The organism is Ruegeria sp. AB8, from assembly GCF_056542605.1.
In genome coordinates, this window is the sequence record NZ_JBQGAB010000007.1 from 1 (window position 1) to 56,507 (window position 56,507).

General features: G+C 57.9%; 54 protein-coding genes and 1 tRNA gene (1 of these 55 running past the window's edge). 28 read left to right on the plus strand and 27 right to left on the minus strand.

Features of this window, described 5'->3' with window-relative positions:
• Positions 1-645: 645 nt before the first annotated feature.
• From ACR0CG_RS08645 to ACR0CG_RS08655, 3 genes are all read right to left on the minus strand, one after another.
• Complete coding sequence (locus tag ACR0CG_RS08645) at positions 646-2,073, minus strand: hypothetical protein (protein WP_480524141.1); 1,428 nt, start codon at positions 2,071-2,073, stop codon at positions 646-648.
• 229 nt (positions 2,074-2,302) lie between these two features.
• Positions 2,303-2,377 (minus strand) — tRNA-Gln (locus tag ACR0CG_RS08650).
• 89 nt (positions 2,378-2,466) lie between these two features.
• Entirely contained in the window at positions 2,467-3,456 is a 990-nt protein-coding gene (locus ACR0CG_RS08655; RefSeq protein ID WP_480524143.1) for an NADPH:quinone reductase, read from the minus strand.
• 252 nt (positions 3,457-3,708) lie between these two features.
• Here ACR0CG_RS08655 and ACR0CG_RS08660 point away from each other — a divergent pair, with 252 nt between their 5' ends.
• The gene (locus ACR0CG_RS08660) at positions 3,709-4,215 is read left to right on the plus strand and encodes a ferritin (protein ID WP_480524145.1); all 507 of its coding nucleotides are present in this window, start codon (positions 3,709-3,711) and stop codon (positions 4,213-4,215) included.
• A 15-nt stretch (positions 4,216-4,230) separates the two neighbouring features.
• Here the strand turns inward: ACR0CG_RS08660 and ACR0CG_RS08665 are convergent, their stop codons facing one another.
• The gene (locus ACR0CG_RS08665) at positions 4,231-4,752 is read right to left on the minus strand and encodes an SH3 domain-containing protein (protein ID WP_480524147.1); all 522 of its coding nucleotides are present in this window, start codon (positions 4,750-4,752) and stop codon (positions 4,231-4,233) included.
• A 138-nt stretch (positions 4,753-4,890) separates the two neighbouring features.
• Here ACR0CG_RS08665 and ACR0CG_RS08670 point away from each other — a divergent pair, with 138 nt between their 5' ends.
• The 4 genes from ACR0CG_RS08670 (at position 4,891) to ACR0CG_RS08685 (ending at position 11,850) form a co-directional block, all read left to right on the plus strand.
• Positions 4,891-5,877, plus strand: coding sequence for a 2-hydroxyacid dehydrogenase (locus ACR0CG_RS08670; protein WP_480524148.1), 987 nt, complete (start codon positions 4,891-4,893; stop codon positions 5,875-5,877).
• 82 nt (positions 5,878-5,959) lie between these two features.
• Positions 5,960-7,741, plus strand: coding sequence for a gamma-glutamyltransferase (gene ggt / locus ACR0CG_RS08675; RefSeq protein ID WP_480524150.1), 1,782 nt, complete (start codon positions 5,960-5,962; stop codon positions 7,739-7,741).
• A 23-nt stretch (positions 7,742-7,764) separates the two neighbouring features.
• The gene (locus ACR0CG_RS08680) at positions 7,765-9,162 is read left to right on the plus strand and encodes an FAD-binding oxidoreductase (protein WP_480524152.1); all 1,398 of its coding nucleotides are present in this window, start codon (positions 7,765-7,767) and stop codon (positions 9,160-9,162) included.
• A gap of 180 nt (positions 9,163-9,342) precedes the next feature.
• Positions 9,343-11,850 (plus strand): GcvT family protein, encoded by a 2,508-nt coding sequence (locus ACR0CG_RS08685; protein ID WP_480524154.1) that lies wholly within the window; start codon positions 9,343-9,345, stop codon positions 11,848-11,850.
• Between the two features lie 68 nt (positions 11,851-11,918).
• On the opposite strand, the gene ACR0CG_RS08690 is transcribed toward ACR0CG_RS08685, so the two are convergent.
• From ACR0CG_RS08690 to ACR0CG_RS08700, 3 genes are all read right to left on the minus strand, one after another.
• Positions 11,919-12,257, minus strand: a complete 339-nt coding sequence (locus tag ACR0CG_RS08690; RefSeq protein ID WP_480524156.1) for a carboxymuconolactone decarboxylase family protein — start codon at positions 12,255-12,257, stop codon at positions 11,919-11,921.
• Positions 12,258-12,322: 65 nt separating this feature from the next.
• A complete protein-coding gene (locus ACR0CG_RS08695; protein WP_480524158.1) occupies positions 12,323-12,976 on the minus strand; it encodes a DUF938 domain-containing protein in 654 nt (217 codons plus the stop codon).
• Entirely contained in the window at positions 12,973-14,046 is a 1,074-nt protein-coding gene (locus tag ACR0CG_RS08700; protein WP_480524160.1) for an NAD(P)/FAD-dependent oxidoreductase, read from the minus strand. The genes ACR0CG_RS08695 and ACR0CG_RS08700 overlap by 4 nt, the downstream gene beginning before the upstream one ends.
• A gap of 129 nt (positions 14,047-14,175) precedes the next feature.
• Between ACR0CG_RS08700 and ACR0CG_RS08705 the strand changes: the two genes are divergently transcribed.
• Genes ACR0CG_RS08705 through ACR0CG_RS08715 form a run of 3 tightly spaced genes read left to right on the plus strand, consistent with a single transcriptional unit; the run spans position 14,176 to position 15,818 of the window.
• The gene (locus ACR0CG_RS08705) at positions 14,176-14,577 is read left to right on the plus strand and encodes a hypothetical protein (RefSeq protein ID WP_480524162.1); all 402 of its coding nucleotides are present in this window, start codon (positions 14,176-14,178) and stop codon (positions 14,575-14,577) included.
• 3 nt (positions 14,578-14,580) lie between these two features.
• Positions 14,581-15,066, plus strand: coding sequence for a hypothetical protein (locus ACR0CG_RS08710; RefSeq protein ID WP_480524164.1), 486 nt, complete (start codon positions 14,581-14,583; stop codon positions 15,064-15,066).
• 26 nt (positions 15,067-15,092) lie between these two features.
• Positions 15,093-15,818 (plus strand): HlyD family secretion protein, encoded by a 726-nt coding sequence (locus tag ACR0CG_RS08715; RefSeq protein ID WP_480524166.1) that lies wholly within the window; start codon positions 15,093-15,095, stop codon positions 15,816-15,818.
• Between the two features lie 305 nt (positions 15,819-16,123).
• On the opposite strand, the gene ACR0CG_RS08720 is transcribed toward ACR0CG_RS08715, so the two are convergent.
• The 7 genes from ACR0CG_RS08720 to xdhA all read right to left on the minus strand — a co-directional run bounded on the left by ACR0CG_RS08720 (position 16,124) and on the right by xdhA (position 25,512).
• A complete protein-coding gene (locus ACR0CG_RS08720) occupies positions 16,124-17,197 on the minus strand; it encodes a BMP family ABC transporter substrate-binding protein (RefSeq protein WP_170681068.1) in 1,074 nt (357 codons plus the stop codon).
• 35 nt (positions 17,198-17,232) lie between these two features.
• Positions 17,233-18,153, minus strand: a complete 921-nt coding sequence (locus ACR0CG_RS08725) for an ABC transporter permease (RefSeq protein WP_170614853.1) — start codon at positions 18,151-18,153, stop codon at positions 17,233-17,235.
• Positions 18,154-18,156: 3 nt separating this feature from the next.
• Positions 18,157-19,239 carry an ABC transporter permease gene (locus tag ACR0CG_RS08730; RefSeq protein WP_170614852.1) on the minus strand — a complete coding sequence of 361 codons (1,083 nt, stop codon included), beginning with the start codon at positions 19,237-19,239 and terminating at the stop codon, positions 18,157-18,159.
• Positions 19,240-19,302: 63 nt separating this feature from the next.
• Positions 19,303-20,820 carry an ABC transporter ATP-binding protein gene (locus ACR0CG_RS08735; protein ID WP_170614851.1) on the minus strand — a complete coding sequence of 506 codons (1,518 nt, stop codon included), beginning with the start codon at positions 20,818-20,820 and terminating at the stop codon, positions 19,303-19,305.
• The gene (gene xdhC, locus ACR0CG_RS08740) at positions 20,817-21,752 is read right to left on the minus strand and encodes a xanthine dehydrogenase accessory protein XdhC (protein WP_480524168.1); all 936 of its coding nucleotides are present in this window, start codon (positions 21,750-21,752) and stop codon (positions 20,817-20,819) included. Before xdhC ends, ACR0CG_RS08735 begins: the two co-directional genes overlap by 4 nt.
• Entirely contained in the window at positions 21,752-24,154 is a 2,403-nt protein-coding gene (gene xdhB, locus ACR0CG_RS08745) for a xanthine dehydrogenase molybdopterin binding subunit (RefSeq protein ID WP_480524170.1), read from the minus strand. Before xdhB ends, xdhC begins: the two co-directional genes overlap by 1 nt.
• Complete coding sequence (gene xdhA, locus ACR0CG_RS08750) at positions 24,151-25,512, minus strand: xanthine dehydrogenase small subunit (RefSeq protein ID WP_480524172.1); 1,362 nt, start codon at positions 25,510-25,512, stop codon at positions 24,151-24,153. The genes xdhB and xdhA overlap by 4 nt, the downstream gene beginning before the upstream one ends.
• 344 nt (positions 25,513-25,856) lie before the next feature.
• Between xdhA and dnaE the strand changes: the two genes are divergently transcribed.
• The 3 genes from dnaE to ACR0CG_RS08765 all read left to right on the plus strand — a co-directional run bounded on the left by dnaE (position 25,857) and on the right by ACR0CG_RS08765 (position 30,082).
• Positions 25,857-29,357, plus strand: a complete 3,501-nt coding sequence (dnaE, locus tag ACR0CG_RS08755; protein WP_480524174.1) for a DNA polymerase III subunit alpha — start codon at positions 25,857-25,859, stop codon at positions 29,355-29,357.
• 90 nt (positions 29,358-29,447) lie between these two features.
• Positions 29,448-29,666: a YMGG-like glycine zipper-containing protein gene (locus ACR0CG_RS08760; RefSeq protein WP_170614846.1), complete on the plus strand. Its 219-nt coding sequence runs from the start codon at positions 29,448-29,450 to the stop codon at positions 29,664-29,666.
• 47 nt (positions 29,667-29,713) lie between these two features.
• Complete coding sequence (locus tag ACR0CG_RS08765) at positions 29,714-30,082, plus strand: hypothetical protein (protein WP_480524176.1); 369 nt, start codon at positions 29,714-29,716, stop codon at positions 30,080-30,082.
• Positions 30,083-30,086: 4 nt separating this feature from the next.
• On the opposite strand, the gene ACR0CG_RS08770 is transcribed toward ACR0CG_RS08765, so the two are convergent.
• Positions 30,087-30,281, minus strand: coding sequence for a SlyX family protein (locus tag ACR0CG_RS08770; RefSeq protein WP_170614844.1), 195 nt, complete (start codon positions 30,279-30,281; stop codon positions 30,087-30,089).
• A 131-nt stretch (positions 30,282-30,412) separates the two neighbouring features.
• Here ACR0CG_RS08770 and hisS point away from each other — a divergent pair, with 131 nt between their 5' ends.
• Genes hisS through hisG form a run of 3 tightly spaced genes read left to right on the plus strand, consistent with a single transcriptional unit; the run spans position 30,413 to position 33,678 of the window.
• Positions 30,413-31,900 carry a histidine--tRNA ligase gene (gene hisS / locus ACR0CG_RS08775; RefSeq protein WP_480524178.1) on the plus strand — a complete coding sequence of 496 codons (1,488 nt, stop codon included), beginning with the start codon at positions 30,413-30,415 and terminating at the stop codon, positions 31,898-31,900.
• Between the two features lie 3 nt (positions 31,901-31,903).
• Positions 31,904-32,992, plus strand: coding sequence for an ATP phosphoribosyltransferase regulatory subunit (locus ACR0CG_RS08780; RefSeq protein WP_480524180.1), 1,089 nt, complete (start codon positions 31,904-31,906; stop codon positions 32,990-32,992).
• Entirely contained in the window at positions 32,989-33,678 is a 690-nt protein-coding gene (hisG, locus tag ACR0CG_RS08785; RefSeq protein WP_480524182.1) for an ATP phosphoribosyltransferase, read from the plus strand. The genes ACR0CG_RS08780 and hisG overlap by 4 nt, the downstream gene beginning before the upstream one ends.
• Here hisG and ACR0CG_RS08790 read toward each other — a convergent pair whose 3' ends face one another.
• A complete protein-coding gene (locus tag ACR0CG_RS08790) occupies positions 33,679-34,110 on the minus strand; it encodes a DUF1489 family protein (protein ID WP_480524184.1) in 432 nt (143 codons plus the stop codon).
• Positions 34,111-34,239: 129 nt separating this feature from the next.
• Between ACR0CG_RS08790 and ACR0CG_RS08795 the strand changes: the two genes are divergently transcribed.
• Positions 34,240-36,525 (plus strand): adenosylcobalamin-dependent ribonucleoside-diphosphate reductase, encoded by a 2,286-nt coding sequence (locus tag ACR0CG_RS08795; protein ID WP_480524186.1) that lies wholly within the window; start codon positions 34,240-34,242, stop codon positions 36,523-36,525.
• A gap of 546 nt (positions 36,526-37,071) precedes the next feature.
• On the opposite strand, the gene ACR0CG_RS08800 is transcribed toward ACR0CG_RS08795, so the two are convergent.
• The 3 genes from ACR0CG_RS08800 to ACR0CG_RS08810 form a co-directional block, all read right to left on the minus strand.
• Positions 37,072-38,838, minus strand: a complete 1,767-nt coding sequence (locus ACR0CG_RS08800; RefSeq protein ID WP_480524188.1) for an adenylate/guanylate cyclase domain-containing protein — start codon at positions 38,836-38,838, stop codon at positions 37,072-37,074.
• Between the two features lie 561 nt (positions 38,839-39,399).
• Positions 39,400-39,606: a DUF1059 domain-containing protein gene (locus ACR0CG_RS08805; RefSeq protein WP_170614837.1), complete on the minus strand. Its 207-nt coding sequence runs from the start codon at positions 39,604-39,606 to the stop codon at positions 39,400-39,402.
• A gap of 33 nt (positions 39,607-39,639) precedes the next feature.
• On the minus strand, positions 39,640-40,050 hold the full coding sequence (locus tag ACR0CG_RS08810) for a GFA family protein (protein ID WP_480524189.1): 411 nt from the start codon (positions 40,048-40,050) through the stop codon (positions 39,640-39,642).
• Between the two features lie 156 nt (positions 40,051-40,206).
• Here ACR0CG_RS08810 and ACR0CG_RS08815 point away from each other — a divergent pair, with 156 nt between their 5' ends.
• Positions 40,207-41,100, plus strand: coding sequence for a LysR family transcriptional regulator (locus ACR0CG_RS08815; protein WP_170614835.1), 894 nt, complete (start codon positions 40,207-40,209; stop codon positions 41,098-41,100).
• A gap of 290 nt (positions 41,101-41,390) precedes the next feature.
• Here the strand turns inward: ACR0CG_RS08815 and ACR0CG_RS08820 are convergent, their stop codons facing one another.
• Positions 41,391-42,299 (minus strand): LysR family transcriptional regulator, encoded by a 909-nt coding sequence (locus ACR0CG_RS08820; RefSeq protein ID WP_480524433.1) that lies wholly within the window; start codon positions 42,297-42,299, stop codon positions 41,391-41,393.
• 145 nt (positions 42,300-42,444) lie between these two features.
• On the opposite strand from ACR0CG_RS08820, the gene ACR0CG_RS08825 reads away from it, so the two are divergent.
• The 4 genes from ACR0CG_RS08825 (at position 42,445) to ACR0CG_RS08840 (ending at position 46,650) form a co-directional block, all read left to right on the plus strand.
• On the plus strand, positions 42,445-43,425 hold the full coding sequence (locus ACR0CG_RS08825) for a glutathione S-transferase family protein (protein ID WP_480524192.1): 981 nt from the start codon (positions 42,445-42,447) through the stop codon (positions 43,423-43,425).
• Positions 43,426-43,428: 3 nt separating this feature from the next.
• Positions 43,429-44,961 (plus strand): glutamate synthase-related protein, encoded by a 1,533-nt coding sequence (locus tag ACR0CG_RS08830; RefSeq protein ID WP_480524194.1) that lies wholly within the window; start codon positions 43,429-43,431, stop codon positions 44,959-44,961.
• A gap of 74 nt (positions 44,962-45,035) precedes the next feature.
• Positions 45,036-45,602: a hemerythrin domain-containing protein gene (locus ACR0CG_RS08835; RefSeq protein ID WP_480524196.1), complete on the plus strand. Its 567-nt coding sequence runs from the start codon at positions 45,036-45,038 to the stop codon at positions 45,600-45,602.
• A 10-nt stretch (positions 45,603-45,612) separates the two neighbouring features.
• Positions 45,613-46,650 (plus strand): glutathione S-transferase C-terminal domain-containing protein, encoded by a 1,038-nt coding sequence (locus ACR0CG_RS08840; RefSeq protein WP_480524198.1) that lies wholly within the window; start codon positions 45,613-45,615, stop codon positions 46,648-46,650.
• 69 nt (positions 46,651-46,719) lie between these two features.
• Here the strand turns inward: ACR0CG_RS08840 and ACR0CG_RS08845 are convergent, their stop codons facing one another.
• Together ACR0CG_RS08845 and ACR0CG_RS08850 are read right to left on the minus strand one after the other, a co-directional pair.
• The gene (locus tag ACR0CG_RS08845; protein WP_480442187.1) at positions 46,720-46,938 is read right to left on the minus strand and encodes a GDCCVxC domain-containing (seleno)protein; all 219 of its coding nucleotides are present in this window, start codon (positions 46,936-46,938) and stop codon (positions 46,720-46,722) included.
• A 4-nt stretch (positions 46,939-46,942) separates the two neighbouring features.
• Positions 46,943-47,266, minus strand: coding sequence for a hypothetical protein (locus ACR0CG_RS08850; protein WP_480524200.1), 324 nt, complete (start codon positions 47,264-47,266; stop codon positions 46,943-46,945).
• 99 nt (positions 47,267-47,365) lie between these two features.
• Here ACR0CG_RS08850 and ACR0CG_RS08855 point away from each other — a divergent pair, with 99 nt between their 5' ends.
• The 3 genes from ACR0CG_RS08855 (at position 47,366) to ACR0CG_RS08865 (ending at position 49,915) form a co-directional block, all read left to right on the plus strand.
• A complete protein-coding gene (locus ACR0CG_RS08855; RefSeq protein ID WP_480524202.1) occupies positions 47,366-47,764 on the plus strand; it encodes a MerR family transcriptional regulator in 399 nt (132 codons plus the stop codon).
• A gap of 181 nt (positions 47,765-47,945) precedes the next feature.
• A complete protein-coding gene (locus ACR0CG_RS08860; protein WP_480524204.1) occupies positions 47,946-49,271 on the plus strand; it encodes a sensor histidine kinase in 1,326 nt (441 codons plus the stop codon).
• Positions 49,268-49,915, plus strand: a complete 648-nt coding sequence (locus ACR0CG_RS08865) for a response regulator (protein ID WP_480524206.1) — start codon at positions 49,268-49,270, stop codon at positions 49,913-49,915. Before ACR0CG_RS08860 ends, ACR0CG_RS08865 begins: the two co-directional genes overlap by 4 nt.
• A gap of 75 nt (positions 49,916-49,990) precedes the next feature.
• Here the strand turns inward: ACR0CG_RS08865 and ACR0CG_RS08870 are convergent, their stop codons facing one another.
• The 3 genes from ACR0CG_RS08870 to ACR0CG_RS08880 all read right to left on the minus strand — a co-directional run bounded on the left by ACR0CG_RS08870 (position 49,991) and on the right by ACR0CG_RS08880 (position 52,423).
• Positions 49,991-50,827: a hypothetical protein gene (locus ACR0CG_RS08870; protein WP_480524208.1), complete on the minus strand. Its 837-nt coding sequence runs from the start codon at positions 50,825-50,827 to the stop codon at positions 49,991-49,993.
• Between the two features lie 206 nt (positions 50,828-51,033).
• Positions 51,034-51,942, minus strand: a complete 909-nt coding sequence (locus tag ACR0CG_RS08875) for a c-type cytochrome (protein WP_480524210.1) — start codon at positions 51,940-51,942, stop codon at positions 51,034-51,036.
• A 13-nt stretch (positions 51,943-51,955) separates the two neighbouring features.
• Positions 51,956-52,423, minus strand: coding sequence for a cytochrome c (locus ACR0CG_RS08880; protein WP_170807858.1), 468 nt, complete (start codon positions 52,421-52,423; stop codon positions 51,956-51,958).
• A gap of 86 nt (positions 52,424-52,509) precedes the next feature.
• On the opposite strand from ACR0CG_RS08880, the gene ACR0CG_RS08885 reads away from it, so the two are divergent.
• Positions 52,510-53,355, plus strand: coding sequence for a LysR family transcriptional regulator (locus tag ACR0CG_RS08885; protein ID WP_480524212.1), 846 nt, complete (start codon positions 52,510-52,512; stop codon positions 53,353-53,355).
• Between the two features lie 184 nt (positions 53,356-53,539).
• Here the strand turns inward: ACR0CG_RS08885 and ACR0CG_RS08890 are convergent, their stop codons facing one another.
• The gene (locus ACR0CG_RS08890; protein WP_480524214.1) at positions 53,540-53,725 is read right to left on the minus strand and encodes a sensor histidine kinase; all 186 of its coding nucleotides are present in this window, start codon (positions 53,723-53,725) and stop codon (positions 53,540-53,542) included.
• Between the two features lie 30 nt (positions 53,726-53,755).
• Here ACR0CG_RS08890 and ACR0CG_RS08895 point away from each other — a divergent pair, with 30 nt between their 5' ends.
• Positions 53,756-53,917 (plus strand): hypothetical protein, encoded by a 162-nt coding sequence (locus tag ACR0CG_RS08895; protein ID WP_480524216.1) that lies wholly within the window; start codon positions 53,756-53,758, stop codon positions 53,915-53,917.
• Between the two features lie 3 nt (positions 53,918-53,920).
• A complete protein-coding gene (locus tag ACR0CG_RS08900) occupies positions 53,921-54,463 on the plus strand; it encodes an NAD(P)-dependent oxidoreductase (protein ID WP_480524435.1) in 543 nt (180 codons plus the stop codon).
• Here the strand turns inward: ACR0CG_RS08900 and ACR0CG_RS08905 are convergent.
• Entirely contained in the window at positions 54,432-55,451 is a 1,020-nt protein-coding gene (locus ACR0CG_RS08905; RefSeq protein WP_480524218.1) for an AbrB family transcriptional regulator, read from the minus strand. The genes ACR0CG_RS08900 and ACR0CG_RS08905 overlap by 32 nt on opposite strands.
• Positions 55,452-55,573: 122 nt before the next feature.
• Here ACR0CG_RS08905 and ACR0CG_RS08910 point away from each other — a divergent pair, with 122 nt between their 5' ends.
• Both ACR0CG_RS08910 and tcuA read left to right on the plus strand, forming a co-directional pair.
• Positions 55,574-56,254 carry a GntR family transcriptional regulator gene (locus ACR0CG_RS08910; protein ID WP_480524219.1) on the plus strand — a complete coding sequence of 227 codons (681 nt, stop codon included), beginning with the start codon at positions 55,574-55,576 and terminating at the stop codon, positions 56,252-56,254.
• Between the two features lie 11 nt (positions 56,255-56,265).
• On the plus strand, positions 56,266-56,507 hold the 5' end (the start) of the coding sequence (tcuA, locus tag ACR0CG_RS08915; RefSeq protein WP_480524220.1) for an FAD-dependent tricarballylate dehydrogenase TcuA. It continues 1,153 nt past the right edge of the window; the window shows 242 of its 1,395 coding nt (coding positions 1-242); its start codon is at positions 56,266-56,268; its stop codon lies beyond the right edge, outside the window.

The window sequence follows — 56,507 nt, forward strand, 5'->3', positions numbered from 1 at the left end:
CAAATCCGCCGCATAATCAAACCAACCAGATGAGCCACATCCTCTCTTAGATCAGAGCGCCATCTGTCCCAAAATCCCTGACGACGGACAATAGGCCTAAACGACCTAAAAGCCGCTGTGGGCTCCCATTTCTTCGTCTGGTCGTTCCTAGAACGACAACTAGCGCAATCGTTGGGTTACCTTGAACGGCAAAGCAAAACGCAAGCTGTGTACGGTATCTCTAGGATCCTTGAGCGTTGGAAGAAGGTGCACGGAGAAATTGCTGGCGAAAATACTTCAAACGCAGCTTTCATCGAAGAGCTATTCGTTACGATGTCGGAAGGTTTGGAAATACGGAACAGAATTGCTCATGGCACTACCGGATTTAATGCGCATGGAGGCACCGCGTCCACTGTGTTCATCCAGACTACATTGAATGGCAAACCTCGGGAAATCAGCTACGAAGACTTAACGTTAACTAATGAAAGATTGAATTTAGTCGCTTCACATATGGATCGCATTACGAGCGTTGTGCTCCACTTGGATTCAACTAAATCACAGAACATCCGTTCTGAGATAAGCAGTCTTCTTCACCCGTAGTGGCTATTCTCCCAGATCCAAATTTTACCCAGTGTTTCACTCCGGCGGTTTCGAACTCAGTGCCATCTATGTATACGGCACCACCTCTCGCCCAGTTCTCCGCTCATGTTCCGCCAATCGTTGAAGATACCCCTCTGATCGGGCCGTCTGCCGCCAGATGATGTAGTCTTTGACGTGGTCAGCGTTCGAGTCGGGTTGTTCGTCCAGCCCGTAGAACTTGTTCGATGTTGGTAACGGTGCACCAGCCACTTCAGCAGGTGCCTCGGCCATCATCCGCTTCAGTTCACCCACTCGGGCGTAATCGACGATAAAACTGTCAAGCACCGAAAGAACTGGAACGGCCCGATCGCAGAAGTGCCGATGGACGCGCTCCGCTATCTGACTATCAAGGTTCATCAACTGAATACCTTGATCCGCGAACAGAAAGTCCCTGATGTGAGGGGTCTTCTCCAGAAAGCCAGTCAGCAGGGCCTCCAGTTGCTCGTTCGTCAGTGTCTTGCCTGCGGGGCCGGTTGGAAAGCCATCACGAAACGCCCGGAAGGCGGCATCCCTGGAACCGGCGTTGATCGCTGTCAGTACAAGCCGCTTGATAAATTGACGCTGCAGCACAGAAGGCAGCCATGCACCCAGTATGTCGGGCAATTCATAGGGATCGCCATCAAGTTCTTTTCCTGCTCGAAGGCTGAGCAACGAGACATGGAGACTGCGGAAGTCCACTTCGACGACGGGCGTATCATTGATGAAGATCTTCGATCTCCAGTCACTGTTGATCTGCTGCCACCAACCACCATGAAAGCGCCCATTCAGGTTGAAGTCAGAGCGGCTGAATATCCGGCGGGTGAACTTATGATGATGATCGGTGGGGACATCATCGACCCTTGGTTCATCCAAAACAGGGATATCAATGAAAGCGTCACCAATAACTTGGTTATAGCGCTCAAGCTCAGCCCGCATTCTGATGATCTCGTCGGTATCCTCGTACTCGACCAGTGCCTCTGCTTTGTCGCCTCTGAGGATGATAATTTCTTCACCTTCGACCCGACCAACGTCATCTCGTCGGAATGCCACTTCGGCGAACCATCCCTGCAGCACCTCGGAGGCTCGTATCCTCGTTGTTCTGTTGCCCCGAGCCAGAGGACCCGAGTAGCTGCCCTTGGCAACATCCACTAGACCTGCCTCAATAAGGGTGTGAATGATCGGGATGATCTTCTTGGATATATGGATCGCGTTATAGCGAGAAGACGTGTCCCAGTAGTTCGAGGACATGGAGACGCCGATAGACAGTTCTGGGTCTTCCAACCAAGCGACATACAGGTCCAGAACCAGCACTCGGAGTTGATGTCTAAATGCAGTCTTCGGCTTCGGTCCGGAGGTCTTATCACTCGGCAGGTAGCCGTCCCAGATGCGGTCGATCAACTCTGCCACCTCTGGATGGTCTGACCAGCGGTGAACGTCGATTGGCCGCGAGTGCCATGGGTTCTCTATCTCCCCCATAACCTCCTCCTCCCTCTATCTATTATGGATCAGGAACGGGGATACTCGGGTCTCTCAATCCTCCGGTTTCTATTCATTACTTATACCTATTCCCCACCCCCATAGAACCCCTGCTAGAGGTTGGGTGACAGGGGGAGTCAGAACACCCGAAACCACTGGGGCATAAACGGGGGCATTTTCCGTAGCAAACGGGTGCCACGGGTATCGAAGTAACGATGTTCTGATGAACTGGCTGGGGTGGTAGGATTCGAACCTACGATACACGGTACCAAAAACCGCTGCCTTACCACTTGGCTACACCCCAACGGTGAGCGGCTGTCTACGATTGTTGGTGGCGGTGTTCAAGGGCTTTCCTGCAAAAATCTCGGTTGCCCCAGAAATTTTTTCAAGCCTTCATTTTGTTTCAATCAAGACCGCCCCGGCGCGATGTCCGGTCGCGACCAATTCGTGCGCCGCCGGGCACTCGTCCATAGAAAATACCTGTTGGATTGGGCAATTTAAGGCACCTGCCTCAAGTGCGGTATGGAGTTTTTCGATTGCAGCAGAACGGGAGGCTATGGGCAATAGATAAACCAGGATGGTCTCCAGCGTGACCGCTTTGAACATCAGAGGGTAGAAGGGCAGAACGGGAAGCATTTCCTTGGCGGACCCAAAAGTGTTGATCCGTCCGTTTTCCGCGATGACTGCCGTGTTCGTCTCGACGTTCCGGCCAAACTCGACATCGACGATTCGGGCGATTGGGCGTCCGTTGTTGGCTTGCAGAATTTGATCCGCGAGGTCCGGGGCATTGTAGTCCAGAACCGCATCTGCTCCGGCCTGCAAAACCCTTTCGAAACTGCCCGGACCGGACGTGGCGATGACATGGGCGCCGCCCCACTTTGCCAGTTGAACGGCCAGATAGCCGACCGTGCCAGCGCCGCCGTGAATCAGCAGGCTTTGCCCTGCGATGTCACCGCCAGAGAATACGGCGTGGCATGCTGTCAGGCCCGGAATGCCCAGTACGGCTCCGGTTTCGAAAGACACGGAATCGGGCAGCGGCACGGCTTGCTCGGCCGGCAGCGTGATCTCAGTGGCGGCTGTGCCGAACGGCCGCTGCCACTGGCCGTTCCAGAGCCAGACGCGTTGACCAATCCTTGAGGTTGGGACTCCCTCGCCAACCGCTGCGATAACACCGGACCCGTCGCTGTGCGGGATGATCACCGGGAACGGCGGCTTGGTCACGCCGGGTCTGCTTCCGGCGCGGGCTTTGACATCCGAAGGATTGACGGCTGAAAAAGCCAGATCGACTGTGACTTCTCCGATCCCCGGAGCGGTTGAGGGCACATCCTGTACTTTCAGAACGTCGCCTGCGGAACCAAAGGCGCTATAAGTCACGGCTTTCATGGTCTTCCCTTCTTGTTTCGCCGCAACAGTAGCCGGGACGGCGTGAATTGCCAGCCCCAGTAAAGGATTGGGAGCGACAGCTGCGGTGGATTCCTTGTTTTGCCGCAGGCCAGTTGCAATTGAATTTCAGTTGCACGAATTGTCAATTAAGGTAATGAAATATCTAATTAAAAACTGAAATCGCATTGAAATTGGGGATTTCAGGGATTAGCTGTCGGACATCCGCAAGACACGTGCCAAGGAGGCTCAGAGATGCAATTGAATTCCAAAGTTTCAGACGCCCTGAACCGTCAGATCAACAATGAGCTTCACGCCTCGTATTCTTATCTTGCGATGGCCGCTTATTTCGAATCCCAGGATCTGCCAGGCTTTGCACAGTGGTTCAAAAGCCAGTCGGCAGAGGAAAACGCACACGCAATGCGTATCTTCGAGTTTCTGGCCAAGCGCGGGGGGCGGATAGAGATTGACGGGATTGCCAAACCCCAGGTGGATTTTGGCTCGCCGGTTGATGTGTTGGAAGCGGCGCTGGCGCAGGAGAAGACTGTAACAGGTCAAATCAATGCGTTGTTCGAACTGGCGCAGGAAGTCAGGGAGTTCAGCACCCAGAACATGTTGAACTGGTTTCTGGACGAACAGATCGAGGAAGAGGATCTGATAGGTCAGGTGCTGGACAAGGCAAAGGCCGCCAACGGTGATCGCTGGCACCTTTTGATGCTGGATCAGGAGCTTGGCGCTCGCGGCGTTGGCGACCCGGAATAGACGTCGGCGAAAGGGCTATTCCCGGATTTCTGCAGGATCAACGCCCCACAGGTTACCTTTCAGCGTCCAGCCGCGATAGCCACCGGCCGAGACGCGGCACCAGTCAACCGTGCAGGTTCCAAGGCGGGCCACGACGCCCGCTTCGAAATGAGCGCTGACCTGTGAGGCGGAGTCGGGACTGGAATAGACCGGCAGCATGTCGCTTTCGATCAGAACGGTCCGTACGCCTGACAACAGGGCGTAGTGGACCCAACCTCCGGCGCCGTCGCGATCCTGAACCTTGCGCCAGTTTCCGTATTCGGCAGTGATCTGCAACGGCATCCCGCGCCGCTTGAACACCCAATCGATTCGATGGGTCAGCGATGGCCCGCGGCGTACATTCCCTTCTGCGGCTTTCATCGACACATAACGTGGCAACGGCAGGTTGGTGACGGGGCCGCGTTTGTCCTGCGCGCTGGCCGCCAATGTGCCGAACACGATCAGAAATACAGACAGGACCGCCAGAACCGGGCGTTTTACCGATAGAAAACCACTCACCGAATGCCTGCTCTTATACCTGTTCAACGGGTTTCGAAAAAAGGTCGACTCAATGGCCGTGGGGTTCTTGTGCCCCGCCTTATCCTGCGCCACGATGACATGGCGCGCGCACGTTTGCAAAGCAGTGGGAGGGCGAAAGTGCCAAGAGAACGTCTGAGTGTTGTCGTTACGCGACGGTTGCCAGAGGCAGTGGAAACCCGATTGAGCGAGCTGTTTGATGTGCGCCTGCGGGACGATGATACACCCATGACCCGCGACGAGCTTGTCGCGGCCGTGAAAGAGGCGGATGTCCTTGTCCCGACGGTCACGGATACCATTGACGGCGGACTGCTGGGGCAGGCGGGTGAAAACCTGCGGCTGATCGCAAATTATGGCGCCGGCGTCGATAATATCGATGTCGCGACGGCGCGGCAGCGTGGGATACTGGTCTCGAACACCCCCGGTGTTCTGACCGATGATACCGCGGATATGACAATGGCGCTGATATTGGCCGTCACACGCCGTATCCCCGAGGGGCTGGCGATCATGCAAAAGGGCGATTGGACGGGATGGGCGCCCACGGCATTCCTTGGAGGGCGGATCGGCGGTCGCCGGCTTGGCATCCTCGGCATGGGCCGGATCGGTCAGGCTGTCGCGCGCCGTGCCGCCGCGTTCGGAATGCAGGTGCATTACCACAACCGCCGCAGGCTGCGCCCCGAGACCGAAGAAGAACTTGAAGCGACCTATTGGGAGAGCCTGGACCAGATGGTGTCGCGGATGGATGTCATCTCGGTCAACTGCCCGTCGACCCCGTCAAGTTTTCATCTGATGAACGCACGTCGTCTGAAACTGATGAAACCGTCGGCCGTTCTTGTGAACACGTCGCGCGGTGAAGTGGTCGATGAAAATGCGCTGACCCGCATGATCCGGTCAGGCGAAATCGCGGGGGCAGGGTTGGATGTCTACGAACATGGAACCGACGTCAATCCGCGCCTGAGGCAACTGCCCAATGTTGTCCTGTTGCCGCACATGGGGTCCGCCACGCTGGAGGGGCGGATTGAGATGGGCGAGAAGGTCATCATCAATATCAAAACCTTCGAGGACGGGCATCGGCCACCGGATCAGGTGGTGCCATCAATGCTTTGACAAAATGACGCCCCGGTCGGAAAGGCCGGGGCGATCGTGTATTTCATCATTATTAGATTGAGAGGACACTATGAAAGGTGGAATGATTTCAGGACTGCTTCTGTCTGTGGCTGTCTCGACCACTTCGGTATTCGCTCAGGAAACTGCGGACGCGGTGTCGCCCGAGGCGGCGACCGAAGGTGAGGCGCAGGCGCTGACCGCTGAGGTGATCGCAGCGCTTGAAGCGAAGATGGCCGGGGCCCCGGTTGAAGCGCAAGACTGGATGGTGGCCGCCGCCAACCCGCTTGCGGTCGAGGCGGGCGCGCGGGTGCTGCGCGACGGGGGCACGGCGGCGGACGCGATGGTTGCCGTTCAGGTCGTCCTGGGATTGGTCGAGCCGCAATCGTCAGGTCTGGGCGGTGGCGCCTTTCTGGTCTGGTACGATGCGGCCAGCGGTCAGCTGACCACTCTGGACGGGCGTGAAACTGCACCGCTCGCGGCAAGACCCACGCTGTTTCAGGACGAAAACGGAGAGCCGCTGAAGTTCTTCGATGCCGTTGTCAGTGGCCTTTCTGTGGGAACGCCCGGTACGCCTGCCTTGCTCGAAGAAGCGCATCGGCGCTGGGGGCGCAGCTCATGGCCCTCGTTGTTCAAGGACGGCATCGCGCTGGCCGATGACGGATTTCTGGTGTCGCCTCGATTGGCGGCTTTGGTCGCGAACGACGCCGAGAGGCTGGCGCGTTTTCCTGCTACGGCCGAATATTTCCTGCCCGGTGGGGCACCTTTGGAACAGGGGCAGCGGCTGACAAATCCGGCATATGCCGAAACGCTTCGCACTTTGGCAAGTGAAGGCTCAGCCGGGTTTTACGGTGGCGATATTGCTGCGGGCATCGTGAACACAGTCCGCTCGGCGCCGGGCAATCCGGGTGTGTTGTCCGGGGTCGACCTCGCGCTCTATCAGGTGGTCGAGCGCGCGCCGGTTTGCGCGGCCTACCGGGCCTATGAGGTCTGCGGCATGGGCCCGCCATCATCAGGTGCCCTGACGGTCGGGCAAATTCTGGGAATGCTGGACGGCTACGATCTGGCTGGCCTCGGGCCGGAAAACCCCGAAGCGTGGCGATTGATCGGTGACGCCTCGAGACTGGCATTTGCCGATCGCGGTCGCTACATGGCTGACAGCGATTTCGTCCCGGTGCCGACCGCCGGTCTGGTGGACCCGGACTATCTTTCCCAGCGCGGTTCGCTGCTGAACCAGGAAGGTACCCTGACCGAGGCAACACCCGGCAAGCCCGAGTTCGACCACGCCCTGAACCTGGCGGATGATGTTTCTCTGGAGCTGCCGTCGACGTCGCATATCTCGATCGTTGACCGGTATGGAAATGTGCTGTCGATGACGACAACGATCGAAAACGGCTTTGGCTCACGGCTGATGACAAACGGCTTCCTGCTGAACAATGAACTGACGGATTTCTCGTTCCGAACGCACAAGGACGGCGTCCCGATTGCCAACCGGCTTGAACCCGGCAAACGCCCCCGCTCGTCGATGAGCCCGACCATCGTCATGCAGGACGGTGCTCCGGTGCTGGCCATAGGCTCGCCTGGCGGCAGCCGCATCATCGGGTATGTCGCCAAATCGATCATCGCCTGGGCCGATTGGGGCATGGATGTGCAGCAGGCAGTGTCCTTGCCGCATCTGGTCAACCGTTTTGGGACCTATGATGTCGAGTTGGGCACCGGTGCAGAAGGTTTCCTGGATGCCCTGACCGAGCTGGGTTTCGAAGTGAATGCCCGGGATCTGACCTCGGGCCTGCATGCTATCGAAATCGGAGAGGTGCTGATCGGTGGCGCAGACCCGCGTCGTGAAGGTATCGCGCTGGGTGAATAACCGGGCGACAGAAAGGAAAGACCATGGTGCAGGCAAACGCTTTGCCCCGGAATGAGGACGGGATTGCAACCGCAATCGGTATCCTGAAACAGACATTCGGGGACCGGCTGCAAACGGGTGATGCCATCCGCGATCAGCATGGGCATACAACGACCTGGATAGAAAACCAGCCGCCGGACGCGGTGGTCTTTCCACACTCAACCGCAGAAGTCTCGGATATCGTCAGCACCTGTGCGCTTCACAAAGTGCCGGTGATTGCATTTGGAACCGGCACTTCGCTGGAAGGGCACGTGAACGCGCCCGCAGGTGGGGTTTGTGTTGATCTGAGCCAGATGAACAAGATACTGGCCGTCAATGCCGGTGATCTGGACTGTCTTGTGCAACCCGGTGTCACGCGTGAGGATCTGAATACGTATCTGCGGGATCAGGGCCTGTTTTTTCCCATCGACCCGGGGGCGAATGCCTCGCTGGGCGGGATGGCTGCGACCCGCGCGTCAGGCACAAATGCCGTCCGCTACGGCACGATGAAGGACAATATACTCAGCCTCGAGGCCGTGATGCCGGATGGGCGGATCATTCGTACCGGCCACAGGGCCAAAAAGTCCTCGGCCGGATATGACCTGACCCGGCTGCTGATCGGGGCCGAGGGCACCTTGGGCATCATCACCGAACTGACGCTGCGCCTTCAGGGCATCCCCGAGGCGATCAGTTCAGCCCGGTGTTCCTTTCCCTCCGTCGATGCGGCCTGTCAGGCCGTCATGATGACCATCCAATACGGTATCCCCGTGGCCAGGATCGAATTGCTGGATGAGTTGTCGGTCAAGGCGGCCAATGCCTATTCCGGCCTGGCTCTCCCTGAAACACCGCTCTTGCTGCTCGAGTTTCACGGGTCCGAATCCGGTGCCATCGAACAGGCCGAAACCTTCGGACACATCGCGGATGAGTTTGGCGGTACCGATTTCGCCGCAACCTCGACCACGGAAGAACGTAACAGGCTTTGGCAGGCCCGCCACGACATGTACTGGGCGTGTCTGCAGTTACGACCCGGCACAAGTGGTATTTCGACCGATGTCTGCGTCCCGATCTCGCGTCTCTCCGAATGTGTGACTGCCACGCAGGCCAAAGCGGCCGAGCTGGGCCTGGTCGCGCCGATGGTAGGGCATGTCGGGGACGGCAACTTCCACACTCTGTTGTTGATCGACATGGACAATGCAGCCGAGGTGTCCAATGCTGAACAATTCGTCGGCTGGCTGAATGATCTGGCCATCTCTATGGACGGAACTTGCACGGGTGAACATGGCATCGGGCAAGGCAAGCGACCCTACCTTCATCGAGAGCTCGGGCCTGCGTTGGATTACATGGCCGCAATCAAATCTGCTTTGGATCCGGACAATATCATGAACCCGGGCAAGATATTGTGAGCGGCCCTGCCGCTTCATCTTTTCCCAAATACTCAAATTCAACGATCTTCAGCTGACCGAACTTCTGTTGTTCGTGCACTAAGGTCGGTTTTGTCCGTTTTTGCGTCGGATGGACTTTGCGGTCAGATGCGCCATTCGTCATAAACCATGCCAAACAGATTCATTCCGGAGAGCGGGCACATGAAAACCCAAGTCAAAGCACTGGTCGTTGGCGGCGGCGCCGTCGGCACCTCGATTGCGTATCATCTGGCCAAGGCGGGCTGGGACGATGTGATGCTGATCGAGCGGGACGAATTGACGTCCGGATCGACCTGGCACGCCGCCGGTCTGCTGCCGCTGTTCAACATGTCCTATGCGACAACTCACATCCACAAATACTCGGTCGATTTCTACAAGACGCTCGAGGAGGAAACCGGCCTGAACGCAGGTTTCGCCGTGGTCGGCAACCTGCGCATGGCGCAAACGCAAGAGCGTATGGACGAATACATGCTCTATGCGTCCACAGCCGAAACCTGCGACGTCGCCTACGAGTGGCTGACACCCGAGCAGATCAAGGAACGCTGGCCGCTGATCGAGACCTCGGACCTGAAGGGTGCGATCTACCACACCGAAGACGGCTACATAAACCCTGCGGACGTAACACAGGCGATGGCCAAGGGGGCCCGTCAGCGTGGCGTAGACATCGTGCGCAAGATGCAGGCCGACGCGTTCCACTGGAACGGCACCCATTGGGAAGTCACCTGCACCAAAATGGTGGAAAAGGGTGGCAACCTTGTCGAAAGCGACGAGAAGGTCGTGATCACAGCCGAGCATGTCGTGACCGCATCGGGCAACCACGCACAGCGCACCGCCAAGATGCTGGGCATCAAGATGCCCGCGATTCCGGTCGAACACACTTTCATCGTCATGGACAAGGACCCTGAGCTGGGCAAATGGCGTGAAGCGGGCAACCCGGAACACCCCGTCGTGCGCGACGCGGACAACGAATCCTATGCGCGTGAAGAACGTGGCGGCTGGATTCTGGGTATCTATGAGCACGGCGCACCCGCGCGCTTTGAACATGGCGTGCCGGACAGCTTCCGTGCCGACCTGTTCCCGCTGGATCTGGACCGGATCGCGGATCAGTACATGGCAATGGCCGAACGTGTGCCGTCCTGTGCCGAATCCGGTCTGAAAGACGATTTCAACGGCCCGATCTGCTACACCCCTGACGGCAACCCGCTGGTCGGTCCGGCACCGGGCTTGCGCAACATGTGGCTGGCCGAAGGTTTCTCGTTCGGTATCACCGCCGCGGGCGGCACCGGCTATTATCTGGCTCAGATGATGGTCGATGGCGAAGCCGAGATCGACATGGCCTCGCTGGACCCGAAACGCTATTCGTCGAACTGGATGACCACCGAGTTCGCGGCGCGCAAGAACGAAGAGTGTTATGAGCACGTCTACATCCTGCACCACCCGGATGAAGAGCGTGAAGCCTGCCGTCCGCTGCGTACCGTTCCGGCCTATGATCGGCAGAAAGCACGTGGCGCACAGTTCGGATGGGTCAACGGGTGGGAACGCCCGAACTATTTCGGCCCCGTCGATGCACCTGACAACTTCGACAAGGAAAGCCGCTCGTTCCGCCGTGGTGGCTGGTGGCAACATGCCGTTGAAGAAGCCAAGGCGATCCGCGAAGGCGTTGGCCTGATCGACGCGTCGGCCTTCACCAAGCATGTCGTCAAAGGCCCCGGTGCGACGCAATTCCTGGATTGGTTCACCTGCAACAAGCTGCCCAAGGTCGGTCGTATCAACCTGACCTACGCGCTGACGTCGCACGGCACCACCCGCACCGAGTACACCATCGTCCGCAATGGCGAGAATAACTACTACATCGTCTCGGCCGGTGCCTGGACCGAGTACGACGCCGACTACCTGCGAAAAGCGGCCGAGGACAAGATGGAGGAGTTCGGTTACATCGAGATCCAGGACGTGACCACCCAGTGGGGCGTCTTCGCCATCGCCGGGCCCAAGTCGCGCGACGTGCTGAAAGAGGTCATCAAAGACGCCGATCCGGAAACCGCTCTGTCCAACAAGCGTTTCCCGTGGCTATCGGCCCGTCAGATCGAACTGGGTATGTGCCCGGTCAACGCGATCCGTGTGGCCTATACCGGTGAGCTGGGCTGGGAACTGCACCACCCGATCGAGATGCAGAACTACCTGTTCGACCTGCTGGAAAAAGCTGGTGAGAAGCACGGTATGAAGCTGGTCGGTGCACGCGCTCAGAACTGGCTGCGTCAGGAGAAATCCTATCGCGCCTTCGGCACCGAACTGGGCCGCGATGCAACCCCGCTGGAAGCCGATCTGCCGCGTTTTGTTGACCTGTCCAAGGACTTCTACGGCAAGGCCAAGCTGGAAGAGACCGGCGTGCGCGTGAAATGCTGCACCCTGCTGATCGACGGCCCGGACGATGCCGACCCGTGGGGCCGCGAGGCGCTGTACACGCCGGAAGGTGAGCGCGTGGGTCGTCTAACCTCGGGCGGCTACTCGGTGGCCTTCGAGAAATCCATCGGCATGGGCTATGTGAAGCCCGAATTGGCGGTCGAAGGCACCAAGCTGCAGGTCAAAATTCAGGACAAGCTGTGGGATGCGGTCGTAACCTGCGACAGCCCCTACGATCCGAAAAACGAAACCATCCGCAAGGACGGTTAAGTAAGAACCACGGGCGGTGCACCTGAAGTGCGCCGCCTTTTGTGCTGGGCTTATAGGGTAACTTGTTGTTACTTAATGGAAAGTTCGTCGAAACATTCCAATGCCTTGGCCGCGTACATCATGGATGGTCCACCGCCCATCTGGATGGCCATTGAAAGCACGTCCGAGACTTCGTCGCGTGAAGCCCCGGCTTTCACAAGGGCTTCTGTGTGCAATGAGATGCAGGGTTCACAGCGCACGGCGATCGACATCCCAAGGGCGATGAATTCCTTGATCTTGTAGTCCAACGCACCGCCTTCTTTGACAGATTTTCCCAACGCGCCGAAGGCGCGCGCCGTGTCGGGAATCGCCCCATTCAGGTTGCGCAAACCGGTTCGGGTTTCAGACAGTTTTGTCGTCCAGGTCATTGACGTTCTCCGTTATATACAAAAAACGGAATATATCGAAGTTCACCACTAGACTTTGATCTTGATCAGTTGCCGCGTTTATCCGCAATGAAGGCTAGATTATTTGCAGGCAACTCCACTCTTTCGACAACACTCAATCCTTGCCCTTCCATGAATTCAGCGATGTCATCATCGTTTTTGTACCCGATTTCAGGGTCTTGCTGGAAAAGGGCGTCATGAAAGCGTTGGTCACCGTCGCTGGTCAGGGTACCGGAACGCTTGAACGGGCCATAAAGGACAAAACGCCCATTTACGCACAGCGCCAGGGCGACTTCCGTCAGAAGCGTCTTTGTTTCGTCCCAACTGATAAGGTGAAGCAGGTTGATCAGGACCACAAGGTCGAGCTCTGCAAACTGCCTGTGCCAGCCTTCTGTTGTGGCATCCAGATGTGCGGCCTTCGATACGTTGGCCAGGGCCGTTGTATAGGCGTCGATGCTGGTGCGGCGAACAGGATCAACTTCGGTCGGTTGCCAATTGACTTCGGGCAGGGTGGCCGCAAAGGCGCTGACATGCTGGCCGGTGCCGCTGGCAATCTCAAGCGCGGAACCTGAACGCGGTGCCCATTGCAGCAACAGGTCGCAAAGAACACCGCTGTTTCGGCTCGCGGCCGGAGCAACCAATTTTCCGCCGGCCTCCGGCGTCGCAACGCTCGCGTTCGAGGGCAATTTGCGGAGGGTCATGCGTAAAACCTCGCCGGGCTCAAAGCGGCGACTGTTTCCTGATCCAGTTCGGGGGCGGCGCCTGTTGTCAGATCCGCGACAAGCTGTGATGCAGCGGGTGCGGTCTGAAACCCGTAACCGCCCTGACCGACGGACCAGACGAACGAGGGGTCGCCGGGATCAGGCCCCAGAACCAGAGTTCCGTCCGGGGCAAAGCTGCGCAATCCCGCCCAGTTCGCCAAAACCCGGTTGACGGGTTCCGTGACCATCGCTTCATACCGGGCCAACCCTTCGGCCAGAACCATGTCATCGGCATAGGCATCGTGGGGGGCGACGGGATCAGCCTCGCTAGGGGACACGATAAGGTTTCCCGCGTCCGGCTTGGCATACCAGCTGTCGCCGGCACCCAGCATCATGGGCCAGCCGCGCAGGTCATATCCGCCCGGCGCAGGAATGCGGGCCATCGATCTGCGATACGGCGTGATGCCGAGCGGTGCGATCCCGGCCAGTTCCGCGATTTCATCAGCCCATGCGCCAGCGGCATTGACCAGCATCCGGGCCTGATAAACCTGATCTGCCTTTATTTCCCAATGCCGGGGCTTGCTGATTGCATTGACCTTGCGCCTGGTCAGAATTTGGCCGCCGTTCTTTCGTATGGTTCGGGCAAAATCCTGCAACAACCGGTCCGTGTCGATGTCAAACGCGGCATGACCAACTGCCGCGAATGCCAGCGTGTCCGGGTCCAGGATCGGGACACGGGCCAAGGCGTCTTCCGTGGAAATCGGCGCCACGCTCAGGTTTTCGGCATCTTTCCTGAATTCTTCGGCCTGATGGGGTGCCGCAACCAGCATGATCCCCCGAGGTGTCAGATAACCGCCGTTATCGGATTGCAGAAACTGCGCACCGGCCCTGTTCAACGCGACCACCGACGGTGGCCCATAGCTTTCTTCGAACAGGGCAGCCGACCGACCCGAAGCGTGATACCCCAGCGCGTCTTCCGCTTCCAGCACGGTGACAGAGCCAAATTGCGACAGGCGTGCGCCCGCGCTCAGACCGGCGATGCCGCCGCCAATGATCAGAAAATCAATCAACTCGTTTTACCCGTCTGAATCGATGTTTATGGAACACAACCCGTGAAGCGGGGTCAGGTCATTCAAGCAGGCTTGAATTTGCGCTTCAACCCATTCAAACAGTGGGCAATCAGATAAAGGGAGGGCAGGGTGAACGCCGCAGAATTACACCCGATGGCCACGGGACATATTCCGTCCTACGTGACACAGGCAGACGGAAGCGATTTTCTTTTCACTTTCATGCTGGTTTTTACTGTTGTCGTGATTGTTTTGCTTGGGGTTGCATATTTCACCCTGCATTCGATCCCCGAGAAAATTGCACACCAGTCCAACCATCCGCAATTTCAGCTGGTGGGTATTCTGGCGCTGCTGGCGTTGTTCACTCATAACGGTCTGTTCTGGGTCGCGGCGATCCTTGTGGCCGGGTTTCAGTTCCCGGATTTTGCTGCACCCCTGCGTGGAATTGCCGATGCCATCCGGTCCCTGGCGCCGCAGCGCGCGCCGGAACCACCCGCGCCACAACCGGCACAAGAACCGCAGCAGGAGCACTAATTCATGCTTGAGACATTGATGTGTGCGCTGGTCACGGTGCTGCCGGATTATCTGTTTCGACGCTATGTTCAGGGCAAGCGGATCGGACACGAGATCACACTGTTCACCATGTGGTACGAACTGCGCTGGGGTCTGACCACATGTGCCATTCTGGCGCTGACCGTGATCACCACCCTGTTTTATTTTCATCCCGCCAGCAGCACGGCGGCGTCCTATTTCCGCACTGTCACCATCCTGCCGCAACTGGGCGGGCGCGTATCCGAAGTTTACGTTCGAAACAACGAACAGGTCACGGCCGGTCAACCGATCTTCCGGATCGAGGATCTGACCCAGACCGCGCAGGTCGAGGCGGCGCATGCCGAAATCGCGCAGGTTCAGGCCTCGCTGAAAGTCGCGCAAACCGATCTGGCCGAGGCGGAAGCCGGGATTGCCGTGCCGGCGCAAAGGCCGCGCTTGATCAGGCGCTGGAGGATCTTGAGCGCAATATAACCCTGCGCGACGAAGGATCAAGCGCTGTGCGTCTGGCCGAAATCGACCGCCTGGAAAACCTGGTGGCCGAGCGTGAAGCCCAAATGACAGCAGCCCAATCCCGGCGCGCTGCGGTCGTGCAACAGATCGAAGAGTTGATTCCCGCGCAATTGGCCAGCGCCAATGCACAATTGGACGCCGCCCTGACCGAGCTGGATAAAACCGTCATCAATGCCGGGGTTACGGGCCGCGTCGAACAGTTCGGATTGCAGGTCGGCGACTATGTCAGCCCGCTGCTGCGCCCGGCTGGTATTCTGGTTCCGTTCTCGTCCGGTCATGACCGGTTCCAGGCGGCCTTCAATCAGCTGTCCGCACAGGTCATCAAGCCGGGCATGATCGGAGAGCTTGGCTGCATGACCAAACCGTTTACGGTGATCCCGATGGTCGTGGTCGAGGTGCAGGACGTGATCCCCTCGGGTCAGATCCGCCCCTCGGACGAATTGCGTGATGTGCAGACCAATACGGTGCCGGGGTCGATCCTTGTCTATCTCGAACCCCTGTACAAAGGCATGGCGGACGACATTCCGGCCGGCAGCAACTGTCTGGCAAATGTGTACACGGACAACCACGAGCGGCTGGAGCATGAAGACCTGGGTTTCTGGGAGGCTGCGTTTCTGCATGTCGTCGACACGATCGGTGTCGTCCACGCGGCAGGCCTGCGTCTGCGACTGATCCTGATGCCGGTCAACACGCTGGTTCTGAGCGGGCACTGAGCAATCAGCTTGCCGGTTAACGCGCAACGGCCGGTCTCGCGGCAGCGTTTCGCGTTCCGTTCAGGAGCTGTCTCCGACGTTGGCTTTGGTGTCCAAAAAGGCTGGAACCAGCCAATCGCCAGGGTCCGCAAGCACGCTGGCGAACGACAGCCAGTAAGGGTCGGGCTGTGCTTGGGGCGATGGGGAACAGTCGCCAACTGAAATCAGGTCCTGCTGTATTCTGGCGATCTGCCGTGCCGTAGCTGCCACGGAAACAAAAAAGGGTTGGCCCGAGGGCCAACCCCAATGTTTCAATCTTACAGTGTTTACTGCGGAATCTCACCTTCCAGACCTTCGACATAGAAGTTCATACCGGCCAGAGTACCGTCATCGGCCACTTCACCTTCGGCCAGCCAGTCGCTGCCGTCCTGCTTTTTCAGCGGGCCGGTGAACGGGTGGTAGCTGCCGTCAGCAATGGCTGCCTTCATGGCCAGCGCTTCCTCTTTCACGTCGGCAGGCACTGCGTCCGAGATTTCGCCAATCTCAACCATGCCTTCCTTGATGCCGTCCCAGGTGTTCACGGTTTCCCACGATCCATCCATAACGGCCTGGGTGCGCGCGATGTAGTAGGGCGCCCAGTTGTCGATGATCGAGGATACGCGTGGCTTCGGGGCGTATTCGCTCATGTCCGAGGCCTGACCGAACGTGATGACATTGCCTGCCTCTTGCGCGGCCGCCTGCGGCGCGGTCGAGTCGGTATGCTGCAGGATCACGTCCGCGCCCTGTTCGATCAGAACAGTGGCCGCGTCGGCCTCTTTCGCCGGGTCGAACCAAGTGTAGGCCCAGACAATTTTGAAATCGACATCCGGGTTCACCTTCTTGGCATGGATGTAGGCTGAGTTGATGCCGCGGATCACTTCGGGGATCGGGTACGAGCCGATGTAACCGACGATGTTCGACTGGGTCATTTTCCCTGCGATGTGGCCCTGAACGGCGCGGCCTTCATAAAAGCGTGCCGAATAGACCGAGACGTTGTCGGCAGTCTTGTAGCCGGTTGCGTGCTCGAACTTCACGTTCGGGAATTTCTTGGCCACGTTGATGGTCGGGTCCATGTAGCCGAACGAGGTGGTAAAGATCAGGTCAGCACCTTCCAGCGCCATCTGAGTCATCACACGCTCGGCGTCCGGGCCTTCGGGCACCGATTCAACAAATACGGTTTCGACCTTGTCACCGAAATGCTCCTCAACGGCCAGACGGCCCTTGTTGTGTTCATAGGTCCAGCCGCCGTCGCCCACGGGGCCGACATAAACAAACCCGACCTTGGTTTTGTCTTCGGCCATGGCGCTTGTCGCCAGACCCAGCGCCATGGCGGCGCTTGTCAGAAGTGTTGTGAATTTCATTTAGTTACTCCCCAAGTTGGTTCAGTTGGCCCCGTCTAGTGCGAGGCATGGAAGGTCCGGCCCAGTGAGGCAGGTGCGCTGCTCTTGTCGGCCGAAAGGATCACAAGCACAAGGATCGTGATGATGTATGGCGACATTGCCAGATACTCGACTGGAATGGCAACGCCCGCTGCCTGCAGATTAAGCTGCAACACCGTGATTCCGCCAAACAAATAAGCACCCAGCAATGCACGCCACGGCTTCCAGCTTGCGAACACGACCAAAGCCAGAGCAATCCAGCCAACACCGGCGGTCATGCCCTCGGTCCACTGCGGAACACGGATCAGGCTGATGTACGCGCCGCCAAGTCCGGCACAGGCTCCGCCGAACAGGATCGCCATGATGCGGATCTTGATGACCTTGTAGCCCAGGGCGTGCGCCGCATCGTGGTTTTCACCCACCGCGCGCAGGATCAGACCAACACGGGTGTATTTCAGCGTGGCCCAGACGGCGGCCGTCAGAGCGATGCCGACATATAGGATCGGATCGTGCTGGAACAGGATCGGGCCAATGACCGGGATATCGCTCAGAACAGGGATATGGATGTCGCCCATGCTGGGCGGTTTGATCCCTACATAGCTCTGCCCCATCAATGCACTGAACCCTAGACCGAACAGCGTCAGCGCAAGGCCACTGGCGACCTGATTGGCCAGCGCCACCTGCGTCAGCAGGACGAACAGAAGGGACAGAACGGCGCCGCCGATGGCAGCCGCGATGAATCCCAGCCAAGGCGAGCCGGTTTCGACCGAGATTGCAAAACCGCTGATCGCGCCCACAATCATCATGCCTTCAACGCCAAGGTTCAGAACACCAGCCTTTTCGACGACAAGCTCTCCGATCGCGGCCAGAAGCAGTGGGGTTGCGGCTACCATCAGCGAGGCGACCAGAAGTACGGGATTGATTTCACCAAGGTCCATGGGTCACGCCACCTCGCTACGGGCCGCACGGATGCGGTAGTTTGTCAGAAGATCGAATGCCAGCAGGAAGAACAGAAGCATCCCCTGGAACACCTGAATGGCTGCGGCCGGCAGGCCCATCTGAGACTGGGCGATTTCGCCGCCAATATAGGTCAGCGCCATCAGGCCACCGGCCAGCAGGATACCCACCGGGTGCAGGCGGCCCAGAAAGGCCACGATGATCGCAGTAAAGCCGTAGCCCACATTGAAATCGATGCTGACGACACCGGCCGGTCCCGAGACCTCGAACATGCCTGCCAACCCGGCCAGCATGCCGGACAGGCCCAGGCAGAACAGGATCAGACGAGCAGGGTTTACACCGGCGAATTTCGCGGCGCGCGGAGCCTCACCTGTCAGGCGGATGTGAAAACCGAGCATGTGACGGTTCAGCAGCACATAGGCAAAGATCACCGCGATCAAGGCGGTTACGACACCCCAGTGCATCCCCGAACCCGCGATCAGCTCGGCATTATGTGCGCTTTCATAGGATTGCAGGTTGCGCGAGCCGGGAAAGCCGAACCCTTCGGGATTCTTCAGCAGGCCAAGAGAAACCGAGGCCAGCATCTGCTCGGCCACATAGACCAGCATCAGCGAAACAAGGATTTCGTTGGTGCCAAAGCGCACTTTCAAAAAGGCCGGGATCATCGCCCACAGCCAGCCGCCAAACGCACCGGCGATCACCATTATCGGGAAGATGTACCAGCCCTCCAATGGGTAGAACGCAAGTCCCGCAGCAGCGCCGAATATGGCGCCCATGATATACTGGCCCTCGGCACCGATATTCCAGATGCCGGCCCGGAAACCCAGCGAAAGGCCAATCGCGATCAGCACCAGCGGCGCGCCTTTCACCAGCAGTTGCGGCCGGTAGTAAAAGGAAAACTCACCGAACAATGGCTCCCAAAAGATGGTGCCGATTGCCTGCAGCGGGTTCTTGCCCAGAATAGCGAACAAAAGCCCGCCAAACACCATCGTTGCCAGCACGGCCACAAGAGGGGTCGCATAAGACCACGCCTTGGACGGCTGCGGCCGTTTCTCCAACACAATCACCTGCTCATCCCTCCAAGTTCTTCATCTTTTTGAAAATACTCCCGCCGGAGGCGGTCAATCTGTCTACACATGAGCCACCTCCATGCCATGCGCGCCGCCCATCATCAGGCCGATCTCATCCACGGTCAGACCTGTGGTCGTGCGTGGCGCGCTCAGGCGTCCTTCATTCAACGCGGCAAAACTGTCCGAGATCTCCATCAGCTCATCCAGATCCTGGCTGATGCAAATGACGGCAGTACCCTTGGCTGCAAGATCCAGAATGGCCTGTCGGATTGAGGCCGCTGCGGCCGCATCCACACCCCAAGTGGGCTGGTTCACCACCAGAACGTCGGGGTTTTGCAACACTTCGCGTCCGATAACAAATTTCTGCAGGTTGCCGCCGGACAGAGACCGGGCCGCATTTTCCGGCCCGGGCGTGCGGACATCAAAGGCCTTGATGATCTTTTCGGCGAAACTCTTCGTCTCGGCCCATTTCAGAAACCCGTTGTTCTCCAGCCCTTCGCGGACCGAACCGGTCAGCAGGGCATTTTCGGTAAGGCTCATATCCGGAGCGGCCGCATGACCCAACCGCTCCTCGGGGGCGGTCAGAACGCCCAGCTTTCGCCGTGCGGTCGGCCCCAATTTGCCAATCGGCTGTCCATTGAACTTGATCGCGTCGGCTGTTGTCTGGATTTCTCCGGACAGCACGCCAAGCAATTCGTCCTGTCCATTGCCCGCAACACCCCCGATGCCCAGAACCTCGCCCTTTCGGACGGTCATATGGACATTCTTCAGCGCGGTCCCGAACTCAGAAGGCGATGGCACCGACAACCCGCTGACATCCAGCGCAACATCCCCAAACTCTCGCCCCGATCGTTCCGGCGTTTGCAGGGTCGAACCGACCATCATCTCGGCCATGTCCCGCGCCGAGGTCTCGGACGGAACGCATTCGCCCACATTCTTGCCCAGACGCAGGATCGTGGCGTGATCACACAGCGTGCGAATTTCTTCCAGCTTGTGCGAGATATACAGGATCGAGGTGCCTTCGGACCGCAATTTGTTCAGCGTCTCGAACAGGATATCAACCTCCTGCGGCGTCAGAACCGAGGTCGGCTCATCCATGATCAAGAGCTTGGGCTCCTGCAACAGACAGCGGATGATCTCCACTCTCTGACGTTCGCCCGCAGACAGATCACCCACCGTGCGATACGGGTCCAGCGGCAGACCGTAGGTTTCGGATACTTGCCGGATACGCGAGGCCAGATCGCCCATGGGTGGCGGGTTCTCCATCCCCAATGCGATGTTCTCGGCCACATTCAGTGCGTCGAACAATGAGAAGTGCTGGAACACCATCGCGATCCCATCAGCCCGTGCGGCACGGGGCTCCGGCGGCGCAAAGGATTGGCCGCGCAACAGCATCGTGCCGCTGTCGGGCTTCACCAGCCCGTAGATCATCTTTACCAGCGTGGATTTGCCGGCGCCGTTTTCACCCAGCAGGGCGTGAACTTCGCCTTCGCCGATGTCAAAGGACACCTGATCATTGGCCACGACGCCGGGATAGGCTTTGGTCAGCCCCTGCAAGCTTAACAATGGAGTGGTCACGCGCTCAGGTCCTTTTTCAACTCGTTCTGCCGGGCAGGGCGCAAAAGCTGCGCCGCGACGCCAACGGCAATCATCTGCGGGTGTTTGCCCAGTGACGGATCACCGATTGGACAGGTTATCCGGCTGATCGGCTCGGGCGAGTGCCCAAGTGCGGCCAGCCGCGATCGGAATCGCGCGCATTTCGTAGCCGAGCCGATCAGCCCGGCAAAGCGGAAATCGTGCAAAAGCAGCCTGTTGCAAAGCTCCAGGTCCAGATTGTGCGAGTAGGTCAGGACCAAATGCTCTGCGTCTCGCGGTGCATGGCGAACCAGTTCTGCTGGCTTGGCGGCCGGAACAGCAGTTACATCCGGCGGCACCGTTTCCGGGAACCGCTCAGGCCCGGTATCGACCCAGGTGATTGCCAGATCGGGCAGAGGGGACAGGACATCGACCAGGGCACGTCCCACATGGCCGGCGCCCCAGATCCACAGATTGCGGGCCGGTGTGTGAACTGGCTCAACCATCCAGCCGTCTAACAACTGAGGTTCGGGTTCGACACCCTGACCCCGGGCTTGCGCCAGCATCCGTTTGACCGACAGCGGCATCACGCCCGTCGAAACCGGGCGAGCGATGATATTGTCATCCAGCCCTGCCACCGCATTCAGATCATAGATCTCGCTGAGCAGCGTCACAGCACCGCCGCAGCACTGGCCCAGATCGGGGCCAAGCGCATGTTGCGTCAGGCGGGACGAAACGGCTTGTGTTCTTGCAGCTTCCGCCGCCTGAAATTCCAAAGTGCCGCCTCCGATCGTGCCGGACTGCCCGTCTTTCCAGACCAGCATCGCGGCCCCGACCTCGCGCGGAGACGACCCCTTGATCCCGGCGATAACCACCCGGACCACCTTGCCGTGGGTATTGACCGCCTCCTTCAAAGCCTCCCGATCAAATCCCATCAGATGCCTCCCTTCATCCTTTGGACGCCGCGCCAGACCTCTTCGGCCGTGGCGGGCGCATCCAGTGCCGGATAGCTGTCCCCGCAAGCCGCCACTGCATTTGACAGTGCCAGCCAGGCGGAAATGCCCAGCATGAAGGGCGGCTCTCCGACCGCTTTCGACCGATAGATCGTGTCCTCGCGGTTTTCGCCATCCCAGAGCGCGACATTGAATATGTCGGGCCGGTCGGAACAGGCCGGAATCTTGTAGGTCGACGGCGCATGGGTGCGCAGATCGCCCTTGCCGTCCCAAACCAGTTCCTCAGTTGTCAGCCAGCCCGCTCCTTGCACATAGCCGCCTTCGACCTGTCCGATGTCCAGCGCCGGGTTCAGCGACGCGCCTGCGTCATGCAGGATATCCGTGCGAAGGATGCGGTTTTCACCGGTCAGCGTGTCCACTGCGACCTCGGTGATCGAGGCCCCGTAGGCGAAGTAGAAAAACGGGCGACCCCGGCCCTTGATCCGGTCCCACTCGATCTTGGGTGTTTTGTAGAACCCGGTCGCTGACAGGCTGATGCGGCCCTGATAAGCCAGCGCGGCAGCTTCGGCGAAGGTATAGCGTTCCTCTCCGACCGATACATGTCCGTCCGAGAATGTCACCGCCGACGGATCGGCCTGATGGCGTTCGGCCAGATAATCGGCCATCCGGTCGCGGATCGTGTCGCAGGCGGCTTTCACCGCCATACCATTCAGATCGCTGCCCGACGAGGCTGCCGTCGCCGAGGTGTTGGGTACCTTCGCGGTATCGGTGGCGGTTATCTTCACCATCTCAAGCGAAATGCCAAAGCGCGACGCGGCGACCTGCGCGACCTTCTGGAACAGGCCTTGACCCATCTCGGTGCCGCCGTGGTTCAGGTGGACCGAGCCGTCTTGATACACATGCACCAGTGCACCCGCCTGGTTCAGGTGGGTCAGCGTGAAGGAAATGCCGAACTTGACCGGGGCAAAAGCGATGCCCTTCTTGATCACTCTGTTCTCGGCGTTCCACTTCTCGATGGCCACCTTGCGTGACGCGTAATCGCTGGTTTTCAGCAGCTTTTTGGTCATTCCGTGCAGTTCGAAATCGCTGACTTCCATGCCGTAGGGCGTGGTGTTGCCGCCTGCGGGCAAGGGGCGCACGGGGGCGTCCCCCATCTCAACAGCGCCGCGGCTGGTCAGGTCTTCGTGCGGATCGGGATGGCCCAGAGGTTTTTCCGCAGGCTCAGCGTCCGCGACAGCATGAGCCGGTTCGTAATAATTCCGGCGGCGCAGTTCGACCGGGTCCAAGCCCAATTCATAGGCTGCGTGGTCCATGACGCGTTCGATACCAACCATACCCTGCGGCCCGCCAAAGCCGCGATAAGCGGTGGCGGATTGGGTGTTGGTTTTCAGCCGGTGGCTTTCGATCCGCGCATTGGGCAACAGATAGGCGTTGTCGGAATGCAGCATCGCACGGTCGGCGACAGGCAGGGACAGGTCCTGCGCCCAGCCGCAAATGGCATATTGCAGGAAGGAAACGCCCTGAATGTGCCCGTTTTCATCGAAACCGGCCTTGTATGCGATACGGAAGGCGTGGCGTTTGCCGGTGATGATCATGTCATCGTCGCGGTCATAGCGCATCTTGCAGGCCTTGCCGGTGGCGCGGGCGGCCACGGCACAGGATACGGCCAGAGCGTTGCCCTGACTTTCCTTGCCGCCAAAACCTCCGCCCATGCGGCGGGTCTCAACACGAACGGCATGCATGGGAACACCCAAGGCATCCGCCACTTTGTGCTGAATCTCGGTCGGGTGCTGGGTCGAGCTGTGCACCAGCATATCCGCGCCCTCATTCGGCACGGCCAGCGCGGCTTGGCCTTCCAGATAGAAATGCTCCTGCCCGCCGATCTCGAACGTGCCTTCGATGACATGCGCTGACCCGGCAATGGCGGCATCAGCGTCACCTTTGGCATAAATACGGGGACCATCTTCGAACCGGCTGTCCGCGGCCAAAGCCTCTTCGACCGTCAGGATCGGGGTTTCTTCGGCATAGTCGATCTTGCCCAGCCGGGCTGCCTTGCGCGCGGCCAGATGGCTGGTGGCGATCACAAGGAAAACGGGCTGGCCAATGTAGTGGATCGTGCCATCCGACAGCAAGGGCTCGTCATGGATCGACGGAGAGACGTCATTCGCAAAAGGCAGGTCGTCGGCGGTCATGACCATGACGACTCCATCGGCAGTTTTTACCGCGGACAGATCCATCGACGTGATCGTACCTTTGGCAATCGGGCTCAAGCCAAAGGCCAGATGCAGAGAACCTTTTGGTGTGGGAATGTCATCCACATAGCGCGCGGTTCCAGAGACATGCAGCGGCGCCGCGTCATGGGGGAGGGGTTTGGTCACGCTCATGCCGACACCTCCAATACGTTTGTGACTTCACCCTGATCTTCGAGGAAATACCTCTCAAGCATCGCTTTTGCGGTCTCCAACCGGTAGGTGGCCGAGGCGCGCATATCCGTCATCGGCGTGAAGTCGTTGGCAAAGGTTGGGATCGCGGCTTGAACAGTCTCATGTGTCCAGGGTTTGCCTGTCAGGGCCGCTTCGACATTCGAAGCGCGCTTGGGAATGCCAGCCATGCCGCCGAACGCGATACGCGCATCAGCGACGACACCGTCTGCCACAGTGATGTTGAAACACCCGCACACGGCCGAGATATCCTGATCGAACCGTTTGCTGAGCTTGTAAGCTTTCAAGCGATCATCCTGGCGCGGGAAACTGACCGCCTCGACGAATTCGCCCGGTGCGCGGTCCTGCTTACCGTAGTCGATGAAGAACTCTTCCAGCGGGATCGACCGGCGCGTGTCACCCTTGCGCAGATGCAGTGTTGCACCTAGGGCAATCAGGGCAGGCGGATTGTCTCCGATAGGCGATCCGTTGGCGATGTTGCCGCCGACGGTGGCCGCGTGGCGCACCTGAACACTGGCGTAGCGGCGGATCATCTCGGCGTAAGAGGGATGCAGGTCGGCCAACGCCTCACCCATGCGGTTCATGTCGACCATCGCACCAAAACGGATTTCGTCATCCGTGATGGTGATTTCTTTCAGGTCGTCACAACGGTTCAGGAATATCACCGGGTCGAGATCCCGCAGTTGTTTCGTGACCCAAAGCCCAACATCGGTCGCGCCGGCAACCAGGGTGGCGTCAGGATGCTGATCATAAACTGCCGCCAGTTCATCCGTTGACCCCGGCAGCATGGGCGTTGTCACCCGCGTCGCCACCGGCTTGTCCTTGACCCAAACCGGAACCTGTTGCGCCTCGGCCGCTGCAGCCGCGCGTATGATTGGTGCGTATCCCGTGCACCGGCACAGGTTTCCGGCAAGCTGTGTGTCGTGATCCGTGGCACCATTGGCGTGACTTGCCACCATCGACATGACAAAACCGGGGGTGCAAAAGCCGCATTGCGACCCGTGCAGATCAACCATCGCCTGCTGAACAGGATGGGACTCGCCGTTCGGGCCGCTGGCACCTTCGACGGTGCGCACCGCTTTGCCGTGTAGTTGAGGCAGGAACAGAATGCAGGAGTTCAGTGCCTTGTGGCCACCCTCATCCGTCACCATGACGGTGCAGGCCCCGCAATCGCCTTCGTTGCAGCCCTCCTTGGTGCCGGTCAGGCCACGATCTTCGCGCAACCAGTCCAGCAGGGTCGCTGTCGGATTGACATCCGCCAGCTCCACTGTCTCTCCGTTCAGAAGAAACGTGATATTCATACGAGAAACCCGTCGCGTTACCCAGTTGCGCCCGTTAGGCCCTCCTTCGATGCGACGTAGAAAGAGTGGCGGGCGGATAGCTTGCCGTCAGATGTTAGAAACAGCGCGCCTTGTCTGGCAAGAAAAACTGCCTGTATGATACACCATTAGGCACCCGCGGCTTGTGAATGTCGCTTTTTCAATAACGGTCAGTCGGTTGTTATTAAAGCGCTTTTTGGTAGAAGGTGCCTGCCATCCCCGAAGCACCTTCTGAAAAAGCCGAATAATCGCCGCCGATTTTTCCGGCATTTCAAAGCTGCGGTTCCCGCTTTTGCAACTCCGCAGGGTGGGATAGCGTAGGCAGCATGAGCAGTTCCCCTCGATTCATTCACCTCCGCGTTCACACAGAATACTCTCTTCTCGAGGGCGCCGTGCGGCTGAAAAAGCTGCCCGCCCTGTGCGAGAAGATGGAGATGCCTGCCGTTGCCGTGACGGACACCAATTCCATGTTCTCAGCGCTTGAGTTTTCGGTAACGGCCAGCGGTGCCGGTGTGCAGCCGATCATGGGCTGTCAGGTCGATCTGACCTATGTGCAGCCGCAACCCGGCGAAAAACCCAAGGCGCCCGCGCCGCTGGTGCTGCTGGCGCAGTCCGAGGTTGGATATGAGAACCTGATGAAGCTCAGCTCCTGCCTTTATGTGGACAAGGGCGGGCAACTGCCGCAGGTCACGTTGGACGAACTGGCCGACCGCTCAAACGGTCTGATCTGCCTGTCCGGCGGTCCCGACGGGCCGGTCGGGCGGTTGCTGCAACAGGGGCAGCGCCCGGCGGCAGAGGCTTTGGTTGACCGATTGGCCGCGATGTTTCCGGACCGGCTTTATATTGAACTGCAACGCCACCCGGTCGAGGACGGCCAGCCCGAAGCGGAACGTCTGACCGAGATTGGCCATGTCGAGATGGCCTATGCCAAGAACCTGCCGCTGGTCGCCACCAATGACGTCTATTTCCCGACCTCGGATATGTATGAGGCGCATGATGCGCTGATCTGTATCTCGGAAGGGGCTTATGTCGACCAGCAGGAAGGCCGCCGCCGCCTGACCGCGCAGCATTATTTCAAGTCGCAGCAGGAAATGGTGACCCTTTTCGCCGACCTGCCGGAGGCGATCGAGAACACGGTCGAGATCGCGCAACGCTGTGCCTTCATGGCCTATCGCCGCGATCCGATCCTGCCGAAGTTCGCAGATGACGAAGTCGCCGAACTGCGTCGCATCGCAAATGAGGGTTTGCAGAAACGTCTGGCCGTGATTCCGCATGCCGTGACGCCTGAGGAGTATCAGGAACGGCTGGATTTCGAACTGGGCATCATCGAAGGGATGGGATTCCCCGGTTACTTCCTGATCGTTGCGGACTTTATTCAATGGGCCAAGGACCACGACATTCCGGTTGGGCCGGGGCGGGGTTCAGGCGCGGGATCGTTGGTGGCCTATGCGCTGACGATTACGGACCTTGACCCGCTACGTTATTCACTTCTGTTCGAACGCTTTCTGAACCCGGAACGGGTCTCGATGCCTGACTTCGATATCGACTTCTGCATGGACCGCCGTGAAGAGGTGATCCGATACGTGCAGCAGAAATACGGGCGCGACAAGGTGGGGCAGATCATCACCTTCGGCGCGTTGCTGTCCAAGGCCGCCGTGCGCGATATCGGGCGGGTGTTGCAGATGCCCTATGGGCAGGTGGATCGCCTTTCCAAGATGATCCCTGTTGAAGGGGTAAAACCCGTTTCCATCGAAAAGGCGCTGAAGGACGAGCCGCGCCTGCGCGAAGAAGCGCGCAACGAAGAGGTCGTGGACCGTCTTCTGACCTACGGCCAGCAGGTCGAAGGGCTGCTGCGGAACGCCTCGACCCACGCGGCGGGTGTCGTGATCGGGGACCGCCCGCTAGACGCGCTGGTGCCGCTTTATCAGGATCCGCGGTCCGATATGCCGGCAACCCAGTTCAACATGAAATGGGTGGAACAGGCCGGGCTGGTGAAGTTCGACTTTCTGGGTCTGAAGACGCTGACCGTGATCCAGAACGCGATGGATCTGATCTTCAAATCCGGGCGGCCCCTGCATGTCGCGGCGGATGGTACGGAACTCTATGAACCCGCCGAGGGGGCGGAAAACCAGATCAACGCCATCCCGCTGGATGACGAGGCCACGTATAAACTCTATTCGGCGGCCAAGACCGTGGCGGTGTTCCAGGTGGAATCTTCGGGCATGATGGATGCGCTCAAGCGCATGAAACCGACCTGCATCGAGGATATCGTGGCCCTTGTGGCGCTGTATCGCCCGGGCCCGATGGAAAACATCCCGACCTATTGCGAGGTCAAGAACGGTCTGCGCGAGATCACCTCGGTTCATCCTCTGATCGATCATATCCTCGAGGAAACGCAGGGCATCATCGTCTATCAGGAACAGGTGATGCAGATCGCGCAGGTGATGGCGGGGTACAGCCTTGGTGGCGCCGACCTGCTGCGCCGCGCGATGGGTAAGAAGATCAAAGAGGCGATGGACGCCGAACGCCCCAAATTCGAAAAGGGCGCAGGCGAGAATGGCGTGGATGCCAAGAAAGCCTCCGAAGTCTTCGACCTGCTCGAGAAATTCGCGAACTACGGCTTCAACAAATCCCACGCCGCCGCTTATGCGGTAGTCAGCTACCAGACCGGTTGGCTGAAGGCGAACCACCCGGTCGAGTTCATGGCGGGCGTCATGAACTGCGATATTCACCTGACCGACAAGCTGGCCGTCTATTTCGAAGAAGTCCGCAAAGGGCTTGAGCTTCCTTTTGTGCCGCCCTGTGTAAACCGCTCGCTGGCGACGTTCGATGTTGTCAACGGAGAGCTGGTTTACGCGCTGGGCGCGCTCAAGAACGTAGGCGTCGAGGCGATGAACCTTGTTGTCGAAGGGCGTGGGGACAAGCCGTTTGTGAACCTCTTTGACTTTGCCCGCCGGGTCGATCTGAAGAAGGTCGGTAAACGTCCGCTGGAAATGATGGCGCGGGCCGGGGCCTTTGATCAGCTCGACAAGAACCGCCGCCGCGTCTTCGAAAGCCTTGAGCAACTGGTGCAGTACTCGGCGGCGATCCACGACCAGAAGAACTCGAACCAGGTGTCGCTGTTCGGTGAGGCCGGGGATGATCTGCCCGAACCGCGGCTTTCCGCGACACCCGACTGGTTGCCGGCAGAACGCTTGAGCGAAGAGTTCAAGGCAATCGGCTTCTATCTTTCAGGCCACCCACTGGACGATTACATGCCTGCGCTGAAGCGCAAGCAGATTTTGACACTGGACGAAGTGACCGAAAAGGCGCGTTCCGGCCCTTTGATTGCCAAGATGGCCGGTGTCGTCGCAGGACGACAGGAGCGCAAGTCAGCGCGCGGCAACCGCTTTGCCTTTGCGCAGCTTTCTGATCCGACAGGAGCTTATGAAGTCACGCTGTTCTCGGATACGTTGGAGAAATGCCGGGAATTTCTGGAAACAGGTGCGCAGGTTGTTCTGACCGCCGAGGCGACGATGGAGTCGGATCAGTTGAAACTGCTCGGGCGATCCGTTGGACCAGTGGACTCGGTGGTGGCCGACGCGGGCGCAACCGGGCTGCGCATCTTCGTGGATCAGCCGCAGGTTCTGCCCACCGTCGCCAGGGTTTTGGAAGACGCTGCCGGTGCAGCCAAGGGCGCGGCGAAGGGGCCGATCCATCTGTGTCTGCTTGACCCGGGCTTGCCTGGGGATGTGGAAATGGATCTGGGGCAGGATTTTCCGATCAACCCGCAGATCAAAGGCGCGATCAAATCGCTGGATGGCGTGATGTCGGTCGAGGAAATCTGACGTCCAACGGCTTGTTGCCAGAAGATTGCCACCAAGCTAGGCTGGAATTCTACCTATATTCATTTGGGTTAAGTCATGGGAGGACGCCAAATGGGGATTTCAGGAAGACGTCTGGGAATACTGGTCGCTGCTGCTGTGGCGTCACTGGCATTGTTGCCCGCAACTCAAGCTTTGGCGGATAAGGACAAGCAGGAAGACGCGCTCAAAGGCGCTTTGATCGGCGCGGGCGTTGGTGCTTTGGTCGGCGATGGCAAGGGGGCCGCTGCCGGGGCTGTTGTCGGGGCCATCATCGGCGCCAATAAAAAGTGACCACCGATCCCAAAATAGGATCGATGCCCAATTTGAGAGGACTTGCCATGCGTTTTCACGGGTTCAAACTGATTTCGATGGTCGCTTTTATCGCCGCGCCGGGAATTGCGCTGGCCGATGACGAAGCGGACCAGATGATGCAGGAGGCGCTGCCGCTGATGTACCATACCTGCGCATCAGTCATCGAAGAGGCAGACGGGAATGACGAGTACGTCCTGGACGTGGTCGGAAAGATGACGGCCCTGTCTCTGTACAATCGCCAGATCGACATCGAACAATACGCCGCGTCCGAGGACGACAAAGCCAAGATGCGCGAAAACTTCCTGGCCGCGCTGACCGAAGGATGCACCGGGGACGAGGATGCGCTGCTGGGCGGTGTTGTGGACAGTGCGGTGAAATCGACGCTGGGACTGTAACCCCTTAGTAATGCGGCGGGCGCTCGTCGCCGAATACGACACCGCCGGATCCTTCCTGCGCGCGCTCAGCCTCACGTTGCAACAGCATCTCAACTCTGCGGGTCAGGCGTTCAATCTCGGTTTGTTGCCGCGTGACAACCGCGTTCAGGTCTTCGACTGTACGGGTCAGGTGGGCGATCTGTTCTTCCAGATGCTGCATGGGTGACTCCTGTCTCTGGGGCAGGTCATAGCGACCCTGTGACGCCGTGGCCAGAGAAAGCGCGCCTTGCCCCGAAACAGACCATGGGATAGACCGCGCGCGGAACAAGAAAACTCCCAAGGACGCCCCACATGGCCAAGCCCAAGAAACAGCCCCGCCCCAAGGCCGAGACGCCGAAAGGGTTCCGCGACTATTTCGGCCAGGAAGTCACGCAGCGCACCGAGATGCTGCGGGCTATTGCGGACGTCTATCATCGGTACGGGTTTGACGCCCTCGAAAGCAGCGCAGTGGAAACTGTCGAGGCGCTGGGCAAATTCCTGCCCGACGTGGACCGCCCGAACGAAGGCGTGTTTGCGTGGCAGGAAGTGGACGAGAACGACAAGGGCGACTGGATGGCCCTGCGGTATGACCTAACCGCGCCCCTGGCCCGCGTTTATGCCCAGCACCGCAACGACTTGCCAACGCCTTATCGCCGTTACGCGATGGGGCCTGTCTGGCGGAACGAGAAGCCGGGGCCGGGGCGGTATCGCCAGTTTTATCAGTGCGATGCGGATACGGTGGGTACGGCCTCGATGGCGGCCGATGCTGAGATTTGCGCCATGCTGTCGGACACTCTGGAAACCGTCGGCATTCCCCGCGGCGACTATCTAGTGCGCGTCAACAACCGCAAGGTCTTGAACGGCGTGCTTGAGGCGATGGGTCTGGGTGAAGACGTAGCTGCCCGCGACAACGTTCTGCGCACCATCGACAAATTTGACAAGGTGGGCGAGCAGGGCGTGCGTGAGTTGCTGACCAAAGGTCGCCTGGACGCCTCGGGAGCGTTCATCGACGGTGTGGGGCTGAGCGATGATCAGGCCGAGCCCGTGATTGCGTTCCTGACCTCGAAAGCGGCGGATACCGTCGGCACGCTGGCCAACCTGCGTACCGCTGTAGGTAACAGCAAGATCGGCGCGGACGGAATTGCCGAACTGGAGCAGATTGGCGCTCTGCTCGATGCAGGTGGGTACGGATCGGATCGGATCGAGATCGATCCTTCGGTCGTGCGCGGTTTGGGCTACTATACCGGTCCGGTTTACGAGGCCGAACTGACCTTCGAGATTTTCGACGAGAAAGGCCGCAAGCGGCAGTTCGGGTCAGTCGCGGGCGGTGGGCGTTATGACGATCTGGTCAAGCGGTTCACCGGGCAGGAAGTGCCCGCAACTGGAATCTCCATCGGTGTCGACCGTCTGCTGGCTGCCCTGCGCGAAAAGGGCCGGATCGCGGCGCGGGCTACCGGCCCTGTGGTTGTCACCGTCATGGATCGTGACCGGATGGCAGATTACCAGGCGATGGTGGCCGAGCTGCGCAACGCAGGCATCCGGGCTGAGGTCTATTTGGGCAACCCCAAAAACTTTGGCAATCAGCTGAAATACGCGGACAAGCGGAACTCTCCGATTGCGGTGATCGAAGGCGGTGACGAAAAGGCGGGTGGCATTGTGCAGATCAAGGACCTGATCCTGGGCGCGAAGATTGCCGAAAGCGCCACGCTCGAGGAATGGAAAGAACGCCCCAGCCAGTTCGAAGTGCCGCGCGGCGATCTGGTCGCCAAGGTGCGCGAAATTCTGAACAGTCAGGACTGACGCATGCCCAACCGCTCTCAGATTCAGGCCCGCGCCGCGATGATGCGCGTCCGGTTCGAGGCCGCCGGGGCACAGGTGGTCGATCCGCCTTTACTGCAATCGGCAGACTTGCTGCTGGATCTCTACGGCGAGGACATCCGGGCCCGGGCCTATGTGACCTCGGACGCGCTGCGCGGCGAACAGATGCTGCGCCCGGATTTCACCCTGCCCGTGGTGCAGATGCACATGAGGGAAGGTGCCGAACCCGCACGCTACACCTATTCGGGCGAGGTTTTCCGGCGTCAGGAACACGATCTGGACCGCGCAAACGAATACATTCAGGTCGGATACGAGGTTTTTGATCGCGACGACCCCGCCGGAGCGGACGCCGAGGTGTTCTCGCTTTTTGCGCTGCAGCTTCGTGGTCTGCCCCTGCGCGCTGCCACTGGCGATATCGGTATCCTGACCGCAGCCGTTCAGGGCCTGAGCACGACGGAACGGCGTAAGGCCGCGTTGATGCGGCACCTGTGGCGACCCCGCCGGTTCCGTGTTCTTCTGGACCGGTTTGCCGGACGTAAACCCGCTCCGGCGGGCCGGGACGCTTTGTTGGACGCGTCCGATCCGATGACATTTGATTCCCCCATGATCGGCAAGCGGCGCGCATCGGAAATCGAAGCCCGCATCGCGGCACTTCGCGAAGACCGCGAGACGCCTCCGATCTCGGACAGCGAACTGGCCGGTCTGGAGACACTGCTGAATGTACGCGAAACGATGCCTTTCGCGCTTGAGCGCTTGCGCGATGTGGCCGTTGATCTGCCGCAGATCACCCCTGCGCTGGATCGGCTCGAGGCGCGGATTGCCTCGCTTCAGGCGCGTGGGGTCGACGTGGAACGGCTGGATTTCGAAGCCGCCTATGGCCGGACATCCATGGAGTATTACGACGGGTTCGTATTTGGCTTCTACGCCGAAGGCCGTCCCGATCTGCCGCCCATCGCAACCGGCGGACGCTACGACGCGCTGACCTGGCAACTGGGCAACGGCGCGGAAATTCCCGCAGTGGGTGGTGTCCTGCGCCCCGACCTGATGCTCGAGATCGAGGAGGGCGCAAGATGAGCCTGAAACTGGGCGTTCCCTCGAAGGGCCGGCTGATGGAAAAGACCTTCGCTTGGTTTGAAAAGCGTGGCATCACCCTGTCGCGCAGTGGATCAGACCGCGAGTATTCGGGTAAGGTCGAGGGGATCGACAACGTATCGCTGATCCTGCTGTCGGCAGGGGAGATTCCGCGGGAACTTGCGGCGGGGCGGATCCATCTGGGCGTGACCGGAACGGACCTTGTCCACGAAAAACTGCCCCGCTGGGAACAACAGGTCGAAGAGATCGCGCCATTGGGGTTCGGAAATGCCGATCTGATTATTGCGACACCTGCCTGTTGGGTCGATGTGGACACGTTGGACGATCTGGATGCTGCAGCGGCGGCGTTCCGCAAGGTGCACGGCCACCGGCTGCGCATTGCCACCAAATATCATCGGCTGGTGCGTGAATTCCTGACCGAGGCGGGCGTGGCCGACTACACTCTGGTCGACAGCCAGGGCGCGACCGAAGGCACGGTGGTGAATGAAACCGCCGAGGCAATCGCGGACATCACGTCAACCGGGGAAACCCTGAGGGCCAACCATCTGAAAATCCTGTCGGATGGACTTATACTGCAGTCCCAGGCGACACTTTGGTGCAGCCGCGTCGCGAACTATGACGCTGACGACAAGGCCGTTCTGTCCGATCTGCTGGACCGGCTGGGCTAATTACAGCACACCAATCTCTGCCAGCGCGCGGTTCAGATCATCGGGCAGGGCATCGTCCTGCTCGCGTCCCTGTGGCAGATCGGCCGGAGTATCCTCGGGTTTGAGATAGCGCCAGCCCTGAAACGGGCGTTTCAGCGCGGTCTGCGTACGGTGTATCTCGGGGTCCAGCACGATGGCACAGCGGCGGATACCGTCTTCTCCGCGTACCTCGTCCAGCCGCAGGATGCGTTGGCGACACTGGATGACGCCCTTGATCACCCAATAGATTGATCCGCCGTTCAGAATTTCGGCCTCACGCTTGGGCCACATACGGGTGACGTGGCGCGGGCAGCCGTCCTCATAAAGCGCTATGCGGCCGTCCTGCCACGCCATCAGCGTGTCGACGCTTTCCGAGCCGACGGAAAGTTTTATGAGGTTTATGTACTTATCCACAGTTTTCCCACAGAGTCGTCCCGAAGTTCATCTTTATATTGTAGCTCGTAAGGCGCAGTCATCAAGGTGTTGTGGCAGGGGCAGGGTTTGGGGTAGTCTGGATACCTCTTTCAGTACAGGGAATCACCAATGAGCCGCTTTGCCGCCCCCATCGCCGAGCAGATCTGGGATATGAAATACCGCTTTAAAAAGGCGGATGGCACGCCCATCGACCAGACGGTCGAGGATTCCTGGCGGCGCATCGCCCGCGATCTGGCGCAGGTCGAAAACGACCCGGCGCATTGGGAGCAGAAGTTTTACGAGGCGCTGGAAGACTTCAAATACCTGCCAGCAGGCCGCATCACCGCAGGGGCAGGAACAGCGCGGCGTGTGACCCTGTTCAACTGCTTTGTCATGGGAACAGTGCCTGACAGCATGGGCGGCATTTTCGATATGCTGAAAGAGGCCGCACTGACGATGCAGCAGGGTGGGGGGATTGGCTATGATTTCTCGACCATCCGTCCGCGGGGCGCGGATGTGCACGGGGTCGCGGCGGACGCATCCGGTCCGCTGTCGTTCATGGATGTGTGGGACGCGATGTGCCGAACCATCATGTCCGCCGGATCGCGCCGGGGCGCGATGATGGCGACCATGCGGTGTGACCATCCGGATATCGAGCAGTTCATCACCGCGAAATCCGACCCGGCCCGTCTGCGCATGTTCAACATGTCGGTGCTGGTGACGGATGCCTTCATGGAGGCGGTCAAGGCGGACGGCCCGTGGGAGCTGATGTTCGGCGACAAGATCTATCACACCGTTCAGGCGCGCGATCTGTGGAACAAGATCATTCAGGCGACCTATGACTATGCCGAACCGGGTGTGATCTTTATCGACCGGATCAATCAGGCCAACAACCTTAGCTACGTGGAAACCATCGCGGCCACGAACCCGTGTGGCGAACAGCCTCTGCCGCCCTATGGTGCTTGCCTGCTGGGGTCGATCAACCTGGCGCGACTGGTGGCAGAACCGTTCGAACAAGCCGCCCATCTGGACGAGGCGGCGATGCAGGAACTGGTCGCCACGGCGGTTCGGATGATGGACAATGTGGTCGATGCGTCGAAATTCCCGTTGGCCGAACAAGCCGCCGAAGCACAGGCCAAGCGCCGTATCGGCCTGGGTGTGACCGGGCTGGCGGATGCTCTGCTTATGCTGGGCCTGCGCTATGGCTCGGACGAGGCGGCGCGTCAGACTGAGCGCTGGTTGCACGCGATAGCCCGCGCCGCGTATCTGGCGTCGGTGGACCTGGCAAAGGAAAAAGGCGCATTCCCCCTGTTCGAAGCCGAGAAATACCTGGCCAGCGGCACGATGCAGAAGATGGATGAAGATGTGCGCGACGCGATCCGCGAACACGGTATCCGCAACGCTTTGCTGACGTCGATTGCACCGACCGGGACGATTTCCCTGTACGCCGGGAACGTGTCGTCCGGGATCGAGCCGGTCTTTGCCTATGCCTACACGCGCAAGGTGTTGCAGAAAGACGGATCGCGAACCGAGGAAGAGGTCGTGGATTACGCCGTGCAAATGTGGCGCGACAAGTTCGGTGACGAGGCGTTGCCAGACTATTTCGTAAACGCACAAACCCTGACACCGCTGGATCATGTGAAGATGCAGGCTGCCGCGCAGAAGTGGATCGACAGCTCGATCTCCAAGACCATCAACTGCCCCGAAGACATCAGCTTTGATGCCTTCAAGGACGTGTACATGCAGGCCTGGGATCAGGGCTGCAAGGGCTGCACCACCTATCGCCCGAACGATGTGACCGGGTCGGTTCTGACCGTCTCGGAAAGCTCGGACAAGGCACCCGGCGAAAGCGCCGACGCCCCACATGAAGCCGACGGTGGCGATGTCATTTATATGTCCGAACCGCTGGACCGCCCCCAATCGCTGGAAGGTTCAACCTACAAGCTGAAATGGCCGGACAGCGAGCACGCGATCTATCTGACGATCAATGACATCGTGATCGCGGGCCGTCGTCGACCATTCGAGGTGTTTATCAACTCCAAGAACATGGAGCACTACGCCTGGACGCTGGCCCTGACCCGCATGATCTCGGCCGTGTTCCGGCGCGGTGGAGACGTGTCCTTCGTGGTCGAGGAACTGAAAGCGGTGTTCGATCCGCGCGGCGGCGCCTGGGTCAAGGGCAAATACATCCCCTCGATTCTGGCGGCGATCGGCGGAGTCATCGAGCAGCACTTGATCAACATCGGCTTTCTTGAGGGCGAAGGCATGGGCTTGAAGTCCGACCCGCAGGCACAGGTGGTGAACATGGACGCACCGCGCGGAAAGGCCTGCCCGTCATGTGGCCAATTCGACATGGTGATGATCGAAGGTTGCATGACATGCCGGAGCTGCGGGCATTCCAAATGTGACGGATGATGCTTGAGGTGCGCTGTGAACCGCCAGGCAATACGAACCCATTTCGGCGGTTTTGGCACCCATTAACGAGGTCAGTAGCGCCTATATTTCGTAAATCTGAGGCCAAAAACGAAAAAAACGCCGGGCCATTAATCGCCGACGCCTTGATTTTTTTGGTTCGAGTTTGCTAGCGCGCGCCGAAACCAGACGATAATTGAGGGCAACAGGCATTAGAAAGCGAAATCTACTGCGCCTGCCGTCAATGTTTGAGTTGCGCGGAAACGAACTTTTTAACGTGCAGACGAACCCAAAACCCAATTTCGGAGGCAGCAGCGGTTGTCCGGGGCAGTTTCACGCAACATGGGCAATAATAATCCTCGCTGATGTTGCAACAGGCAATACGGCGGAGCTTGGAGCCGCCTCAGCAGGTGTCACGAACTGGTTTTGCGCGCCGTCAGTTGTTTCTGAACAAATGGCGTTCTGATGAATAAGAGGGTTCGACACATCTCGTGTGTTTGCATGTGCGGCGGGTTTGCAAGTAAGAACTTGCTGCGTTTCGAAAGTTCGTCACACGACCGCACGCAAGAGACCGTTGTTCATGATGGTCAGCACCTGGTACATCTCTTCCCGAAGCTGCTCATTGCGCCGCTTGTCTTGGAAGCGTTCGACAGAAAGAAACCCTTCTATATCGAATTCCGGATCAATCGTGGCCAATCGTCGAATAGCGCGATTCAACCGCTCCGGGTCGCCCAAATGCAGGGCAGCTGCGGCTCGATATGCGGCTGCGCGCCGGGTCCGTCGCGGGAATGCTGTTGCTGCCTGAAAACAAGCTTCCCAGTCCCCCAAGACATAGTGCGCAATGACGCCCACTTCCCGGCAATACTCTGGAAGGAACGGGTCAAGAGCTTCGGCGCGCCTTTGGAAGACCAAACCCTTTTCTCCGTCGCCCAGATAATTGTGAACATTGCCCGCGTGCGCCACTATGTACGCGTGGTTTGGCGTAATCTCGAGCGCGCGCGTGTAATGATAAAGCGCATTGTCAAAGTCCTCTTTGTACAGGGACAGTGACCCCATGATCCGATGCACTTCAGCGTCATTACAGTCCAATTCCAAAGCGCGCCGCCCCATTTCCCAGTAGCGGTCTTCGTCCTTTATCCCAAGCCATTCGTCCCGTGTTGCTACAGCGCAGGCCAGCCATGCCTGAGCGCGACCGAACGCGGGGTCTTTTTCCAAGGCTCTATTCAACCATTTTATGGCGGCTTCGGCATTCTCGCGTGTGACCCCGCCAATGCGGTGATGGTGAAGCCCTCGTTTTAGGCAATCGTAAGCGGCCATATCTTCCGTAGGTTTTTCCCGGGCAGATTTTTCCGCTTGCCGCTCGACGCGACCCGCGACGGCGGCCGAGATTTTGGCAACCATATCGTCCTGAACATCGAACAATTCGTGCACGTCGCAGTCGTAGTTTTCGGACCAAACCTGCGCACCACGAGCCGCATCAAAAAGATGCGCGGAAATCCTCACGCGGTTTCCCAAAACCCTTACGCCCCCCTCAACCGCATACCGAACACCCGTTTCGTTACATATCGATTCTGGCGCGCAATCGCGTCCTTCCAACGAGAAGCTGGCATTTCGTGAAATCACGAACAACTCGGTGAAGCGGGAAAGCTCTGTGATAACGTCTTCTGTAAAACCTTCCGCAAAGTACTGCTGCTCTGGATCGATATTGCGGTTCTGGAAGGGAAGAACAATAACACCGTTATCACGTTGCTGAGGCTTGGCAGCCTGTGATTGAGGCAAGCCTTTCGTAAGCATGCAACTGTGCAGTCCGAGGTCTCCCTCAATCGCATAAAGTTCGATTGCATCTTCAATATTTTTGAAACGCCGGTGACCCATGGGCATGAACCGCACCTGCGCCCCACGTTTGGCTTGTTCGAATACTGCGCTTGAAACCAGAACTCCGCCCGGCTGGGCCTCTGCCTGAATGCGGGCGGCGATATTCACACCGTCTCCCAGAAGATCTTTCCCATCAACAATCACATCGGCAAGATGTATGCCGATCCGCAACTGGAGGCCGATTTCCTGTGCGTTATGAGGGGCCGATAGTTCACGCTGCAATTCAAAGGCCCCTCGGACCGCTGAAACCGGACTGGTGAACTCCGCCAACGCTCCATCACCAGCCCAGCTTATGACCCGAGCACCATGACGCTCCGCCAAATCGCTGACGATATCCCGCAATCGCTTAAGGCGCTTAACTGTGTCCGCTTCAGAGCGTTGCATCAACGCGGAGTATCCGACAACGTCCGTCGCAAGCACTGTGGCAAGACGCCGTTCCATTCTGATCTCCCGGCTAACAAGCTTTAGCAGTATATCATTTTGAAAGACTTAAATCGATTGTTCCCAGTGGGGACCGGAGGAAAATCAGAAAGAATGCTGAATGCCAAAGCGACAGCAAGCGGATTGAAGGCCAATGGCAAAACTTGTTGCTTCCAGCTTATAGGCAAGCTTTGAAAAAGCCTCCGCAAAGGATCTGGCTGTTCGACTTCGTTGAGCCTCGCTTTGCATACCAATCACGCTGCGTCGGTGGCCTCCAAGGCGATTGGCAAACGTCTGTGTCCTAGTTCACAGACCTCTCCTGTGATGGCGGTTAACGTAAGGTCAGACACAGGAGATCGATATGCTTCGTCAGACCTCAAACGCCACGTTTGCACAGACCGCACACACAGCAGGTTTCGTTCGCCCATTGGTTCGTATCCTGCGTCTTTGCACCCAGATGCAGCAGCAAGTGAACCGCTACCATTAACATTCCAGTGAACTCGGAATTGGGACGAAGGTTCTTTGGCAAGTATTCGGGCTGGGGTGGACCCGTACTGATCCCAACACTTCGCTGAATGCGAACTATTTGCCGAAGTCGTGAGTTTTTATCAGCTTGCCTAGATAATCGCGTGTCTCAGCATCCCAAGTGCTCGGATCTTCTCCGTGCGCGATCACCGCGTGAAGTTCCATCAATTTCCATACTTCATCTTCTGTAGAAGCCACGACCTTGCCGGGGCAGGTTTCCATGCCGTCGCAGTCTTTGCAGGCGTACGAAAAAGCAGTACTCATTGTGTTTTCCTCCAGTGTAACTCCGCGGTTCGTCTAAAACTCCTCAAACTTAGGAAGGCCGTCATTGAGCTTGATCCACGGTTGTTTGTGAGAAACGAAAATATGGGCCTTGGGCTCTGCAGCGGATGGATCGTCCAAGGTGGAAGCGGCAAACCAAGCGTCCTTACTCCAGTCCTGACCTTCGATCTCCCCCTCGGCTGCATAGGTCAGAGTGGTGCCGCACTGCGGGCAAAAGCCGCGCGTGACACCTGGTGTTTTTTGAACTGTTCGGATTTCGCCCTTTGTTACAGCAAAATCCTCGGACGCCACTTTTGCCCAAGTGACAAAAGCCCCGCCAAGTGCCATTTGACATGATCTGCAATGGCAATGGCCAGACCAGACTGGGGCCGTGTTAATCCGGTAACGAACTGCACCGCAGTAGCAACCACCTTCAAAACCTTGCATTTGGATAGCTCCCTTTGTTCGAGAGTTGGCGACACGGACGATAGTTTTTTTCGCCAAGTCGGCGTGATCGAGTTCGACTGTCTTCACCCAAGCATTGCCAATTCGTCGCCGTTATGCGAGTCAATTGTTCTGCCCATATATTAGAAAAACTATCATATGAATTGGTTGAACCTGCCGTCTTTGAACGCCCTCCGCGCCTTTTCTGCCGTGGCAGAAGTGGGCAGCTACACCTTGGCCGCAGAATGCTTGAACGTAACGCAAGCTGCAGTCAGTCAGCAGGTAAAGTCCCTGGAAAAGCACCTGGGCATACCTTTGGTTGAAAAACGTGGCCGAGGTATTTCGTTGACCTCTCAGGGGGAACGTTTGGCTCGTGAGCTCAGTATAGGCTTTGAAATTGTTGGCCGAGGCGTGGAGCGCGTAACAGAGGCAGCAACAAACCGGCCAGTACAGGTCACGATGTCACCAGCCTTCGCCGTGGAGTGGTTACTTCCGCGTATGGCTGAATTTCAACGCGCACACCCGGAAATTACACTTATGCTTAATCCAACGTCACAGTTGGTTGAACCTCGTCCGGGTGGGATCGACATAGCAATTCGATATCATGACAAACGTAGGCCAAGGCCGGATGAAGACCCGGTTCTGATTTCTGACATGATTGTCGTCGCCACGCCGGAATTGGTTGAAGGTAAGGACCTGAACAGTCCGGAATCATTAACGCAGTTTCTGTGGTTGCAAGAATTGGGAACAAACGAAGCGAGCGACTGGTTTACCTTCCACGGTGTCGTTCCAGAGCAGCCTCTCTCAGTCAATCACATGCCGGGTAACCTGATCATGGCTGCCGTTCGTAGGGGCGACGGCATTGCCTACACAGCGCGTGCTTTTTTTCAGGATGATCTTCAGGCAGGCAGAATGGTGGAGTTGTTTTCTGAGCCATTATTTGGCGTCTACTACATCCACACTCTGCCGGATCATCATCGACCTGAGGTAATGCTGTTTCTCAAGTGGCTCCGATCGAAGTCAGAAGTCGTGTCAACAGAGGCGGGTGTTTAGCGGGAAGTGCCAAAAGAAACCAAATGCTTGCCGAAGCTGGTCGTTTTAGCCCTTTTGGAAAGTTCCGCGCCCGCCGCGTATATCCGACTAGGACCAAGAGTATTAGGATCAGGTCCACATTCCTGAATTGTGATTCAGGCATCATCCGGGAGTAAGCTGTCGCAACTTCATGTGTGCGGCTTGAAAGAAACTGTCGTGTCCAGCGCATTTGGGTTTCTCACTCCAAGCCACGATCACACTGTTGAAGCGGGAATTCACAATGGAGAGCCAGTAATATTGCGGCCACCTTATTATGCGGTGTCAGACACCTGGATGCTTTTTTGTGACCGGGCGCAGAAGGTTTTGATGGCTTCGGTAAATAACCTCATGCGGCGGTTCATACGTCTGTTTTCAGCATGCACCAGAAAAATGCCCCAGTTTTCGATTTTTACTTCAGGTAGGACCTGAACAATGTCGTCAGAGTGTTGCAGATGTCCAAGGATGAAATTGGGAAGGCGGGCTATTCCTAATCCTTGCTTCATGGCGTTCAGCAAGAACGTCCCGCTGTTGGAGTTGAGGTATGGTTGGAACTCAAAGATTTCCGTCTTTCCGGGTGTTGAAAGAAACTCCCATGTTGCGCGGTGGGCTGATCCAAAGAACAACAACTGATGGTCATGGAGATTTCGCAGTTCTTTTGGGGCAGGATGAGTCTCCAGATACCCTCGACTGCAAAACAGTCCATGCCAAACAGAGCCGACACGCGTTGCGAGTAGCTTGGCCTCGGGTTCGTTCGTTATCCGGATAGCCAGATCGAAATTCTCTCGGGACAGATCCACCTGGCGTTCGTCGAAGTTTACGGTGAGCCGGATTTGCGGGTATTTCCGCTTAAAGTCAAAAAGTGCGGGCTGAAGGAATGAAACACCAAACTCCAGCGGAACACTTACACTTAACGGTCCTTCGACCACGGCGGAAGTGCTTGTGAAATCATCCGTGATTTCATCCATATCCTGTACCAGTCGGGTTGCTCTCTGAAACAGTTCGCGACCGGTCTCGGTTATTTCCCAGTTTCCACGCTGCCGGTCGATCAGAACAGTTTCATAGCGACCCTCCAGTAGAGAAACCCTTCGGCTGACAGCGGATTTTGCAATTCCAAGGCTCTGGGCAGCCCGCGTTATGCTGCCCGCTTCTATGACTGCAACGAACAGTCGCATGTCTTCCATCTGGCCCACGGCATCGTTCTCCAAATTAGAACAAGGTGGGCTAATATTAGTCTCTGGGTTGAAAAAATGAACCAGTTAGTCTGAAGCGAAACGATGCGGCACGTCTTAACACGTGGCACGGTTTGCGGCTTGGAAAGGACAGCTCATGGGACTTCTGCAAGAAGGACGCTGGGTAAATCAATGGTACAACACCTCGGATACCGCAGGTCGGTTCGTGCGGCGGGCACCACAGTTCAGGAATTGGGTCACAGCAGACGGCGCGCCCGGACCAAGCGGCGAAGGCGGGTTCAAGGCCGAAGCCGGGCGTTACCATCTTTATGTTTCTCTGGCGTGTCCTTGGGCGCACAGAACGCTGATCTTTCGCACACTCAAGGGACTGGAGAAAATGATCTCGATCTCGGTCGTGCATTGGTACATGGCAGAGAACGGTTGGACACTTCGACCCGGTCCAGGTGCCGTGCCGGATACAATCAACGGCGCAGATTTTCTGCACCAGGTCTATACCGCTGCAAAACCGGACTATTCCGGGCGGGTGACAGTACCGGTTCTCTGGGACAAAAAGACCAAGACCATTGTTTCGAACGAGTCCCCCGAAATAATCCGGATGTTCAACACGGCGTTCGACGGGATCGGAGCAAAGCCGGGGGACTACTATCCAAAGGAGCTGCGCCCCGAGATTGATGCCCTGAATGACCGGATTTACGACACCGTGAACAACGGGGTCTACAAGGCGGGATTTGCCACCACGCAAGATGCCTATGAAGAGGCGGTCGTCCCTTTGTTCGAAACCCTGGACTGGCTGGACGAGCGTTTGGGCAAACAGCGTTACCTGACCGGAAACAAGACTACCGAGGCAGACTGGCGCCTGTTCACGACGCTTGTGCGTTTTGACCCGGTTTATGTGGGTCATTTCAAATGCAATATCCGCCGGATCGCGGATTATCCTAATCTGTCGGAATATGTACGGGATCTGTACCAACAGCCCGGCGTCGCAGCGACCGTCAACATGGCGCATATCAAGGACCACTATTATGCCAGTCATGAAACGGTGAACCCGTCGCGGGTCATCCCGATAGGTCCCTGTATCGACTACTCCTTACCCCATGATCGCGACAGATTGGATTAAGACATGACAACCACACCACCCATCATCGCCGCTAAGACCCCGGAACGTGTCGAGCTTGAGAAAGGTAAAACCTATTTCTGGTGCCGGTGCGGGCGCTCGCAAAAACAGCCCTTCTGCAACGGCAGCCACACCGGAACCGGGATTGCCCCGCTGAAGTTCATGGCAGAAAAGGACGGCCCGGCTGTTTTGTGCCGCTGTAAAGCCAGCGCCAATGCTCCGTTCTGCGACAGCAGCCACACCAGACTGGGTGACCTGTCCGAGGGCGACCCGGCACCCGAACCGGTGAGCGATGTGCCCAAGGCGACGCCGACCCCCGAAGAGCCAACGGTTGCCCGCATTCATGAACTGGCAAGGGACGGCCTTTCCAAGTTGGGTCACCACGGGGAAATGGGCGCCATGGGCGTGCCGCGCAAAGATTTGCCGCATTGGGACGACATCCAGATTCTGCCCGCGCAGATGGCGCGAAAGCCACTGCTGGATGGCGCCTTGGTATCGACCTCGGTCACAATCGGCCCACGGGCCACCAAGCCGCTGAAACTGGATATCCCGCTATTTGTCTCCGACATGAGCTTTGGGGCCCTGTCTGAGGAGGCAAAGACCGCATTGGCACGTGGCGCCGAACTGGCCGGGACCGGCATCTGTTCCGGAGAGGGTGGCATGTTGCCGGAAGAGCAGGCGGAAAACTCTCGCTACTTCTACGAACTCGCCTCGGCCAGGTTTGGCTGGCGGCCGGAGTTGGTGGAACGCGTACAAGCCTTCCATTTCAAAGGGGGACAGGGCGCGAAAACCGGGACCGGTGGCCACCTGCCTGGCGAAAAGGTGCAGGGAAAAATTGCCGAGGTGCGCGGGCTGGAGCCGGGCCAAAACGCGATTTCGCCTGCGACCTTCCCAGATCTGGAAGGCCCGGAAGACTTCCGCAAACTGGCGGATGAGGTGCGGGAACGCTCTGGCGGTATTCCGATTGGCTTTAAATTGTCCGCAAATCACATCGAGGACGACATCGACTTTGCGCTGGCGGCCAGCGCCGATTACATCATTCTGGATGGTCGGGGCGGTGGCACTGGCGCCGCTCCGCTGATTTTCCGTGATCATATTTCGGTACCCACGATCCCGGCGCTTGCACGTGCCCGGGCGCATCTGGATCAAAAAACAGGCCACGAAGTTACACTGGTTGTCACCGGCGGGCTGCGCGTGGCCGAGGATTTCACCAAGGCAATGGCTTTGGGCGCTGATGTAATTGCGGTCAGCAATTCGGCCATGCAGGCCGTTGGCTGTATTGCGGCTCGCATGTGTAATTCCAACAATTGCCCGGTTGGTGTAGCGACGCAGAAACCCGAGCTGCGGAAAAGGCTGGATGTACAAGTCAGCGCGGAGAGGCTTGCGCGCTACTTCGGTGCGAGTGTCGAACTGATGCAAGTATTGGCAAGAGCCTGCGGTCACCCATCGCTGAGCGATTTCAGTCTGCGCGATATCACGACATGGAAACGCAGTGTCTCGGATTTGAGCGGAATTCGCTTTGCCGGTGTGCGGACATAGACAGCGGCTGTGCAGCCGTGGGTCTAACGGTCGGAACATTTGGGCCACACATCCTTGCGGAAAGGAGTAAGCTCATGCTTGATAACCACTATATCCGAACCGAAAACATGCCGGGCGAGATGCAGATCTTGCTCGAGACATATCCGCGCGACAGTTGGGACTCCCATCCCGGCTTCAAAGAGAAAACGCGCCACTGGCTGGGCGCCCATCAGATGTTTCGCCGTCTTGCCGAATTGGTTCGGACCGATGCCGAGCATTTTCTGGACCGAACGGTGTCACCCGACGCGTACGCCGCCCGTTTGTCCTATTATGGCAACGCGCTTGTCGGCAATCTGCGCGGCCATCACGGCTGGGAAGATCGCAGTTATTTTCCCGAACTCTCTGCGGCGGACCCCCGCTTTGATGCGGGCCTGGAGGTATTGGAAAAGGATCATGCTGATCTTGATCTGGTCCTTGATCAATACACCCGAACAGCCAATCGGGCGATCAAGCTGATCCATCTGGATGAGGCCCAGGCACGTTCAGAGGTCGGAGCGCTGCGCGATACGTCGGAAGTGATCGAGGCCTTTCTGAAACGCCATCTAAGTGATGAAGAAGAGCTTGCGGTGCCTATCATTCTGCACCACCGTCTGAGAGGGTGAAGCTTGAACAATGACGGACCGTTCTAAACAGGAAGACCAGTCAAATGCCGAACTGCGCCGCGCCCGAGGGGAATTCGTGCGCGGCGTCAGCGGTTTCCGGCATGCCATCGGCGATACTGATTTTCCCGCAGAACCGGGCAGGTATCACCTGTTTGTCGCGCTCAACTGCCCGTGGTGCCACCGGGTTACACTGGCCCGCAACGTGTTGGGCCTGCAGGGCAGTATTTCGATGGATGTGATGTTTCCCAACCGAACAGACGAAGAAGACCCTGAAGGCCCGAACCACTGGCAATTCGCACCCGACCTGGTGGCTTCGCTGACCGGGACAGCACTTCCGGAATGCACCGCCGAGACCGGCACTGGCCAGGGTTTCAGGCTGGTGCGCGACATATATCGGGCAGAAAGTTCTGAAGAAAAATCGGTTCCAATCCTGTACGATAAAAAGTCAAAGCGCATCGTCAACAACGAAAGCGCCGAGATCATTCGCATGCTGGATCGCAATGCGGTCGAACTGGGCAGTTCGCGTGGCAACGATGAACGGCCAGTTCTTTACCCGGATGATCCGGCCATTCGGACAGAAATCGACGAGCTGAACGAACTGGTTTACGTCAATATCAACAACGGTGCCTACAAAGCCGGATTTTCGTCTGATCAAAGCGTATATGCGGCGGCTTTCACCGCCTATTTTGACACTCTGTCACAGCTTGACACACGCCTTGCCAGCGACGGTCGCATGTTTCTGACGGGCGATCATTTCACCGAAGCAGACCTTCGCCTGTTTCCGACGCTGTATCGACACGACCCGGTCTATTACCTGCGTATGAAGCTCAACGGTGCCAAGATCCTTGACTACCCGAACCTATGGCGCTGGCTTTGCCGCGCGCATTCCGTGCCGGGCGTGGAAAACAGCGGTTCAATTGAACACTGCCGCCAAGGGTATTTTGGTCGAAGCTGGAATGGTGTTGTACCCCTTGGCCCCACGAAACCAATGACATACCCCGAGGCCTACAAACATCCGGAACTAGCGGACCATCGCCATGCGAAGTGATCTTCATTTTGGGCGCGCATGCAACGTTTCAACATCGACTGACCCAGAGTTGCCGCCCCATATGCGATACTAACTGCAGCAGTCATCCCCCAACTGGATTGGCGGACATGGGACCGTCGCGTAAGAGCAGAATACACAGCAATCGCCCTCCAGCGGCTTCAAAACGGCCTTGCATGACTTGCATTCATAGAACCACTGGCAGGAGTCTGTTGGCATTTTCTCGGTTTCGACGTGCCCACATTCAGGGCAAGTCAGAGTACTGTCGAGCACCACGGTTTGTTTCGTCATTGTCTCACATCTTCATGATTAGATAGTCGTTGATCTGAGCCTCTTTGAACACGATGACCCATGCCAGTGCGGTGATCAACGAGCTTCCTGCTAGCCACCACTTCAACTGCCCCAAGGCCCTGTTTCGATGAGATAGAAACCACCCAATCGCGACCAGCGCTGTTGAGATGGCGAGAACGTAATAACTTCCCGCAGCAATTTTTCCGAATACCGCCAACCAGCTGCCTCCCAAGCCCAGCAACATCACGGCCATTGGAAGAACACAGCATGTTGCGACGCCCAGAGCAGAAGCCGATCCAAGGTAGCTTAGGATCACGTATTTCTTCATGTTTCACTCCGTGGGTATTCAATTTGATCGAGTTGAGGCACCAACTGTCAGATTGTATAACTCCTGTAGCGACTACAGGATCAAGAGGGGTCAATTCACATGATTGCGATAGGAGAGGCTTCCCGGCAAAGCGGTGTCAGAATAGAAACCATCCGCTATTACGAACGCGAAGGTATCGTACCAAGACCCGCGCGAGCTCTGAACAATCGCCGCCTCTATTCAGCGAACGATGTCGGAAGACTTCGCTTTCTGAAGAAGTGCCGTGACCTGGGGTTTCCGCTTTCAGACGCCAAGGCGCTTTTGGAACTGTCAGAGGGAAGTACCGATGACTGCCGATCAGTCAAAGAATTAGCCGAGGCTCACATTGTCAGTGTTCGTAGCAAGACTGATGAACTCAAACGCCTGGAGCGCGCCTTGAAAGAGCTTACAGCCAATTGTGATAGTGGCAACGTTCACTGCCCGATGCTGCAAAGACTGAGAAAGATGGAAGACACCTGACGTGGGCTTCTGGGTCAGAACCTGGGTTTCGAGTAGCCGACATTTCACGTCAGACCAAGGTCTGTGGTGCGGTAAGAGATTGTAGTTCATAGTCGATTTCACAATGAGAGGAAAAATAGCTGACCTGACAATTGGCAATTGGTCGCTGTCGCGAGTTTTTCTTGCGGCCAGCATTGCTGTGATGGGCACTGCGACCGCGATAGTTGGGGTCTGGGTGTCAAATCGAATTCAGAATGCTGTCGTCCAGAATTCCGCCAACTCTGCCGCGCTTTATATGGAAAGCATCGTTTCCCCCCTCAGTCAGGAATTGGCGCACGGCGACCGAATTTCGGAGCAGGCAAGCCGGGCACTGGACGAGATATTCATGACCCAGCCAATGCGCGACCGCGTTATTTCCTACAAATTCTGGAAACAAGGAGGTGTCATCGCCCACGCCTCGGATACTGCGATAATTGGCAGCCGGTTCAGCCTGACCGACGATCTGAAGCAAGCTTGGGGCGGAAAAATCTCCGGCTCTTTTGAAGAGCTTGATCATGCCGAAAGCGCCGCCGAAGCGGCCCTTGGGATACCTTTACTTGAAGTGTACAGCCCCATTCGCGAGCTTTGGTCCGGTGAAATCATTGCGGTTGCGGAGTTCTACGAAAGGGCTGATCAACTGGAACTGGACCTTGCCAAGGCAAGAAGAACAAGCTGGTTGGTTGTCGGCTCGGCATTTGTGGCCAGCACGATCGTGTTGTTTTCGATTGTTGCAATTGGTGACAACACAATTCAGCGACAGGGGCGTCTTCTGGAAAAGCGCCTTGCAGAAAGCGAACAGATGGCCGAGCAGAACGCCCAGTTGCGGTCACGTGTCGTCGAAGCGTCGGAAAGATATGCCACGCAGACGGATCGGTTTCTCAAGAAGCTTGGTGCCGAACTGCATGATGGTCCCGCTCAGTACCTGTCTCTGGCTGCCCTTCGATTGGAAGCAGCGTTTCCCGAAGGGTCTGCCAAGCCCAAAGAGGCCGAAGAAATTCATCAATCCTTGCAGAAGTCCCTTGCAGAAATTCGTGCATTGTCGCGGGGGCTGTCGGCTCCGGACATCGACAATCTTGCTCTCATCGATGTCGTGAAGAGGGCCGTTGAAGATCACTCGGAACACAGCCCGCTGCGGCCGGAGATTTCGTTTCAGGGTCGCCAGTCGCCGGAATTGTCACTGTCGGACAAGTTGTGTGTTTTTCGGTTTTTGCAGGAAACGCTCTCCAATGCAGCAAGATATGCCCCGGGTTCGCGATGCACCGTCACCAGTGAAGTGCAAAGTGACCGCATCGTCATTCAGGTCAGCGACGACGGACCCGGTTTTGACACTTCGGACGAAACCGTTTTGCGCGACGATGGAGGGCAGGGATTATTGGGCCTGCGAGATCGGGTCGAGAGCATTGGTGGCAGGTTCAGTGTATCGTCGCGCCCCGGCAACGGCACCACAATAGCAATGACATTATTTCCCAGAAAGATGAGTGCATTATGACCACATCTGTCGTTATAGCGGATGATCATCCGATTTTCAGGGACGGCCTGCAGCGTACCTTGGATGAGGCCGACGGGTTCGAGGTTCTCGCCGCCGGTTCAAGTTCGGAAGAGGCGATAGCGCTCGTCGGATTGCATCAGCCAGACATCGCCATTCTTGACCTCTCGATGCCGGGAGGCGGGATAAGCGCAACACGCATGATTGCGGCAATGACAAACCCACCCTTCATTGCGATCCTGACGGTCTCGGAAAACAGCAGTGACATTGCGGATGCACTGGAAGCCGGAGCCATAGGGTACATTGTCAAGGGCGTGACAGCGAGCGAGCTGACAGCTTCTCTGCGCAGCATTGCTGCGGGCGAAGGGTTTGTCTCGCCGGGTCTGGCCTCACGCGTGCTGCTTAAGATCAACAGCGAAAACGGTGCCCGCAAAAACAGAGACATCCTGAATGATCTCACGCATCGCGAGGAGGAAATCCTGCGCCATGTGGCCAAGGGGTTGAGCAACAGGGAAATCGCCGTAGGGCTGGGTCTTCAGGAGAAAACCGTGAAGCATTACATGACGGCGATCTTGTCCAAGCTTCACGCGCGAAATCGGGTGGAGGCCGCTTTGATAGCGCACGATGCTTGGAACAGAGGAGACTAATCGCCGTGTCTTCGATGAATAAGGCGGTCTCTGCTTATGAGAGACCGCCTGGGGTACTTCTGCCAGGAGCGCCGTTTAATTTGCGATTGCCTGCAATCTGCGTCGATCCGAGGCGGTTGCGTTTCTTTCAACAACAGTCCGGTTGAACGGATCTTTCAGTTCATAGCGCCCAAACTCGATCTCTTCTTTCCACCCATTGGCGTAGTTCACTTCGATGTTGTCGCCTTGGCGTTCAATTTTCGTGGGGCGACTGCCAGATGCGCCGCCTTGGCCACTTGAGCGTACGTTGTTGATTGAGATGCCGTTCGCCAAAGACCGCAGTCGTGAGACGTCGGCACCAGTCGCGGGACGCTCCTCGACGGTTCGGTTTTGCGCATTCTTTCTTTCATAGCGACCGTTTTCGATCTCTTCCTTGGTTCCGTCGGCGTAACGAACTTCGATGCCGCTCGCATTTGTCTCAACCTTCGTTATCCCGGCCGAACCTGTTGGTCTGCCGCCGGTCTGAGACCGATCCTTTTTACCGCTGCCCCTGTTGGAGCGCTTTGAGTCATCATCGTCGTCATCATCATCATCACGACCGCTTTTGCCCGATCCTGAATTGTCGTCACGATCATCATCCCGGTCGTCGTCACGATCGTCATCCCTGTCATTGTCGCGATCATCATCTCGGTCGTCGTCGCGACCATCGTCGCGGTCACCACCACGGCCGCTGTTTCCCGATCCCGAGTTGTCGTCCCGGTCATCGTCGCGATCATCCCCGTCTTTGCCCTTGCCGCTTTTGGCGAACGCGTAGACCGGTTCAAACTGAAGGCGACCGTCTGCGTCAAACTTTGGCACGTAAGGCGTCGCTGCAATCAACGAAGCCAATGCCACTGTGCTTAGAAGTTGACCTAACTTTTTTTGGGCTTTCATATCCGCCTCCAATGCCGTTTGACGCGTTTTTTGATACTGAAGACAGGCTACCCTTGGTCGGGCCTTCCCACATCGGGCTTAGGTCTGACGATTTTCAAGCCGAACGTCTTAGCCAAGATCCTGTGGCCTTTTGAACCACCGTCAGTTTCGGGGCGCATCACAGGGGCGGTTTCCCGATACCAAAGACCCATTTCCTCGAACGGCAGTTACTCCGGCACAGGCGCAGCGGACGGCAGGGAAACGGCTTTGAGATAGGCGGCAATCGCCAAGCGGTCGTCATCTGTAAGCTGTGATGTGTTCTCGATGACCTCCGCCATTTCACCACCCGCGCTGTCATAGTCCGGTGTGAAACCGGATCTCAGGTATTCCGCTATGTCAGCTTCAGACCAATCAAGCTGGTCGGCGGTCAGGCCGGGGATGCGACCCTTGCCGCTTGGGTTTGGCGCGCCTGCCAGCCACAGATCACGTTGCAGACCACCGAAGGAATTTCGCGGTGTGTGGCATTCAGCGCAGTGTCCTAACGCCTCGACCAGATATCGGCCTCGGGCTTGTTGGTCCGTCAGGTCGCCTTCAACCACCCAACCTGGCTTCAGGTACAAAAGCTTCCATCCCCCCAGCCCGCGTCGAATGCTGAATGGAAAGCCGACCTCATGCGCGTTACTTTCCACGGCGACAGCTGGCAGGGTGCCGAGGAAGGCATGGAGAGACGCAACATCCTCCAAGGTCATGTTGGCATAAGACGTATAAGGAAAAGCCGGGTAATAATGTTGCCCCTCGGGACCCGTGCCATGAAGCAGGGCGTTGGCCAGATCCAGCGCAGACCAGGACCCAATTCCGGCTTCCCGATCACTGGAAATGTTGGGGGCTATGAATGTGCCAAAACCCGTTTCAAACCGACGCCCTCCGGCGAGTTTAAGCTTCTCCTCTCCGGTGGCATCCGGCGCCGCGTGACAGGATGCACATCCGCCTGCATAGAAAACAGCCTCACCTCTGACGAGATCGGCGGTGACATCATTCAGTTGCGCCGGATCCACTCTTTGCGGTCGGGTCAGCAGTACACCAGCCAACCCGACTAAAATCACGACACCAGCGGCCAATCGCAAGAAACTCCGCACCTTCAGTGCCTCATCAGTTTTCTGGCGCTCTGTATGCCTTGTGACATGCCGTACAGGCTCCGCCCAATTGTCCCATCGCCGCTTTCACGGCTTCTACATCTTGTCCTGCCGCAGCCTGCATCGCAACGGCGGCGTCAGCCACAGCCTGCACCTTTGTTCCGACGTCGGGAAAGTTCTCCCAGATGGCGGGCAGGGCACGGGTGGCTGGGTCGGACGCATTGTCGGAACCAGCCGGCCACATTGCGGATTGATCGATCTGCGTCAGAACGACAATATTGTTGGCAGCCCGAGTTGCCGCCTCGGCATCGTATTCCACCTCTCCCTTTATCATTCCGCCGAGTGTTTCCAGATTAAAGGCATAAAGCTTCATGATTGAGGTCCGAGCTTTTACAGCCGGGTTCTGACTTTCCTGGGCGATGGCTGTTCCTATTGCGGCTACCGACAAAAGACCTGCCGCGAAAATCGTAATTTTCTTCTTCATGGTATTTCTCCCTGTTGAATACACCGAATGTTAGCTTGAACGAATTTTCTTGTAATTGTTTGTTATTCGTCGTCCCCTGTTAATTTATGAACAACGACAATTGGGATGATATCCGATACGCGCTTGCCGTCACCAAATACGGATCGTTGAATGCAGCGGCGTCTGCCTTGGGTGTCACACATGCAACGGTCCTGCGCAGAGTGGCCGCGTTCGAACAGCGAAATGGCTGCACTATCTTTCAGAAAAGCCCGTCGGGATATTGCGCGCTCCCCGAGGCCCGAGCAGTTCTTTCTGCCATGGAAGGCGTTGAAGACGCGGTCCTTTCGGTGGAGCGGGCAATTGTGGGTGCAAACCGGTCCCCTGTCGGTCGCGTGCGCATTGCATCCACTGACAGCCTCTGCCAGCTTGTGCTGCCAAAAATACTGACTGATATTTCAAATCTTTACCCCGGCTTGGAACTGACTTTGTTGAGTGGAAACAGCCACCATGATCTGCCCCGGTTGACTGCAGATATCGCAGTACGGCCGTCGGTTCAGCTTGGGGAAGGTCTGGTTGGGGAACGCTCGGGTACATTGTCGTTCGGAGTTTATGATGATGGTTCCCCAGATCAAAAATGGATGAGGCTTGATGGCGCATTAAGCCGCTCTCTCCCGGCTAACTGGATGGCGGAACACGTGAATGCTGACGATATAACCAACGGAGCAGACAGTTTTCTGGTCCTCCAGCAGATGGCGGCTTCGGGCGTGGGCAAGACCTTTCTGCCCACATTCATTGGCGACGCGGACGCCCGGCTTCGCAAGTCGGACGACGCGGTTCCGGATTTTGAGGTTCCGCTCTGGGTCGCGACACTTGAGGAAATCGCGCACACCCCGAGGTTTGCCGTCGTTCAGCGGGCGTTGGCTGGACGGTTACCCAAAGCACTGGCACGTTGACATCATACCGAAAAGAAGTACTGCGGCCATCTTTTCGGTAGAACAGCCATACTAAGAACTACCGCGTTTACGCGGGGCCAACACGCGTCTGTGCCTTAAATCATCATCTCGATAGAACCATGCCCGGTGATGAAATGGACCAGTTAGATGGGCAGGGTGGGCAACGTTGAAACCCGGTCAGAGTTTACGGAACACAAGGAAACTCGAGCGTAAGACTTGCGCCACGCGCGGCTTTGTTGATTGAAACCTGCCCACCGTGACGCTGTGCGACGGCGGCAACGATGGACAGGCCCAGCCCGCTGCCTTCGGAGTGCTCCAGTTGTGAAAATCGCCCAAAAGCTGCTTCGCTTTGGTCGGGGTCTATCCGCATGTGGACGTTCAGGCATGTACTGACAACATAGTGCTGCTCTGTTCGAACATGCACGCGGGCACGCCGTCTTACGCTGCTGCTGAACTGACCTGGGCGCTGACCATGGCCGGAATGCGGAACCTGCCGGCGCAAATGGAATCGGTCAAGGCAGGGCGCTGGCAATCCGGGGTCGGCAAGACACTGCGCGGGTGACAACTGGGCCTTTATGGCTATGGGCGTATTGCCCGGGCCGTTGCGGGCTATGCCGAGGCGTTTGGCATGAGCGTTGTTTGGTGGTCGTCTGAAGATGGCCGCGCCCGCGCAGCCGCCGATGGTGCGGCGGTCGCATCCAGCCGACAGGCGTTTTTTTCCGGCAGCGATGTCGTTTCGATCCATGTGCGCCTGAAACCGGACACCCGCGGTATCATCACGGCAGCCGACTTACAGGCGATGAAGCCCGGTTCGCTGTTTGTGAACACGTCGCGGGCCGGTCTGATCGAACCCGGCGCGCTGTTACAAGCGCTCAATAACGGCCGCCCCGGAAATGCGGCAATTGACGTGTTTGACACCGAACCGCTGACCGATCCTGACGACCCGTTGCTGTCGCATCCCAACCTGATCGCAACGCCGCATATCGGTTTGGTGACCGAAGATGAGTTTGACCTGCAATTTGCGGATATCTTTGATCAGGTGAACGCCTTTGCCGAAGGCGCTCCGATCCATATGATCAATCCCGAGGTCTGGACCAGCGCAAAATAAGATTGGCCGCGATGGGCGCGCCAATGATAACCAGCACAATCCGCGTCAGGTGATGAGTGATCACGAATCCCAAATCCGCGCCTGAAACAATGGCCAGCACAGTCATCTCGGCCTGACCTCCGGGTGCAAAAGCAAGGAACGCCTCGACAGGGTGACCCAGCCCGAGTGTGGTGACAACAGCCGTAAAACCCGCAGCCAAGATTGCAAGAACAACGACATAGGCAACGCCGGCGGCAACGACGCGGCGCAATTCGCCCCATGTGACGCCAACGAATTTCACTCCGATCCCGCACCCTATGAAGAACTGCGCAGCCAGAATAGCTTCACGCGGAGGACGGGAGTGGATGAAATCCCCCAAGGACAGAGCAGCGGTCAGGATCATCGGCCCGAGGATGGATGCGCCGAACAGGCCAATTCGCTCTCCGCCTTTCCAGCCGACCAAGGCGGCCAGAACCATGAGCAGAATTTCGTGCACCGGCAGATTGCTTGCGGGCTGCCCGATGGGGTTGGTCAGTTCAGCATCGTAGAACACTGTCAGAAACAGCGGTGCCAAAGTAACAATAATCAGAACGCGTGTACCGTGAATCAGCGACAGGGTGCGTGGATCGGCGCCGGCTTCGGTCCCGAAGATGATCATATCCTGCAATCCGCCCGGCATTGCGGCGTAGAATGCGGTTTTCTCATCGAACCCCCACACTTTGCGAAAGAACGGAACCCCGACCAGCGCGATCAGAATGATGAAGAAGGGGATTAGCATGATCGATGCCGCCATCTTGGGCAGTTCGGCGAACAGGGCAGGCGTGATCGAGGCACCAACAGCGACACCCAGAATGGTCCGGGCTGCGACAGAAACCTGACCAAACCCTTCCATTGGTGCGTGGGCCAGTGCCGCAATCAGGCAAGCGGTCATTGGGCCGAACAAAAACGGCAGCGGCAGGTCCAGCGCCCAAAAGATCGCGGTGCCGAACAGCGCGAGGCCAAGGGTCATCGACCGCTTCACGAACAGCGAAGTCTGGTTTCCTGGGGTGGACAAAGGTTGGTTTCCGACGCTGTTGACTCGCTATGTATCCAAATGTATACAAATGGACGCAATATGCAAGTGTGAGTGTTATGACTATTCAGGACGACCCATTACTGCCCGGCCCGCAAGGCAGCTCTGCCTATCAGAGATTGCTGGACGAGATCCGCGAAGGGTCGTTGTTGCCTGGTGACCGACTGCGGGAGATTGAGCTGTCCGATCGGCTTGGCGTCAGCCGAACGCCGGTCCGCGAAGCCATCCGTCAGCTTGAGGCCGACGGGTTGGTCACGCATGTCCCGCGATTGGGCGCGACGGTCCGCAGCCTGGATTACGCCGAGGTCATGGAACTGTACGAGATGCGCGCCGTGCTTGAAGGCACTGCAGCGCGCCTTGCTGCGCGGGCCGCGTCGGACGTGGAACTGGACGAGCTTGAGGTTTTGAATGAGCGTCTGGCCGAGGCGGGAACAGGTCCGGATGCGGCGAGGATCAACCGGATTTTTCACGCAACGCTACTGGATGCGGCCAAGAACCGGTTTCTGGCAAAATCCATGCTGTCCTTGCAAAAGGCTTTGTTGATCCTTGGCCCATCGCAACTGCTGGACAGCGATCGGGCTGAGGCTGCCGTGGCCGAACATCGCCGTATCATGGCCGCCCTCAAAACACGTGACGGGGCGGCGGCCGAGACGGAAATGCGAGCGCATATCCAGGCTGCGCAACGCATGCGCATTCGCGCATTGCAGGAACGAGATCGCACCAGCGATCAAGGCCAATAGGACAACCGGAAATGGCCCCTCAGACCGAAGCTTATGATATTGCAGTGATCGGCGGGGGAAATGCCGCCCTCTGCGCCGCGATGACGGCAGCTGAGGCGGGAGCCCGTGTTCTGATCCTGGAGGCAGCGCCGAAACCCTATCGCGGTGGAAACTCGCGTCACACCCGCAACTTTCGCTGTATGCATTCGGGCCCTCTGGGTCCGCTTGTCGAAGCGTATGGCGAGGACGAATACCTGTCCGATCTTTTGAAGGT

Excerpts from the sequence above, each read along its gene's own strand:
- ACR0CG_RS08645 (WP_480524141.1), bottom strand. The coding sequence starts at position 2,073 with ATGGGGGAGATAGAGAACCCATGGCACTCGCGGCCAATCGACGTTCAC.
- ACR0CG_RS08655 (WP_480524143.1), bottom strand. The coding sequence starts at position 3,456 with ATGAAAGCCGTGACTTATAGCGCCTTTGGTTCCGCAGGCGACGTTCTG.
- ACR0CG_RS08660 (WP_480524145.1), top strand. The coding sequence starts at position 3,709 with ATGCAATTGAATTCCAAAGTTTCAGACGCCCTGAACCGTCAGATCAAC.
- ggt (WP_480524150.1), top strand. The coding sequence starts at position 5,960 with ATGATTTCAGGACTGCTTCTGTCTGTGGCTGTCTCGACCACTTCGGTA.
- ACR0CG_RS08680 (WP_480524152.1), top strand. The coding sequence starts at position 7,765 with ATGGTGCAGGCAAACGCTTTGCCCCGGAATGAGGACGGGATTGCAACC.
- ACR0CG_RS08685 (WP_480524154.1), top strand. The coding sequence starts at position 9,343 with ATGAAAACCCAAGTCAAAGCACTGGTCGTTGGCGGCGGCGCCGTCGGC.
- ACR0CG_RS08690 (WP_480524156.1), bottom strand. The coding sequence starts at position 12,257 with ATGACCTGGACGACAAAACTGTCTGAAACCCGAACCGGTTTGCGCAAC.
- ACR0CG_RS08695 (WP_480524158.1), bottom strand. The coding sequence starts at position 12,976 with ATGACCCTCCGCAAATTGCCCTCGAACGCGAGCGTTGCGACGCCGGAG.
- ACR0CG_RS08710 (WP_480524164.1), top strand. The coding sequence starts at position 14,581 with ATGCTTGAGACATTGATGTGTGCGCTGGTCACGGTGCTGCCGGATTAT.
- ACR0CG_RS08720 (WP_170681068.1), bottom strand. The coding sequence starts at position 17,197 with ATGAAATTCACAACACTTCTGACAAGCGCCGCCATGGCGCTGGGTCTG.
- ACR0CG_RS08725 (WP_170614853.1), bottom strand. The coding sequence starts at position 18,153 with ATGGACCTTGGTGAAATCAATCCCGTACTTCTGGTCGCCTCGCTGATG.
- xdhC (WP_480524168.1), bottom strand. The coding sequence starts at position 21,752 with ATGGGATTTGATCGGGAGGCTTTGAAGGAGGCGGTCAATACCCACGGC.
- xdhB (WP_480524170.1), bottom strand. The coding sequence starts at position 24,154 with ATGAGCGTGACCAAACCCCTCCCCCATGACGCGGCGCCGCTGCATGTC.
- xdhA (WP_480524172.1), bottom strand. The coding sequence starts at position 25,512 with ATGAATATCACGTTTCTTCTGAACGGAGAGACAGTGGAGCTGGCGGAT.
- dnaE (WP_480524174.1), top strand. The coding sequence starts at position 25,857 with ATGAGCAGTTCCCCTCGATTCATTCACCTCCGCGTTCACACAGAATAC.
- ACR0CG_RS08760 (WP_170614846.1), top strand. The coding sequence starts at position 29,448 with ATGGGGATTTCAGGAAGACGTCTGGGAATACTGGTCGCTGCTGCTGTG.
- ACR0CG_RS08765 (WP_480524176.1), top strand. The coding sequence starts at position 29,714 with ATGCGTTTTCACGGGTTCAAACTGATTTCGATGGTCGCTTTTATCGCC.
- ACR0CG_RS08770 (WP_170614844.1), bottom strand. The coding sequence starts at position 30,281 with ATGCAGCATCTGGAAGAACAGATCGCCCACCTGACCCGTACAGTCGAA.
- hisS (WP_480524178.1), top strand. The coding sequence starts at position 30,413 with ATGGCCAAGCCCAAGAAACAGCCCCGCCCCAAGGCCGAGACGCCGAAA.
- ACR0CG_RS08780 (WP_480524180.1), top strand. The coding sequence starts at position 31,904 with ATGCCCAACCGCTCTCAGATTCAGGCCCGCGCCGCGATGATGCGCGTC.
- hisG (WP_480524182.1), top strand. The coding sequence starts at position 32,989 with ATGAGCCTGAAACTGGGCGTTCCCTCGAAGGGCCGGCTGATGGAAAAG.
- ACR0CG_RS08795 (WP_480524186.1), top strand. The coding sequence starts at position 34,240 with ATGAGCCGCTTTGCCGCCCCCATCGCCGAGCAGATCTGGGATATGAAA.
- ACR0CG_RS08800 (WP_480524188.1), bottom strand. The coding sequence starts at position 38,838 with ATGGAACGGCGTCTTGCCACAGTGCTTGCGACGGACGTTGTCGGATAC.
- ACR0CG_RS08805 (WP_170614837.1), bottom strand. The coding sequence starts at position 39,606 with ATGAGTACTGCTTTTTCGTACGCCTGCAAAGACTGCGACGGCATGGAA.
- ACR0CG_RS08810 (WP_480524189.1), bottom strand. The coding sequence starts at position 40,050 with ATGCAAGGTTTTGAAGGTGGTTGCTACTGCGGTGCAGTTCGTTACCGG.
- ACR0CG_RS08815 (WP_170614835.1), top strand. The coding sequence starts at position 40,207 with ATGAATTGGTTGAACCTGCCGTCTTTGAACGCCCTCCGCGCCTTTTCT.
- ACR0CG_RS08820 (WP_480524433.1), bottom strand. The coding sequence starts at position 42,299 with ATGGAAGACATGCGACTGTTCGTTGCAGTCATAGAAGCGGGCAGCATA.
- ACR0CG_RS08825 (WP_480524192.1), top strand. The coding sequence starts at position 42,445 with ATGGGACTTCTGCAAGAAGGACGCTGGGTAAATCAATGGTACAACACC.
- ACR0CG_RS08830 (WP_480524194.1), top strand. The coding sequence starts at position 43,429 with ATGACAACCACACCACCCATCATCGCCGCTAAGACCCCGGAACGTGTC.
- ACR0CG_RS08835 (WP_480524196.1), top strand. The coding sequence starts at position 45,036 with ATGCTTGATAACCACTATATCCGAACCGAAAACATGCCGGGCGAGATG.
- ACR0CG_RS08840 (WP_480524198.1), top strand. The coding sequence starts at position 45,613 with ATGACGGACCGTTCTAAACAGGAAGACCAGTCAAATGCCGAACTGCGC.
- ACR0CG_RS08845 (WP_480442187.1), bottom strand. The coding sequence starts at position 46,938 with ATGACGAAACAAACCGTGGTGCTCGACAGTACTCTGACTTGCCCTGAA.
- ACR0CG_RS08850 (WP_480524200.1), bottom strand. The coding sequence starts at position 47,266 with ATGAAGAAATACGTGATCCTAAGCTACCTTGGATCGGCTTCTGCTCTG.
- ACR0CG_RS08855 (WP_480524202.1), top strand. The coding sequence starts at position 47,366 with ATGATTGCGATAGGAGAGGCTTCCCGGCAAAGCGGTGTCAGAATAGAA.
- ACR0CG_RS08860 (WP_480524204.1), top strand. The coding sequence starts at position 47,946 with ATGGGCACTGCGACCGCGATAGTTGGGGTCTGGGTGTCAAATCGAATT.
- ACR0CG_RS08865 (WP_480524206.1), top strand. The coding sequence starts at position 49,268 with ATGACCACATCTGTCGTTATAGCGGATGATCATCCGATTTTCAGGGAC.
- ACR0CG_RS08870 (WP_480524208.1), bottom strand. The coding sequence starts at position 50,827 with ATGAAAGCCCAAAAAAAGTTAGGTCAACTTCTAAGCACAGTGGCATTG.
- ACR0CG_RS08880 (WP_170807858.1), bottom strand. The coding sequence starts at position 52,423 with ATGAAGAAGAAAATTACGATTTTCGCGGCAGGTCTTTTGTCGGTAGCC.
- ACR0CG_RS08885 (WP_480524212.1), top strand. The coding sequence starts at position 52,510 with ATGAACAACGACAATTGGGATGATATCCGATACGCGCTTGCCGTCACC.
- ACR0CG_RS08890 (WP_480524214.1), bottom strand. The coding sequence starts at position 53,725 with ATGCGGATAGACCCCGACCAAAGCGAAGCAGCTTTTGGGCGATTTTCA.
- ACR0CG_RS08905 (WP_480524218.1), bottom strand. The coding sequence starts at position 55,451 with ATGACCCTTGGCCTCGCGCTGTTCGGCACCGCGATCTTTTGGGCGCTG.
- ACR0CG_RS08910 (WP_480524219.1), top strand. The coding sequence starts at position 55,574 with ATGACTATTCAGGACGACCCATTACTGCCCGGCCCGCAAGGCAGCTCT.